The sequence below is a fragment of the Inquilinus sp. Marseille-Q2685 genome, assembly GCF_916619195.1.
GTDB lineage: Bacteria > Pseudomonadota > Alphaproteobacteria > DSM-16000 > Inquilinaceae > Inquilinus.
Window position 1 is genome coordinate 313,297 of sequence record NZ_CAKAKL010000004.1, and the last position, 56,053, is coordinate 369,349.

The 56,053-nt window shown below is 69.3% G+C and carries 52 protein-coding genes (2 of these 52 running past the window's edge); 23 read left to right on the forward strand and 29 right to left on the reverse strand.

Annotated features, from left to right (window positions below):
* Positions 1–52: the 3' portion of a peptide deformylase gene (gene def, locus LG391_RS21540; protein ID WP_225770093.1), read on the forward strand. 464 nt of this gene lie to the left of the window's left edge; 52 of the gene's 516 nt are visible here — the last part of the coding sequence; the start codon falls outside the window, past its left edge; it ends in the stop codon at positions 50–52.
* A 9-nt stretch (positions 53–61) separates the two neighbouring features.
* Here def and LG391_RS21545 read toward each other — a convergent pair whose 3' ends face one another.
* From LG391_RS21545 to LG391_RS21575, 7 genes are all read right to left on the reverse strand, one after another.
* Positions 62–2,053: a hypothetical protein gene (locus tag LG391_RS21545; protein WP_225770094.1), complete on the reverse strand. Its 1,992-nt coding sequence runs from the start codon at positions 2,051–2,053 to the stop codon at positions 62–64.
* Between the two features lie 66 nt (positions 2,054–2,119).
* The gene (locus tag LG391_RS21550) at positions 2,120–2,668 is read right to left on the reverse strand and encodes a thioesterase family protein (RefSeq protein WP_225770095.1); all 549 of its coding nucleotides are present in this window, start codon (positions 2,666–2,668) and stop codon (positions 2,120–2,122) included.
* Between the two features lie 187 nt (positions 2,669–2,855).
* Positions 2,856–4,655: an acyl-CoA dehydrogenase C-terminal domain-containing protein gene (locus LG391_RS21555; protein WP_225770096.1), complete on the reverse strand. Its 1,800-nt coding sequence runs from the start codon at positions 4,653–4,655 to the stop codon at positions 2,856–2,858.
* A 12-nt stretch (positions 4,656–4,667) separates the two neighbouring features.
* Complete coding sequence (locus tag LG391_RS21560) at positions 4,668–6,998, reverse strand: 3-hydroxyacyl-CoA dehydrogenase/enoyl-CoA hydratase family protein (protein WP_225770097.1); 2,331 nt, start codon at positions 6,996–6,998, stop codon at positions 4,668–4,670.
* A 79-nt stretch (positions 6,999–7,077) separates the two neighbouring features.
* The gene (locus LG391_RS21565; protein ID WP_225770098.1) at positions 7,078–8,217 is read right to left on the reverse strand and encodes a thiolase family protein; all 1,140 of its coding nucleotides are present in this window, start codon (positions 8,215–8,217) and stop codon (positions 7,078–7,080) included.
* 61 nt (positions 8,218–8,278) lie between these two features.
* Entirely contained in the window at positions 8,279–8,704 is a 426-nt protein-coding gene (locus LG391_RS21570; protein ID WP_225770099.1) for a MerR family DNA-binding transcriptional regulator, read from the reverse strand.
* A gap of 87 nt (positions 8,705–8,791) precedes the next feature.
* Complete coding sequence (locus tag LG391_RS21575; protein WP_225770100.1) at positions 8,792–10,519, reverse strand: long-chain fatty acid--CoA ligase; 1,728 nt, start codon at positions 10,517–10,519, stop codon at positions 8,792–8,794.
* 140 nt (positions 10,520–10,659) lie between these two features.
* Between LG391_RS21575 and LG391_RS21580 the strand changes: the two genes are divergently transcribed.
* The gene (locus tag LG391_RS21580; protein WP_225770101.1) at positions 10,660–12,468 is read left to right on the forward strand and encodes an ABC transporter ATP-binding protein; all 1,809 of its coding nucleotides are present in this window, start codon (positions 10,660–10,662) and stop codon (positions 12,466–12,468) included.
* A gap of 8 nt (positions 12,469–12,476) precedes the next feature.
* Entirely contained in the window at positions 12,477–12,638 is a 162-nt protein-coding gene (locus LG391_RS21585) for a hypothetical protein (protein ID WP_225770102.1), read from the forward strand.
* A gap of 1 nt (position 12,639) precedes the next feature.
* On the opposite strand, the gene LG391_RS21590 is transcribed toward LG391_RS21585, so the two are convergent.
* Complete coding sequence (locus LG391_RS21590) at positions 12,640–13,737, reverse strand: alkene reductase (RefSeq protein WP_225770103.1); 1,098 nt, start codon at positions 13,735–13,737, stop codon at positions 12,640–12,642.
* Between the two features lie 82 nt (positions 13,738–13,819).
* Positions 13,820–14,392, reverse strand: a complete 573-nt coding sequence (locus LG391_RS21595; protein ID WP_225770104.1) for a TetR/AcrR family transcriptional regulator — start codon at positions 14,390–14,392, stop codon at positions 13,820–13,822.
* 116 nt (positions 14,393–14,508) lie between these two features.
* Between LG391_RS21595 and LG391_RS21600 the strand changes: the two genes are divergently transcribed.
* Positions 14,509–14,889 carry an Hpt domain-containing protein gene (locus LG391_RS21600; RefSeq protein WP_225770105.1) on the forward strand — a complete coding sequence of 127 codons (381 nt, stop codon included), beginning with the start codon at positions 14,509–14,511 and terminating at the stop codon, positions 14,887–14,889.
* Here LG391_RS21600 and LG391_RS21605 read toward each other — a convergent pair.
* Together LG391_RS21605 and LG391_RS21610 are read right to left on the reverse strand one after the other, a co-directional pair.
* Positions 14,828–15,661, reverse strand: coding sequence for a phosphate/phosphite/phosphonate ABC transporter substrate-binding protein (locus LG391_RS21605; RefSeq protein WP_225770106.1), 834 nt, complete (start codon positions 15,659–15,661; stop codon positions 14,828–14,830). The genes LG391_RS21600 and LG391_RS21605 overlap by 62 nt on opposite strands.
* On the reverse strand, positions 15,658–16,569 hold the full coding sequence (locus LG391_RS21610; protein WP_225770107.1) for a fatty acid desaturase: 912 nt from the start codon (positions 16,567–16,569) through the stop codon (positions 15,658–15,660). Before LG391_RS21610 ends, LG391_RS21605 begins: the two co-directional genes overlap by 4 nt.
* 137 nt (positions 16,570–16,706) lie before the next feature.
* Between LG391_RS21610 and LG391_RS21615 the strand changes: the two genes are divergently transcribed.
* From LG391_RS21615 to LG391_RS21625, 3 genes are all read left to right on the forward strand, one after another.
* Complete coding sequence (locus LG391_RS21615) at positions 16,707–17,561, forward strand: helix-turn-helix domain-containing protein (RefSeq protein ID WP_225770108.1); 855 nt, start codon at positions 16,707–16,709, stop codon at positions 17,559–17,561.
* A 119-nt stretch (positions 17,562–17,680) separates the two neighbouring features.
* The gene (locus LG391_RS21620; protein WP_225770109.1) at positions 17,681–18,889 is read left to right on the forward strand and encodes an MFS transporter; all 1,209 of its coding nucleotides are present in this window, start codon (positions 17,681–17,683) and stop codon (positions 18,887–18,889) included.
* Positions 18,890–18,917: 28 nt separating this feature from the next.
* Positions 18,918–19,382, forward strand: a complete 465-nt coding sequence (locus LG391_RS21625) for an ASCH domain-containing protein (RefSeq protein ID WP_225770110.1) — start codon at positions 18,918–18,920, stop codon at positions 19,380–19,382.
* On the opposite strand, the gene LG391_RS21630 is transcribed toward LG391_RS21625, so the two are convergent.
* A complete protein-coding gene (locus LG391_RS21630) occupies positions 19,379–20,803 on the reverse strand; it encodes a sigma-54 dependent transcriptional regulator (protein ID WP_225770111.1) in 1,425 nt (474 codons plus the stop codon). The two genes, LG391_RS21625 and LG391_RS21630, sit on opposite strands and share 4 nt — an antisense overlap.
* Before the next feature lie 126 nt (positions 20,804–20,929).
* Here LG391_RS21630 and LG391_RS21635 point away from each other — a divergent pair, with 126 nt between their 5' ends.
* The 3 genes from LG391_RS21635 to LG391_RS21645 all read left to right on the forward strand — a co-directional run bounded on the left by LG391_RS21635 (position 20,930) and on the right by LG391_RS21645 (position 25,471).
* Positions 20,930–22,375, forward strand: coding sequence for an aldehyde dehydrogenase family protein (locus LG391_RS21635; protein ID WP_225770112.1), 1,446 nt, complete (start codon positions 20,930–20,932; stop codon positions 22,373–22,375).
* 319 nt (positions 22,376–22,694) lie between these two features.
* The gene (locus LG391_RS21640) at positions 22,695–23,447 is read left to right on the forward strand and encodes a glucose 1-dehydrogenase (protein WP_225770113.1); all 753 of its coding nucleotides are present in this window, start codon (positions 22,695–22,697) and stop codon (positions 23,445–23,447) included.
* Positions 23,448–23,584: 137 nt separating this feature from the next.
* A complete protein-coding gene (locus LG391_RS21645) occupies positions 23,585–25,471 on the forward strand; it encodes a potassium transporter Kup (RefSeq protein ID WP_225770114.1) in 1,887 nt (628 codons plus the stop codon).
* A 151-nt stretch (positions 25,472–25,622) separates the two neighbouring features.
* On the opposite strand, the gene LG391_RS21650 is transcribed toward LG391_RS21645, so the two are convergent.
* The 3 genes from LG391_RS21650 to LG391_RS21660 form a co-directional block, all read right to left on the reverse strand.
* Positions 25,623–27,377, reverse strand: coding sequence for a TRAP transporter large permease subunit (locus LG391_RS21650; RefSeq protein ID WP_225770115.1), 1,755 nt, complete (start codon positions 27,375–27,377; stop codon positions 25,623–25,625).
* Positions 27,374–28,042: a TRAP transporter small permease subunit gene (locus tag LG391_RS21655; protein ID WP_225770116.1), complete on the reverse strand. Its 669-nt coding sequence runs from the start codon at positions 28,040–28,042 to the stop codon at positions 27,374–27,376. Before LG391_RS21655 ends, LG391_RS21650 begins: the two co-directional genes overlap by 4 nt.
* An 82-nt stretch (positions 28,043–28,124) precedes the next feature.
* Positions 28,125–29,285: a TRAP transporter substrate-binding protein gene (locus tag LG391_RS21660; RefSeq protein WP_225770117.1), complete on the reverse strand. Its 1,161-nt coding sequence runs from the start codon at positions 29,283–29,285 to the stop codon at positions 28,125–28,127.
* A 258-nt stretch (positions 29,286–29,543) separates the two neighbouring features.
* On the opposite strand from LG391_RS21660, the gene LG391_RS21665 reads away from it, so the two are divergent.
* From LG391_RS21665 to LG391_RS21685, 5 genes are all read left to right on the forward strand, one after another.
* Entirely contained in the window at positions 29,544–30,248 is a 705-nt protein-coding gene (locus LG391_RS21665; protein WP_225770118.1) for a CoA transferase subunit A, read from the forward strand.
* A 16-nt stretch (positions 30,249–30,264) separates the two neighbouring features.
* Positions 30,265–30,909, forward strand: coding sequence for a CoA transferase subunit B (locus tag LG391_RS21670; RefSeq protein ID WP_225770119.1), 645 nt, complete (start codon positions 30,265–30,267; stop codon positions 30,907–30,909).
* A gap of 10 nt (positions 30,910–30,919) precedes the next feature.
* Positions 30,920–31,822: a polysaccharide deacetylase family protein gene (locus tag LG391_RS21675; RefSeq protein WP_225770120.1), complete on the forward strand. Its 903-nt coding sequence runs from the start codon at positions 30,920–30,922 to the stop codon at positions 31,820–31,822.
* Positions 31,823–31,904: 82 nt separating this feature from the next.
* Positions 31,905–33,068 (forward strand): GNAT family N-acetyltransferase, encoded by a 1,164-nt coding sequence (locus tag LG391_RS21680; RefSeq protein ID WP_225770121.1) that lies wholly within the window; start codon positions 31,905–31,907, stop codon positions 33,066–33,068.
* Between the two features lie 80 nt (positions 33,069–33,148).
* Positions 33,149–34,018: a DUF533 domain-containing protein gene (locus tag LG391_RS21685; RefSeq protein ID WP_304608541.1), complete on the forward strand. Its 870-nt coding sequence runs from the start codon at positions 33,149–33,151 to the stop codon at positions 34,016–34,018.
* Between the two features lie 117 nt (positions 34,019–34,135).
* Here LG391_RS21685 and LG391_RS21690 read toward each other — a convergent pair whose 3' ends face one another.
* Positions 34,136–35,125, reverse strand: a complete 990-nt coding sequence (locus tag LG391_RS21690; protein ID WP_225770122.1) for a D-glycerate dehydrogenase — start codon at positions 35,123–35,125, stop codon at positions 34,136–34,138.
* 136 nt (positions 35,126–35,261) lie between these two features.
* On the opposite strand from LG391_RS21690, the gene LG391_RS21695 reads away from it, so the two are divergent.
* Genes LG391_RS21695 through LG391_RS21705 form a run of 3 tightly spaced genes read left to right on the forward strand, consistent with a single transcriptional unit; the run spans position 35,262 to position 37,491 of the window.
* Complete coding sequence (locus LG391_RS21695) at positions 35,262–35,999, forward strand: CDP-alcohol phosphatidyltransferase family protein (RefSeq protein ID WP_225770123.1); 738 nt, start codon at positions 35,262–35,264, stop codon at positions 35,997–35,999.
* The gene (locus LG391_RS21700; protein WP_225770124.1) at positions 35,996–36,742 is read left to right on the forward strand and encodes an FkbM family methyltransferase; all 747 of its coding nucleotides are present in this window, start codon (positions 35,996–35,998) and stop codon (positions 36,740–36,742) included. Before LG391_RS21695 ends, LG391_RS21700 begins: the two co-directional genes overlap by 4 nt.
* A complete protein-coding gene (locus LG391_RS21705) occupies positions 36,742–37,491 on the forward strand; it encodes a RibD family protein (protein ID WP_225770125.1) in 750 nt (249 codons plus the stop codon). Before LG391_RS21700 ends, LG391_RS21705 begins: the two co-directional genes overlap by 1 nt.
* Before the next feature lie 151 nt (positions 37,492–37,642).
* Here the strand turns inward: LG391_RS21705 and LG391_RS21710 are convergent, their stop codons facing one another.
* From LG391_RS21710 to LG391_RS21720, 3 genes are read right to left on the reverse strand one after another with little or no spacing between them, the layout of a single operon-like run.
* Positions 37,643–38,686 (reverse strand): glycosyltransferase family 4 protein, encoded by a 1,044-nt coding sequence (locus tag LG391_RS21710; protein ID WP_225770126.1) that lies wholly within the window; start codon positions 38,684–38,686, stop codon positions 37,643–37,645.
* Entirely contained in the window at positions 38,683–39,087 is a 405-nt protein-coding gene (locus LG391_RS21715; RefSeq protein ID WP_225770127.1) for a 6-carboxytetrahydropterin synthase, read from the reverse strand. The genes LG391_RS21710 and LG391_RS21715 overlap by 4 nt, the downstream gene beginning before the upstream one ends.
* Positions 39,088–39,089: 2 nt before the next feature.
* Entirely contained in the window at positions 39,090–40,064 is a 975-nt protein-coding gene (locus LG391_RS21720) for a zinc-binding alcohol dehydrogenase (RefSeq protein ID WP_225770128.1), read from the reverse strand.
* A gap of 78 nt (positions 40,065–40,142) precedes the next feature.
* Here LG391_RS21720 and xylB point away from each other — a divergent pair, with 78 nt between their 5' ends.
* Positions 40,143–41,603: a xylulokinase gene (gene xylB, locus LG391_RS21725; RefSeq protein ID WP_225770129.1), complete on the forward strand. Its 1,461-nt coding sequence runs from the start codon at positions 40,143–40,145 to the stop codon at positions 41,601–41,603.
* Here the strand turns inward: xylB and LG391_RS21730 are convergent, their stop codons facing one another.
* From LG391_RS21730 to LG391_RS21755, 6 genes are all read right to left on the reverse strand, one after another.
* Positions 41,604–42,467, reverse strand: coding sequence for a DMT family transporter (locus LG391_RS21730; RefSeq protein WP_225770130.1), 864 nt, complete (start codon positions 42,465–42,467; stop codon positions 41,604–41,606).
* 69 nt (positions 42,468–42,536) lie between these two features.
* The gene (locus LG391_RS21735; protein ID WP_225770131.1) at positions 42,537–43,178 is read right to left on the reverse strand and encodes a LysE family translocator; all 642 of its coding nucleotides are present in this window, start codon (positions 43,176–43,178) and stop codon (positions 42,537–42,539) included.
* A gap of 126 nt (positions 43,179–43,304) precedes the next feature.
* Entirely contained in the window at positions 43,305–44,510 is a 1,206-nt protein-coding gene (locus LG391_RS21740; protein WP_225770132.1) for an ABC transporter substrate-binding protein, read from the reverse strand.
* Between the two features lie 103 nt (positions 44,511–44,613).
* Positions 44,614–45,264: a glutathione S-transferase family protein gene (locus LG391_RS21745; protein WP_225770133.1), complete on the reverse strand. Its 651-nt coding sequence runs from the start codon at positions 45,262–45,264 to the stop codon at positions 44,614–44,616.
* 95 nt (positions 45,265–45,359) lie between these two features.
* A complete protein-coding gene (locus LG391_RS21750; protein WP_225770134.1) occupies positions 45,360–46,625 on the reverse strand; it encodes an MFS transporter in 1,266 nt (421 codons plus the stop codon).
* A gap of 375 nt (positions 46,626–47,000) precedes the next feature.
* Positions 47,001–48,683, reverse strand: coding sequence for a PBSX family phage terminase large subunit (locus LG391_RS21755; RefSeq protein ID WP_225770135.1), 1,683 nt, complete (start codon positions 48,681–48,683; stop codon positions 47,001–47,003).
* 361 nt (positions 48,684–49,044) lie between these two features.
* Here LG391_RS21755 and LG391_RS21760 point away from each other — a divergent pair, with 361 nt between their 5' ends.
* The gene (locus LG391_RS21760; protein WP_225770136.1) at positions 49,045–49,644 is read left to right on the forward strand and encodes an intradiol ring-cleavage dioxygenase; all 600 of its coding nucleotides are present in this window, start codon (positions 49,045–49,047) and stop codon (positions 49,642–49,644) included.
* A gap of 95 nt (positions 49,645–49,739) precedes the next feature.
* Here LG391_RS21760 and LG391_RS21765 read toward each other — a convergent pair whose 3' ends face one another.
* The gene (locus tag LG391_RS21765; RefSeq protein WP_225770137.1) at positions 49,740–50,756 is read right to left on the reverse strand and encodes a homoserine dehydrogenase; all 1,017 of its coding nucleotides are present in this window, start codon (positions 50,754–50,756) and stop codon (positions 49,740–49,742) included.
* Positions 50,757–50,945: 189 nt separating this feature from the next.
* On the opposite strand from LG391_RS21765, the gene LG391_RS21770 reads away from it, so the two are divergent.
* From LG391_RS21770 to LG391_RS21780, 3 genes are all read left to right on the forward strand, one after another.
* Positions 50,946–51,641 carry a hypothetical protein gene (locus tag LG391_RS21770; RefSeq protein WP_225770138.1) on the forward strand — a complete coding sequence of 232 codons (696 nt, stop codon included), beginning with the start codon at positions 50,946–50,948 and terminating at the stop codon, positions 51,639–51,641.
* 122 nt (positions 51,642–51,763) lie between these two features.
* A complete protein-coding gene (locus LG391_RS21775; protein ID WP_225770139.1) occupies positions 51,764–52,255 on the forward strand; it encodes an antitoxin Xre/MbcA/ParS toxin-binding domain-containing protein in 492 nt (163 codons plus the stop codon).
* A complete protein-coding gene (locus LG391_RS21780) occupies positions 52,252–52,737 on the forward strand; it encodes an RES family NAD+ phosphorylase (protein ID WP_225770140.1) in 486 nt (161 codons plus the stop codon). Before LG391_RS21775 ends, LG391_RS21780 begins: the two co-directional genes overlap by 4 nt.
* A gap of 298 nt (positions 52,738–53,035) precedes the next feature.
* Here LG391_RS21780 and LG391_RS21785 read toward each other — a convergent pair whose 3' ends face one another.
* The 3 genes from LG391_RS21785 to LG391_RS21795 form a co-directional block, all read right to left on the reverse strand.
* Positions 53,036–54,880 carry an NACHT domain-containing NTPase gene (locus LG391_RS21785; RefSeq protein WP_225770141.1) on the reverse strand — a complete coding sequence of 615 codons (1,845 nt, stop codon included), beginning with the start codon at positions 54,878–54,880 and terminating at the stop codon, positions 53,036–53,038.
* Between the two features lie 257 nt (positions 54,881–55,137).
* Entirely contained in the window at positions 55,138–55,587 is a 450-nt protein-coding gene (mutT, locus tag LG391_RS21790; protein WP_225770142.1) for an 8-oxo-dGTP diphosphatase MutT, read from the reverse strand.
* Positions 55,577–56,053: the 3' portion of a GNAT family N-acetyltransferase gene (locus tag LG391_RS21795; RefSeq protein ID WP_225770143.1), read on the reverse strand. The gene runs 84 nt beyond the window's last position; only the last 477 of its 561 coding nucleotides appear in the window; its start codon lies off the right edge, out of view — the gene reads right to left on this strand; it ends in the stop codon at positions 55,577–55,579. Before LG391_RS21795 ends, mutT begins: the two co-directional genes overlap by 11 nt.

Here is a 56,053-nt window from a genome sequence, read left to right on the forward strand (position 1 = left end):
GAACATGATCCTGCGCAAGGTCCAGAAGTGGAAGAAGGAGCACGCGTCGTAACGGCGCGGCCTACTTCTCCTTCGCCGTATTCCAGTAGCTCGTCCCACCGATGTTGAGCGTCTCCGGAGCCACGACGTCATCGCCCGGGACGCCGATGCGCAGCCGGGTGACCGTGCCATCATCGGCCGTCAGCTGCAGCGTGTAGCCGTCGAGCCGGTAACGGCCGGCCGAATCCCGCGACTTCAGCGCCCCGCCGACCGAGAAGCCGTTCTCGGTCATGACGGCGCCCATCCCGCCGCTGTAGACGCCGACCGAGCCGCCATCGGGCCCCGTGCCCACCATGCTCTGCATGAAGAAGCTGCCGCCCTGGTGCCGTTCGAAGGTGCCGTCGGGCCGGAAGACCAGGTCGATGCGCGTGGTGACGCCGCCCTGCGACACATTCAGATAGTAGTAGCTGCGGTCCAGCCGGGCATCGGGCGGGAACGGCTTCAGCACGGTGAAGCTGGGCAGGTCCGCCCGTTCCCCCGCCGCCGCGGTCATCACGTATTTCTGGTCCGGCCGTTCCCAGCGCGACCAATCCTGCGGCGCCCGGCGGCGGACCTGGTCGACGTCGAGATCGGTCGGCGGATAGTCGAAGGCGTAGCGATAGGCGGTGCCGTCCTTCAGCAGCAGGAAGGTCTCCTCGTTGCGGTCGGTGTAGGTGCCGCCGCCCGGATTCATGCCGACCTGGAACTGCTCGCGGAACAGCATCGCCTCGATCCGGTCGGCCGGCAGGCCCTTGTCCGGGCCCGCATTCACCTCCGCCGCGTCCGGCGGCCGGTATTCCAGCCCGCCGGCCTCCGGCAGGTCGGAGCGGGCGAGCCGCGACGGGTCGTCCAGCAGCCGGCAGTCGGACAGGCTGATCACCTCGAAGTCATAGACCCGGCTGATCCGGCCGATGACGGTGACGTCCCTGCCCTCCGTCCGCTCGAAGCGCTTCTTCTCGGCGTCGTCGGCGAAATCGCAGCTGGCGGTCCAGATCGAACGCCGCTCCGGCAGCCATTGCCGCAGCCGGTCGTCGCCATCCGACCGGCCGCCGAGGGCGATCGGGCCGAGCGTCTGCATCGCCGTCGTGACGGCATCGACCTTGTCGTCGTCCTTCCGGCCGGGAGCACGCCGGAACAGCTCCTGCGCCACGACCGAGAGCTGCGCGATCGAGAACAGCGTCTTCGGCTTCGCCGTCAGCCCCGGCTCCTCCGGGATGTCCGCCCTGGCGATGCCTTCAGGCCCGTCGAGCAGCCGGCAGCCTTCCAGGGTGACGACCTTGAAGTCGTAGACCCGGCCGATCCGGCCGGCGACGACGACGTCGCGGCCCTCCTCCCGGGCGAAGAGCTTCTCCTCCACCTCGTCGTCGAAGTCGCAGGATGCGGTCCACAGCGACTGCTGGTCGACCGTCCATTGCTGCAGCCGGTCGTCGTCGACGGCCCGGCCGGAGACGGCGATCAGCCCCAGCCGGCCCAGGAGGTCCGAGGCCCAGTCGGTCTTCTCGTCCTCGTCGCCCGGCGCCTGGCGCCGGGCCTCGGCCGCCAAGCCCGAGAGCTGGCCCACCGAATACAGCGTCTTCGGCCGTGGCGCCGGGCCGACGAAGGCCTCCAGCACGCCGCGATGGCGCCCGGCCTTGGCGACCAGGGCGAAGGTGTCGCCGCCGAACAGAGCCGGCAGGGCATTGCAGAGCAGCGGCGTCTTCTGCACCATCGAATCGGCCTGGGACTGGAGGGCGGCCTCGAGCTTCGCTCGGGCATCCGCGAAGCCGTCCCTCTGCGCCAGGGTCCGTTCCAGCAGCCGCTCCAGCCGGTCGGCGTCGTTCGCCTGGCGCCAGGCCTGCAGCGCCGCCGCATGGGCCGCGGCGGCGGGAGCGTCGGTGCGGTCGCAGGCGGCGACCACGGCACGGGTGAGGCCGAGCGGCACGTAAAGCGTGGTGATCGCCTCGGCCAGCGCCTTCGGATCCGGCGAGCCGGCGGCCGGCGACGGGGTGAGAGCCGCGAGCGATGCGGCGACGACCAGGCCTGCCAGGATCCTCATCCGTCCCCTCCCCGTCGGCGTCGGGCGCCAGACTGGCCCGGCCTCGCGGCAGGAACAAGGCGAGAATCAGGCGGCGCGCGCCCCGTCCCGCAGGCCTTCGCGCATGGCGTCCTCACCGTCGCGCAGCGCCTGGACATAGGCCGGCAGCGCGGGCGACGGGCCCTGCCAGCCGAAGGCGGCGGCGATCTCCGCCGTCGGCACCGTGCCGCCGCGGCGGCGGAACACGGCCTTGACCACGGCGTGAGCGGCGACGGCGCCGCCCGCGTCCTCGAAGGCCTGATCGAGATACAGCCACTTCTCGTCCCAGCCGAGCAGCCGGGTGCGCAGCCGATAGCCGGCGAAGGCGGCGAGCGAGCGGCGGTAGCGGATGGTCGCCCCGCCCAGCACCGGCGCCCAGCGCCGCCGCCACAGCAGCCCGACCAGCCCGACCCGCAGCATCAGGTCGGTGCGGCCGAGGTCCATCACCGTCAGGTACCGGCCGTTGTTCATGTGCAGGTTGAAATCGAGGTCGTTCGGCCAGACCCGGAACCGGACCACGCTGTCGTCGAACAGGGTCAGCCTGCGGCCGAGCAGCGCCGCGGCCACGACCCGGATGAGGCGGAGATAGAGGTTCATGGGCCGTGCCCTTCCTGCGTCGGCGCGGACGCCCCCTCACCCTCCCGTCGCCAACGCGACGGGCCCCTCCCTCTCCCCGAGGGAGAGGGAAAAACGCGGCCAGCGCCCTTCACCTCTCCTTGGGGAGAGGTCGAATCGCGCAGCGATTTCGGGTGAGGGGGCGGCCGGGAGCCACGCCCCGATGAAATCAGAACGCTTCTGCCTCCAGCGCCATCAGGGGCGCCTTGCCGGCCATGATCTGGATGAACAGCGATCCGGTCTCCGGCAGCATGCGCTGGACGAAGAAGCGCGCCGTCTTCAGCTTGGCGTCGTAGAAGCCGGCCCGGTCGCCGGCCCCGGGTGCCTTCTGCAGCGCCACCTTGGCCATCCGCGCCCACATCCAGCCCAGCGCCACCAGCGCGAACAGCTTGAGGTAGTCGGACGAGGCGGCGCCCGCCTCCTCCGGGTCCTTCAGCCCCTTCTGCGCGATCCAGGCGGTGGCCTGCTGCAGCTTGCCGAAGGCCTTGGCCAGCGGGCCGACGAACTCCAGCATCGCCGCATCCTCCGCCTCCTCGCGGATGAAAGCGTCGACCGGGTGGAAGAAGCTGCGCAGCAGCCGGCCCATATCCTGCGGCATCTTGCGGCCGACCAGGTCCAGCGCCTGGATGCCGTTGGCGCCCTCGTAGATCTGGGCGATGCGGGCGTCGCGGACGAACTGCTCCATGCCCCATTCGCGAATATAGCCGTGGCCGCCCAGCACCTGCTGGGACCGCACCGCGACCTCCAGCCCCATATCGGTGAAATACGCCTTCAGGATCGGCGTCATCAGCGACACGAAGTCGTTGGCGTTCTGCCGCACCGCCGGGTCGGGGTGCTTGGTGTACAGGTCGATGTTGATGCCGACCAGGTAGCCCAGCGCCCGCGCGCCCTCGGCGAAGGCCTTGCCGGTCAGCAGGTTCTTGCGCACGTCCGGATGGACGATGATCGGGTCGGCCGGCTTGTCCGGCGCCTTCGGGCCGGACAGGGCGCGGCCCTGCAGCCGGTCCCTGGCATAGGCCACGGCATTCTGGTAGGCGACCTCGGCGATGCCCAGCCCCTGCATGGCGACGCCGAGCCGCGCGGTGTTCATCATCACGAACATCGCCCGCATGCCCTTGTGCTTCTCGCCGACCAGCCAGCCGGTGGCGCCGTCGAGATTCATCACGCAGGTGGACGACGCCTTGATGCCCATCTTGTGCTCGATCGAGCCGCAGGCGATGCCGTTGCGGGCGCCCGCCACGACCGCGCCGTTCTCCTCCTTCGGCAGGAACTTCGGCACCACGAACAGGCTGATGCCCTTGATGCCCGGCGGGGCGTCGGGCAGGCGGGCCAGCACCAGGTGGATGATGTTCTCGGTCAGGTCGTGCTCGCCGGCCGAGATGAAGATCTTGGTGCCGGTCAGGCTCCAGGCGCCGTCGGCCGCCGGCTCGGCCTTGGTGCGGATCAGGCCGAGATCGGTGCCGCAATGCGGCTCGGTCAGGCACATGGTGCCGGACCAGGTGCCGTCGGCCAGCTTCGGCAGGTAGGTCGACTTCTGCCGCTCGTCGCCATAGGCTTCCAGCGCGTTGTAGGCACCCTGCGACAGGCCGGGATACATGCCGAAGGACATGTTGGCGGAGGACAGCACCTCCTCGATCACGACGTTGACCGCCTTGGGCATGCCCTGGCCGCCGAAGGCCGGGTCGGCCGACAGGCCGGTCCAGCCGCCCTCGGCGAAGGTGCGGTACGCTTCCTTAAAGCCCTTGGGCGTGTAGACCACGCCGTTCTCGAAGCGGCAGCCCTCCTCGTCGCCGGGCTGGTTCAAGGGGGCCAGCTCGTTCTCGGCCAGGCGCGCCGCCTCCTCCAGGATCGCGTCGACCGTGTCGGGCGTCGCCTCCTCATAGCCGGGCAGCTTGGCCAGCTGGCCGGCGTCGAGCAGCTCGTGCAGCACGAAGCGGATGTCGTCGAGCGGAACCTTGTAGCTGGGCATCGTCAGATCCTCTCAGTTCCGCAGCGGCTTGCCGGTGGCCAGCATGTGCTCGACCCGGGCGATGGTGCCGGGGGCCCGGACCAGCTCGGTGAACGCCTCGCGCTCCAGCGCCAGCACATCGTCCTCGGTCAGCTTTTCGGTGATGTCGGTGTCGCCGCCGGACAGGACGTTGGCCAAGCGGTCGGAGACGACGACGTCATAGGGCGTCGCCTTGCCGGTGCGGGCCAGATCGGCCACCGCCAGGGCGAAGGCGGTCTTGGCGGTCGGGCCTGGCAGGCGGATCTCCTCCGCCGGCTTCGGCGGCTGGTAGCCTTCGGCCAGCGCCAGCGCGCGCGCCTTGGCATCGGCCAGGAGGCGGTCGCGGTTCATGGTGACGCCGTCGGCCGGGCGGAGATACAGCAGCTCCTTCGCCTCGAAGGCCGACTTCGCCACCTTGGCCGTGCCGATGGTCTCGAACACCTGGCCCAGCGGCGGCATCGGCCCACCGGGGCGCTTCGGCTGGCCATAGGCACGCAGCAGCATCTCCTTGCAGCCGCCCCAGCCGGGGATCAGGCCGACGCCAACCTCGACCAGGCCGCAATAGGTCTCGGCATGGGCCTGGATCGCGGCGGCGTGCAGCAGGATCTCGCAGCCGCCGCCCAGCGCCAGGCCGGAGGGCGCGGCCACGGTCGGGAACGGCGCGAATTTCAGCGCCTTGTAGGCGTCCTGGCCGCCCTTCACCAGCGCCTCGATCTGCGGCCACAGCGCGATGTTGATGCCGAACAAGGCGAGGCCCAGATTGGCGCCGACCGAGAAGTTGGTGCCCTCGTTATAGATCACCATCGCCTTGTACCTGGAGGCGGTGATGCGGATCGCCTCGCCCAGCAGCGCCATGGTCTGGTCGTCGAGGCTGTTCATCTTCGAGATGAACTCGAAGCAGGTGACGCCGTCGCCGATGTCCCACAGCGCCGCCGAGCCGTTCTTCGCGATCGGCTTGGCCGTGCGCTTGACGTCGGCCAGCAGCAGCACGCCGTCCGGCCGCTTCACCTCGGCGTAGTCGCCGCCGGTGGTCAGGTACTGCAGCCTGCCGTCCTGGACCCGGTAGAAGCTGCGGCCCTGCGCGGATTTGAGCAGCGCCGGCACCGGCTTGCCCTGGCTTTCCAGCCAGCCGATCAGCCAGTCGGCACCGACCTGGTCGATCAGCTCGAACGGGCCGAAGCTCCAGTTGTAGCCGAGGCGCATGGCTTCATCGACCGCGACCACCGTGTCGGCGATCTGCGGCACCAGCCCGGCGGCGTAGGACAGGGTCTGGCCCAGCACCCGGGCGGCGTATTGCCCGGTCTTGTCGTCGAAGCCGACCAGCGCCTTCAGCCCGCCCTGGCGCGCGGCCTCGACGCTGTCGAGCTTCGGCTTGTCGGACCTTGCCCAGGCACCGGTCCTGAGGTCGATGCTCTCCTTCACCCGGCTGCCGTCGACCCCCTTGCTGAGGCGGTAGAAGCCGCCCTTGCCCTTGCGGCCGGTGTAGCCCTCGGCGATCAGCTTCTCGACCAGCGGCTCCGAACGGTAGATCTCGCGATAGCCGTCATCCTCGGGCAGGGTCGCCAGCAGGCTCTTGGCGATGTGCGGCATCAGGTCGAGCCCGACCAGGTCGATCAGCCCGAACACGCCGGTCTTCGGCACGCCCATCGGCCGGCCGACGACCGCATCCGCCTCCTCCACCGTCAGGCAAAGGTCGAAGGCGCCGTTGACCGCCGCCTGGATCCAGTAGGTGCCGATCCGGTTGGCGATGAAGCCGGGGGTGTCCTTGCAATCGACGACGCCCTTGCCGAGGCGGAGATCGGCGAAGCCGCGGATGCCGGCGACGAGGCCCGGGTCGGTCTCCGGCCCGGTCACCAGCTCCAGCAGGCGCATGTAGCGCGGCGGGTTGAAGAAATGGGTGATCAGGAAGCCGCGCCGGAACGAATCGGACCGGCCCTCGGTCAGGATCGCCAGCGGGATGGTCGAGGTGTTGGAGGAGACGGCTGCGCCGGGCTTCATCACCTGCTCGATCCGGGCATAGAGGTCCCGCTTGACCGCCGGGTCCTCCAGCACCGCCTCGACGATCCAGTCGCAGCCGGCCAGCTTGTCCAGGTCGTCCTCGGTGTTGCCGGGGGTGACCAGCTTCGCCGCCGCCTTCGACATGAAGGGCGCCGGGTCGGCCTTGGCCATGCGCGCCAGCGCTCCCTCGGCGACGACGTTCCGGTTGGTGGCGTCCTTGGGCACGATATCGAGCAGCAGCACCGGCACGCCGGCATTGGCGAAATGCGCCGCGATGCCGCTGCCCATCACGCCGGCGCCGATCACCGCGACTTGCTTGATGTCCATGGTTCAGCTCCCTGAGGTCGCAGCCTGCCCCTCACCCGGTTGCGGATGAGGGGCGGCGCTGACGTCGTGTCGGGTTGGGTCAGGCGGCCTCGAGCACCGTGGCGATGCCCTGGCCGCCGCCGATGCACATGGTGGCCAGCGCCAGCGCCTTGCCCTCGCGCTTCAGGATCGACGCGGCCTTGCCGGTGATCCGGGCGCCCGAGGCGCCGAGCGGGTGGCCGAGCGCGATGGCGCCGCCGTCGATGTTGGTCTTGTCCCAGTCCAGCTCGAGGTCGCGGCCGACCGCCAGCGCCTGGGCGGCGAAGGCCTCGTTCAGCTCGACCACGTCGATATCCTGGAGCGACAGCCCGGCGCGCTTCAGCGCCTTGCGGGTGGCGCCGACCGGGCCGATGCCCATGATCTCCGGCGCGCAGCCCGACACCGCGATCGAGCGGATCCGCGCCAGGATCGGCAGGCCCGCAGCCTTGGCGAAGGCCTCGCTGGTGACCAGCGTCGCCGAGGCGCCGTCGGTCAGCGGGCTGGAGGTGCCGGCGGTCACCGTGCCGTTCTGGTCGAAGGCCGGCTTCAGGCCGGACAGGCCTTCCTGGCTGGTGTCGGGGCGGATGGTGCCGTCGCGCTCGACCGTGCCGTCCTTCGTGGCGATCGGCACGATCTCGGCGGCGAAGCGGTTCTCGGCCCAGGCCCTCGCGGCACGCTGCTGCGAGCGGATGGCGAAGTCCTGCTGGCTCTCGCGGGTGATCTGGTACTTCACCGCCAGGTTCTCGGCGGTGACGCCCATGTTGAAATAGGCCTGCGGCATCTCGGCCGCCAGCTTCGGGTTCGGCGCCGGGTTGAAGCCCATCATCGGCACCCGGGTCATGCTCTCGACCCCGGCGCACAGGAAGGCCTCGCCCGCGCCCAGCTGGATCGCGCCGGCCGCCTGGTGGATCGCCTGCATCGACGAGCCGCAGTAGCGGTTGACGGTGACGCCGCCGACCGATTGCGGCAGCCCGGCCAGGAACACGATCATGCGGGCCATGTTGAAGCCCTGCTCGCCCTCCGGGAAGGCGCAGCCGAGGATCAGGTCCTCGATCGCCTCCGGATCGACCTTGGTCTCGGCCACCAGCGCCTTGACGACGGCGGCAACCAGATCGTCGGGCCGCACCCGGCGCAGATCGCCCTTGTTGGCGAAGTGATGCGGCGACCGCTTGAACCCGGCGATGACGACGCTCTTGTCCATGGTGGTCTCAGGCTCCTCAGATTTTCTTGTCGCGGGCCGTGCCCGCGGATTGGGTGGCGGCTCAGCCTTCCGGCAGCGCGCCTTCCCGCTTCAGGAAAGCGACGATCTCGTCCTCGATGCCCTTCAGATCAGCGATCGTCTGCTGCACGTCGACCAGCTGGGCCTCGAGGGCGGCGCGGCGCGCCCGGGCGCGGCCGAGGAAATAGGACATCTGCCCGACCTGGCCGTGATCGCGGTCGTAGAGGTCGAGGAACTCCTTGATCTCGGCCAGGGAGAAGCCGAGCCGCTTGCCGCGGCAGATCAGGGCCAGGCGGGCCCGGTCGCGATGGCTGTAGATGCGGGTCAGCCCGGCTCGCTCGGGCGACAGCAGGCCCTCATCCTCATAGAACCGGATGCTGCGCGGGGTGATGTCGAACGCCGCGGCGAGATCGCCGATCGAATAGCTGCGCGTCTCGACCTCCGCCTTCTCCCTGGTGTCCGCCTCCATGGCGCCCGAGCCTCCGACCGCGTTGCTGCATGCCGTTTACGTAAACGTAAAGTACCGCAGCCGGAAACCCGGGTCAATCAGAAGCGCTCAGGTGCCGGTGCGCGCCTCCTGCGGGGTCGCGGCCGCCTTCGCCGCCTCCTCCTCCAGCACCGCCTTGCGCGACAGCTTGCCGATCAGGGTCTTGGGCAGCGGCGCGTCGCGGAACTCGATCTGCTTCGGCATCTCGATCGGCGACAGCTTGTCCTTGAGGAATTCGGTCAATCCCTCGGCGGTCAGGCTCTGCCCGGCGCGCAGCTTGATGTAGGCCTTGACCGTCTGGCCGCGATACGGGTCCGGCAGGCCGGCGACGATGCATTCCTCGACCGCCGGGTGCAGGTAGATCGCCTCCTCGACATTGCGCGGATAGACGTTGAAGCCGGAGCACAGGATCATGTCCTTGATCCGGTCGACGATGAAGGTGTAGCCGTCCTCGTCCATGGTGCCGACGTCGCCGGTGTGCAGGCGGCCGTTGCGCAGCACCTCCGCCGTGTCCTCCGGCCGGTTCCAGTAGCCCTTCATCACCTGCGGCCCGCGGATGCAGACCTCGCCGCGCTCGCCGGTCGGCACCACCGTCGTGCGGTCGTCCAGCGACACGATCTCGACGACCGTCTGCGGCAGCGGGATGCCGATCGAGCCGGTCTTGTTGACGCCGAACAGCGGGTTGCAGGTCGCGATCGGCGAGGCCTCGGACAGGCCGTAGCCCTCGACCAGCTTGCAGCCGGTCGCCGCCTCGAAGGCGTGCTTGACCTCGACCGGCAGCGGCGCCCCGCCGGAGATGCAGCGCTTCAGCGAGGACAGGTCGTATTTCGCGCGCTCGGGGAAGTTGGCGATCGCGGTGTAGATGGTCGGCACCGCCGGGAACAGCGTCGGCTTCTTGTCGTGGATCGTCTTCATGACGGTCTCGAGCTCGAAGCGCGGCAGCATGATGATCTCCGCCCCCGCCCAGATCGCCAGGTTCATCGCCACGGTCATGGCGAAGACGTGGAAGAAGGGCAGCACCGCCAGCATCCGGTCCTGGCCCGGCACCATGCCCTCGAACCAGCAGCCGGCCTGCACCGCATTGGCGTAGAGGTTGGCGTGGGTCAGCATCGCCCCCTTGGGCGTGCCGGTGGTGCCGCCGGTGTATTGCAGCACCGCCAAGTCCTCCTCCGGCGCGATCGGCACCGGGGCGAAGCGCCCGTCGTTGCGCACCAGATCGGCCCAGCGCAGGTGCCGCTCGTCCTTCGGCACCTTGGCCACCTCCCGCCGCTTGACGATCGGGAACAGCAGGTTCTTCGGGAAGGGCAGCACGCCCGCCATCGGGCAGACCAGGATCCGCTTCAGCGCGGTGCGGCCGATCAGCGGCAGCAGCTTGCCGTGCAGCTGCGCCAGGTCCAGCGTCACCATCAGCTCGGTGCCGCTGTCGTCGATCTTGGTGATCAGCTCGCGCTCGGCATAGAGCGGGTTGAAGTTGACCACCACCGCGCCGCATTTCAGCAGCGCGAAGTAGCAGATCACGTAATAGGGACAGTTCGGCAGGAACAGGCCCACCCGGGTGCCCTTGCCGATCCCGGCCGACTGGAACCCCTTGGCGGCGCGGGCGACCAGGTCGCCGATCCGGCCGTAGCTGAGGGTCTTGTCCATGAAGGTGGCGCAGGGACGGTCGGCGAACTTCGCCACCGCGTCGTCGAGGATGGCGTAGAGCGGCCGCGGCTCGATCGGCCGGCTCCAGTCGATCTTGGGCGGGTACAGCTTGGCCCAGGCATTCGGGCGTTCCGAGGCAAGCGCCTCCGTCATATCGGTCTCCCCAAGGTCTTTCTCGGGCCGCAGCGCGGCCTTATCGCATGATGGTGCCGATCAGCGGAACCGGCCGCAAGGTTGAAGCGGAGCCGGGGCCGTGGTTTAAACAGCGCGCCCGATACTGGATCCGGAAAACCTTGGCCAAGCACAAGGACAAGAAGCCGCAGCCGCGGCGGATGAGCGACCGCGAGATCGCCCAACGGCTGCTGCGCAACTATATCCGGCCGCATTGGCCGAAGGTGGCGCTGGCGCTGTTCTGCATGGCGCTGACCGCGGCCTCCACCGCCGCCTCGGCCTATGTGATGAAGCCGGTCATCGACGGCATCTTCACGGACAGGAACGCCGCCCTGCTGTGGCCGCTGGCCACTGCGGTGATGGTGATCTTCGTGGTCAAGGGCGTCGCCGGCTACTTTCAGGGCGTGATCCTGAACAATGTCGGCCGGCTGATCATCGCCGAGCTGCAGGTGCGGATGTTCCGCAACCGGGTGCGGGCCGACCTGGCCACGTTCCACGAGACCACCTCGGGCCGGATGGTCAGCCATTTCACCAACGACGTGCAGTCGATGTACGGCGCGGTGGCCACCGGCATAACCGGCTTCGGCCGCGACCTGCTGTCGCTGGTCGCGCTGATCGTGGTGATGTTCTACACCGATGTCGAGCTGGCCGCGGTCACCTTCGTGATCTTCCCGCTGACCGTGATCCCGGTGCTGCAGATCGGCAAGCGCATCCGCAAGATCACCGGCAAGACCTTCACCCAGTACGGCTCGCTGAACAACCATCTCGGCCAGGTCTTCCAGGGCATCCGCCACGTCAAGGCCTACAACGCCGAGGAACGCGAGACCGGCCGCGCCGCCAAGATCATCAACGAGGTGTCGCGGCTGCGGCAGAAGGCGATGCGGGTCAGCTCGGCCACCAACCCGATCCTGGAGATCCTGTCGGGCGTGGCCATCGTCATCGTCATCCTCTACGGCGGCAACGAGGTCATCACCGGATCGCGCACCACCGGCTCCTTCTTCGCCTTCATCGCCGCCCTGCTGATGGTGTACGAGCCGCTGAAGCGCCTGGCGAACCTGCACAACACCCTGTCCTCCGGCTTCGCCGCGGCCGAGCGGGTGTTCGAGACGATCGACGCGGTGCCGACGATCCGCGACGCGCCGGACGCGATGGCGCTGACCCGGTGCCAGGGCCGCATCACCCTGGCCGATGTGCATTTCGCCTACAGCCCGAAGATCCCGGCGCTGCGCGGCGTCACGATCGAGGTGCCGGCCGGCAGGACGGCGGCGCTGGTCGGACCGTCCGGCGCCGGCAAGTCGACCATCCTGAACCTGATCCCGCGCTTCTACGACGCGACCCAGGGCACGGTCGCGATCGACGGCCACGATGTCCGCAGCCTGACCCTGCATTCGCTGCGCGACCACATGGCGCTGGTCAGCCAGGAAGTGACCCTGTTCGACGACACGGTCCGCGCCAACATCGCCTATTCCCGCCCCTCGGCGACCCAGGAGGAGGTCGAGGCCGCGGCCAAGGCGGCGGCGGCGCACGACTTCATCCAGCGCCTGCCCAAAGGCTACGACACCATGGTCGGAGAGCAGGGGGTGAAGCTGTCGGGCGGGCAGCGCCAGCGCCTGTCGATCGCCCGCGCGATGCTGAAGAACGCGCCGATCCTGCTGCTGGACGAGGCGACTTCGGCGCTCGACACCGAGAGCGAGCGGCAGGTGCAGGCGGCGCTAACCCAGCTGATGGCCGGGCGCACCACGCTGATGATCGCGCACCGCCTGTCGACCGTGCGCAACGCCGATCTGATCTACGTGCTGGACCATGGCCGCGTGGCCGAGGTCGGCAGCCATGCGGAGCTGATCGCGAGCGGCGGCCTGTATGCCCGGCTGTGGGCGATGCAGACCGCCGATGACGAGGATCTGGCCGCGATGGCGGCTGAGCCGATGTGAGGGGACCGATGGACGAGACCGAAACGCTGCGGCAGCGCCTGCGCGGGATGCGCTGGTTCGCCGTCTGGGCGCTGATCTTCGGCCTCGGCATCGGCTTCTACGCCGGCTTCACCCTCGGCGTCGACACCGCCCGCGACGCCGCCGCGGTGGCGGCGCCGAAGGCGGGTTAGCTCAGGCCGCCGCCTTTTCCAGCGTCGGATAATCGGTGTAGCCGCGGGCGTCGCCGCCGTAGAAGGTCGCCTGGTCCGGCGTGTTCAGCGGCGCGTCGCGGCGCAGCCGTTCGACCAGGTCCGGATTGGCGATGAACAGCTTGCCGAAGGCGATGAGATCGGCGCGGCCGTTCTCCACCGCCTCGATCGCCAGGCCGCGGTCGTAGCCGTTGTTGGCGATATAGCTGCCGCGGAACAGCCGGCGCAGGGCCTGGAGGTCGGCGCCGGGCGGCAGCTCGCGGGTGCCGCCGGTCTGGCCCTCGACCAGGTGCAGGAAGCCGAGGCCGAGCCCGCTCAGCCCCTCGATGGCGTGGCCGAAGGTCGCCATCGGGTCGCTGTCGGCGATGTCGCCGAAATGGGAGAAGGGCGACAGCCGCACGCCGACCCGGCCGGGCGTCCAGACCTCGGCCACCGCCTCCGCCACCTCGAGCAGCAGCCGGGCGCGGTTGGCGGCCGGGCCGCCATAGGCGTCGGTCCGCTTGTTGGTGCCGTCGGCCAGGAACTGGTGCAGCAGGTAGCCGTTGGCGGCGTGGATCTCGACCGCGTCGAAGCCGGCTTCCCGGGCATTGCGCGCCGCCTGGGCGTAGTCGCGGACGATGCGCGGCAGCTCTTCCGTCTCCAGCGCCCGCGGCGCCGAGGCCGGGACGAAGCCCTCGCCGTCATAGACCCGGGTCTCGGCCGCGATCGCGGACGGCCCGACCGGCGCCGCGCCGCCCGGCTGCAGCACGGTGTGCGAGATCCGGCCGACATGCCAGAGCTGCGCCGCGATCCGGCCGCCGGCCTTGTGCACGGCATCGGTCACCAGCCGCCAGCCGGCCACCTGCTCCGGGCTGTGGATGCCCGGGGTCCACGCATAGCCCTTGCCCTCCGGCGAGATCTGGGTGCCTTCGGAGATCAGCAGGCCGGCCGTGGCGCGCTGGGCGTAGTATTCGGCGTTCAGCGCGTGCGGCACGTCGCCGTCAGGGTTCGCCCGGTTGCGCGTCAGCGGCGCCATCACGATCCGGTTCGGCAGCTCCAGGTCGCCGATCCGGGTCGGCGTGAACAGCTTCGGGACAGTCATCATTCTCTCCGGTTGGATGCTCGCTTCAGGACCATTCGGTCCAAAATTGAGCTTAGGAACACGGCAACAGGTTCGGCCGGCCTCAGCGCATCAGCGGCTCCGCGGCGGCCAGGAGGTCGTCGATCGCGGCGGGCGCTGTGCCCGCCTTGTGCATCACTGAGGCGCCGACCGCGATGGCCAGAAGGCCGCGCGCCCGGGCCGCCTCTTTCGCCGCTTCAGTGCCGGAACGGCGGGCCAGCAGCCCGGCCAGCAGCGTCTCCAGCCGCTCCAGATGGCGGCGGCCCAGCGTCTCGACCTCGGGGTCATGCGGCGCCAGCTCGACCGTGCAATTGATCAGGAAGCATCCGTCGCGGGTGCCGCCGCCATTGGCGATGGCGGCGACCGCGAGGCGCAGGGCGCGGCCGGGGTCCGGCTCGGCCGCGACCCGCCTCTCCAACTCGGCGAAGCGCTGGTCGCCGTAGCGCCGGATCGCCGCCACCAGCGTGTCGCGCTTGGAGCCGAAGCAGCCGTAGAAGCTGCTGCGGCTGAGATCCATCGCCCGCGTCAGGTCGTCCAGCGACGTCGCCTCGTAGCCCTTGTGCCAGAACAGGGCCATCGCCGCGTCGAGCGCGGTGTCCTTGTCGAATTCGCGGGGACGGCCGGGATGGGAAACCATGGCCGAGATATGGACCGCCCGTTCCGGAATGCAAGTCGCTGCCGCGTCGCTTCGCGCCCTCGCCTGGAACTTGGGGTCGTGCGACGCGATATGAGAGAGGGGTGGTGGAGGCACGGATGAGCGGTCCGCGATACCTGTTCGACCCGGCAGCACTGGAGCGCAACCTGTCCGGGTTCGACGACGCCGCCCGCCGGGCGATGGTCGACGACCTGATCGAGGAGCTGCGCGAACGCGCCGATGCGATCGCCGCCGCAGCCGGCGCCGGCGACCGCGAGGCCCTGGCGCTGGAGGCCTACGCCCTGCGCTCCTGCGCCGCGATCTGCGGCGCCCGGGCCTTGATCGACCTGGCCGAGTCGCTCGGCGACAAGGGCGGGAACCGGCCCGGCCGCCCCCAGGAGTTGGCCAAGGTCGCCAGGGCCCGGGTGGGCGAGACCGTCAGGGCGCTGGAGCTGTGGCGGAGCGGCGAGACGGAGCGGAGACAGGAGGAGGAGTGCTAGCGGGCTGGGCCGGGATCGCGTCGTAATCGGCCTCGCCGAGGACCTCGACGCCCTCGATCAGCAGCGCCGCGCGGGCCTCGGCCAGGGCCGGGTCGGCCAGGGCGCCGCTCAGGGCCGACCGCAGCGCCTCGACCGTTGCCTCCGCCGCATCCCGGCGGGTCACGAAAGGCAGGCCCGGCGCCGGCGCGGTCCGGCCGATCACCCGCAGCCCGGCCGTCGCGGCGGGGCGGTGCCGCTGCAGCAGCGCGTAGGTGACGCAGTCGATCGCGGCGATATCGGCCTCTCCCGCCGCCACCGCGGCCATGCTGTCGGCATGGGCGCCGGTGATCAGCGCGGCGCGGAAGAATCGCGGCTCCGGCAGCGCCGCAGCCAGGGCCACCCAGCCGGACAGGCTGCCCCACTCGTTGACGGCGCAGACGGCATCGCGGAAATCGGCCAGGCTTTCCCCCGGCCCATCCGCGCGCACCACCAGCAGGCTGCAATAACGCGGGCCGTCGCAGCCCGCGGCGGCGTAGCGGGGCGTCGCCACCAGCCGCAGCCGGTCTCGGTAGGTCCGGACATAGGGGTTGCCGCAGGTCTGGCTGAGCAGCAGCGCCGGGTCGGTCCAGAGATCGGGCAGGCTGGAGCTGTGGTCGAGGACCGGCGCCGCCGCGACGCCCGCGGCCGACAGGCGCGCGGCGACCGCGGACCACAGCGCATCGGTGGCCCACCGCACTTCGGGCAGGTCGTACATCGGAAGGCTGGCGGTGCCCGGCACCGCGGCGGCCGTCACTTGACGCGCCGTTCGGTGTCGAAATCGGGATGCACCGGCGCGTCGACCGGCCGCAGCAGGAAGCGCCGCACGATCTCGCCATAGCCGTGATAGAGCCCGGCGCCGCGCGCGGCGACGGCGGCGGAATCATTGGCGGCGGCGAAGCGCGGCAGCCGGTACCAGGCGAGGCCCGGCCGAGCGTGATGCGCCACGTGCAGGTTGTTGTTCAGGAACAGGAGCGAGAAGAACGGCCCGGACGCCACCACGGCGGTGCGCAGCCCTTCCGGCCCGGCGCGATGCTCGGCGAAGGACCGCAGCAGCGACAGCGAGGTGCCGGCGTAGCAGGTGACGACATAGAGGATCGGCGAGACGCCGAACCCGACGGTGACCACGGCCAGCACGGCGGCGGCCCCGGCCAGATGCGTCGCCCAGACGATGCGCGCCCTGCGGTCGTGCCGCAGCGCCGGCAGCTCTTCCGCCCACAGCCCGTACCAGGCCAGGGCCGGTCCGATCAGGAAGCGGCCCAGCAGCGTGCGGTTGAAGCGCAGCACCGCCCGCCCGGCCGGGCTCAGCGCCGACCATCGGTCGCCGGTGATGTAATAGCTCTCGGGGTCCTCGACCGGCGAGGTCAGGTGGGCGTCGCGATGATGGCGCAGATGCAGGTCGCGATAGCTGGCATAGGGCAGCCACAGCGACAGGGGCGGCCAGCCGACCGCCGTGTTGATCCGGCGCGACCGGGTCGGATGGCCGTGGATCGTCTCGTGCTGCAGCGACCCGTGCCAGGCCAGCAGCACCGCGCCGGCCGCGACGAAGAGCGGCGCCGGGATCGCCGCATGGAACCACAGTAGCGCCGCCCAGCCGCCATAGACCGCGGCGGCCACCGCCCAGGTCGGTCCTTCGAAATTCGCTCGCTTCGTCGTCTCGGCCATAGACCCGTCCTCTCCGGATCCAGGCTGTCGCGAATCGGTCATGTCGGACAATGCGATAATGCGCACAAAGCGATGCGATTGGTGTACTTTCATCCAGACCGTTGTGAATCCGCACAACTTGCTTCGGAAACTCCGCAATGGCGCAGTCCCGCCACGAGATGATCGAGACCTTCCGCGCCCGGCTGGAGGAGATCATCGCCGCCTCCGGCCAGAGCCGCAGCGCCTTCGCCGCCGCGGCCGGGATGGACCGGTCGACCCTGTCGCAGATCCTGTCGCCGGCGAATGACCGGCTGCCGCGGGCCGAGACCCTGGCGGCGATCGCGGCCTCCCGCCAGGTCAGCATCGACTGGCTGCTGGGGCTGAGCCAGCGCGGGCCCCTCTCCGCCGACATCCTGCCAGAGCGGATGGCGATCGAGCGCGACGCGCAATGGACCGACGACGAGCGGCTGATCGCCTGGCACCGGGAGGCGATCGGCTACAAGATCCGCCACGTCCCGACCACCCTGCCCGACATCCTCAAGAACCGCGACGTGATCCGGCACGAGCTGGAGCATTTCGCCGGGGCGGGGCCGGAGCAGCGGATCGAGACCGCGGCCGCCCGCCTGGCCTATCAGCGCCGGCCGGAGACCGACATGGAGGTCTGCAACTCGATCCAGGCGATCGAGGGCTTCGCCCGCGGCGAGGGCATCTGGCACGACCTCGACAGCTCGGTCCGGGCCCGTCAGCTGGACCACATGATCGCGCTGGTGGAGGAGCTGTACCCGACCTTCCGCTGGTTCTTCTACGACGGCCGCCAGCATTATTCGGTGCCGGTGACGGTGTTCGGGCCGCTGCGGGCGGTGCTCTATCTCGGCGGCATGTACTTCCTGTTCAACTCGACCGAGCACATCCGCGCCCTGTCGGAGCATTTCGACAGCCTGATCCGCGGCGCCATCGTCCAGCCGCCCGACGTCCCCAAGCTGCTGCGCCGGCTGCGGGCGCGGCTGGGGTAGCGCCGGCCGCGGCAGCCGCGCCGAAGCCTCAACGCTGCCATGTCGGACTTTTGTGCGCTGCAGCGGCGCCCTATATTCGATCCTCTTCTGACCGATTCCGCTGCCGAAGAGGCGTCGCCATGGGCGAGCGCGCGCATCCTGCCGTCCCGGCGATCACGCCGGCGATGATGTTCCTGATGGCCGTCGCCTGCGGCGCCATCGTCGCCAACCTGTACTACGCCCAACCGCTGATCGCGCTGATCGCGCCCTCGGTCGGGCTCGGCGCCGTGGCCGCCAGCCTGGTCGTCACCCTGACCCAGATCGGCTACGGCGTCGGGCTGATCCTGCTGGTGCCGCTGGCCGACATGGTCGAGAACCGGCGCCTCGTCGTGCTGACCCTGTCGGGCACGGTGGTCGCGCTGCTGGTCGCCGCCCTGGCGCCGACCGCCGGCGTCTTCCTGTTCGCGGCGCTGCTGATCGGCCTCAGCTCGGTGGCGGCGCAGATCCTGATCCCGATGGCGGCGCATATGGCGCCCGACGCGATCCGCGGCCGGGTGGTCGGCAACATCATGAGCGGCCTGCTGCTGGGCATCCTGCTGGCCCGGCCCTTCGCCAGCGTGGTGGCCGAGCTGTTCGGCTGGCGCGCCATCTTTTTCCTCTCCACCCTCCTGATGGCCGGCCTGCTGGCGGTGCTGGCCTGGCGCCTGCCGCAGTACCGGCCGGCCCCGGGCCCCAGCTACGGCCAGGTGCTGCGCTCGCTCGCCACCCTGTTCCGCCGCACGCCGATCCTGCAGCGCCGTGCCGCCTACCAGGCCGCGCTGTTCGCCGGGTTCAGCCTGTTCTGGACCGCGGTGCCGCTGGAGCTGGCCAGCCCGCGCTTCGGCTACAGCCAGGCCGGCATCGCCGTCTTCGCCCTGGTCGGCGCCGCCGGCGCCCTGGCTGCGCCCCTGGCCGGACGCATCGCCGACCGCGGCTGGACCCGGCCGGCCACCTTCGGCGCCCTGGCCTCGGTCGCCGCCGCCTTCGCCATGGCCTGGGCCGGCGGCGCCGCCGGATCGGTGGTGCTGCTGGCCGCCGCCGGCATCCTCCTGGACTTCGGGGTGCAGGCCAACATGGTGCTGGGCCAGCGCGCCATCTATGCCCTGGCGCCGGAGGCGCGCGGCCGGATGAACGGCCTCTATGTCGCCAGCGCCTTCGCCGGCGGCGCCGTCGGCTCCGCCATCGCCAGCGGCACGTTCAGCGCCGGCGGCTGGTCGCTGGTCAGCTGGGTCGGCCTCGCCTTCCCCGCCGCGGCGCTGCTGCTGTATACGACCGAGTTGTTCTGCCGGCCGGTGCCGCGCCGCGCCTGACGGCCGGCCCGCACGAGGGGAGCCGACCGTGAGCGACATCGCCGAGGCCTGGTGGCAGGATCTTCGCCGCACGCGGCCGGATCTCGGCCTGCCCGACCGCTACGACCTCTGGCATTTCGGCGACAGCGAGGAACTGGCGCGGGAGCTGCTGGACCTGGTGCTGGCCGGCACCAAGACCGCGACCGCCGGGCTGGTCTGGGGCGCCGACGAGGCCGGCACGCCGAAGCCGGGCGGCTACAGCCTGATCACCGATTTCGCCGGCATGCCGCATTGCGTGCTGCAGACGGTGGAGGTGCGCGTGCTGCCCTTCGACCAGGTCGACGCCGCCTTCGCTTACGACGAGGGCGAGGGCGACCGCTCACTGGACTTCTGGCGTGACGCGCATTGGCGCTATTTCGGCCGCCGCTGCGCCGAGATCGGCCGCGAGCCGGCGGTCGACATGCCGGTGTTCTGCGAACGCTTCCGCCTGGTCTATCCGGAGCCCCGGGGCTAGCCGCGGCCCTCGGCCTCCCAGTTCAGCCGCTTGCGGTAGATCGTCGAGGCGCTGATCCCGAGCAGCGCCGCGGCGCGCGGCACATGGCCGTCGCAGGCCGCGATCGCGCCCTCGATCGCCTCCTTCTCGATCATCCACAGCGGCCGGATCGGCGCCTCCCTGCCGTTCGCAGCGCCGGGCGGCGGCTCGGCCGCCGGGCGGCTGGGCTCGGCCGCCGGGATCAGCGTGCGCACCGGCGGCGGCAGCATCGCCCGCGTCACCAGCGGCCCGTCATGCAGCACGACGATGTTGCGGATCACGTTCTGCAACTGCCGGACATTGCCGGGCCAGGCATAGCGCTGCAGGTCCTCCGCCACCTCCAGGTCGAAATCGCTGAAGCTCTTGCCCTCCTCCGCCGCGTAGTCGCGCAGGAACTGGCGCGCGATCAGCAGCACGTCGTCCTCACGCTCGCGCAGCGGCGGCAGCGTCACCGGGATCACCAGCAGCCGGTAGTACAGGTCCTCGCGGAACCGGCCCTGGCGCACCTCCTCGGCCGGGTCGCGGTTGGTGGCGCAGACGATGCGCAGATCGACCTTGCGTTCACGGCTGCCGCCGACCGGCAGCACCACCCCGGTCTGCAGGAAGCGCAGCAGCTTGGTCTGCAGCTCCGGCGCCAGCTCGCAGATCTCGTCCAGGAACAGCGTGCCGCCATGGGCGCGGACGGCGGCGCCGTCGCGGTCGGCGACCGCGCTGGTGAAGGCGCCCTTCACATGGCCGAAGATCTCCGATTCCATCAGGTCGCGCGGGATGGCGCCGCAGTTCAGCGCGATGAAGGGCTCGTCGCGCCGCGGGCTGCGGCGGTGCACCGCCTCGGCGCACAGCTCCTTGCCGGTGCCGCTCTCGCCGGTGATGAAGACGGTGGCCTTCGACGCCGCCGCCGAATCGATGATCCGGTACACCGCCTGCATCGCCAGCGATCGGCCGATGAAGCCGTAGTAGCGGTCGCGGCCGAGATCCTCGCGCCAGGCCTCGACCTCGCGCTGCAGCCGCATCCGCTCCAGCGTGTTGCGGACGGTCACGGTCAGCCGGTCGCCCGGGAAGGGCTTGACCAGGAAGTCGAAGGCGCCGAGCCGCATCGCCTCGACCGCGGTGTTGACCGAGCCATGGGCGGTGATCACGATCGGCGCCACCGGGATCTGCTGCTCGCGGATGTGCTGCAGGATCTCCATGCCGTTCATGTCCGGCAGGTTGAGGTCCAGCAGCACGGTCGCATAGCGCCCCTGCGCCAGCGCCGCGAGCGCGTCGGCCCCGGTCTCGGCATGATCAACGGTGACGCCGGCCTTGGACAGGGTCTCGATGTAGAGCCGGGCCAGCGCCGGCATATCCTCGACCAGGAGCACGGCCGCGGGATCGGCTATCGGCGTTTCGGCGAGGGGAGCCATGGCGATATCGTGGCCCATGAGCGCATCCATCTTCAACAATAGCTCGCAACAAGAATTCGTCTTAAACGCAACGACGTGCCGAGCCTGCCCCATCACGACGAACGGTCCGGAGACAGAAAGAGTATCATGATAGGTCCGAAAACGATTCTGATCGATGGAATTTGGAACGGCGCGGAGGATGGCCGCACCATTCCGGTGATCGACCCGTCCACCGGGGCCGGGTTCGACAGCCTGGCGCGAGGGGGCGCGGCCGAGATCGACGCCGCTGTGCGGGCCGCGCGCCGCGCCTTCGACGAGGGGCCCTGGGGCCGGATGCCGGCGGTCGAGCGCGGCCGCATCCTGACCCGGATCGGCCGGGCCATCGAGGCGGATTTCGAGACCCTGTGGCGGCTCGAGGCGGCCGATGCCGGCAAGCCGGTCAAGCAGGCCAAGGCCGACATCACCGCCTGCGCCCGCTATTTCGAGTTCTACGGCGGCGCCTGCGACAAGCACCACGGCACCAGCATCCCCTATCTCGACGGCTACACCGTGCTGACGGTGAAGGAGCCCTACGGCGTCACCGGGCACGTCATCCCGTGGAACTATCCGGCGCAGATCTTCGGCCGCACCATCGGCGGCGCCCTGGCCGCCGGCAACGCCTGCGTGCTGAAGCCGGCGGAGGACGCCTGCCTGACGCCGCTGCGCATCGCCCAACTGGCGCTGGAGGCCGGGCTGCCGCCGGGCGCGCTGAACGTCGTCACCGGCCTGGGCGCCGAGGCCGGCGCGGCGCTGGCGTCGCATCCCGGCATCGACCACATCAGCTTCACCGGGTCGCCCGCCACCGGCGCCGCGATCCAGGCCGCGGCGGCGCAGTTCAACCGGCCGGTGACGATGGAACTGGGCGGCAAGTCGCCGCAGCTGGTGTTCGACGACGCCGATGCCGAGGCCGCCCTGCCCTTCGTCACCGCCGCGATCGTGCAGAATGCCGGCCAGACCTGCTCCGCCGGCAGCCGCCTGCTGCTGCAGGACGGCATCGCCGACGAGTTCCTCTCGGCCCTGGGCGAGCGCTTCAGGGCGCTGGAGACCGGCCCCTGGGACCGCGACCCGGATTGCGGCCCGCTGATCAGCGCCCGGCAGCAGGAGCGGGTGCGCGGCCATCTCGACCGCGCCCGGGCCGACGGGCTGCCGGTGCTGGCCGAGGGGCGCCTGTCCCCGAACGCCCCGGCCGGCGGCTTCTACCAGGTGCCGACGCTGATCGGCGACGTGCCGCCCGGCCACCCGCTGGCGCAGGAGGAGGTGTTCGGTCCGGTGCTGGCGGTGCTGCGCTTCCGCGACGAGGAGGAGGCGATCCGCCTGGCCAACGGCACCGAGTTCGGCCTGGTCGCCGGGGTCTGGACCCGCGACGGCGCCCGGCAGCTGCGCTGCGCCCGCCGGGTCCGGGCCGGGCAGGTCTTCGTCAACAACTACGGCGCCGGCGGCGGCGTCGAGCTGCCCTTCGGCGGCATGAAGCGCTCCGGCTTCGGCCGCGAGAAAGCGATGGAGGGGCTGGATCATTTCAGCGTGACCAAGACCATCGCGATCAAGCACGGATAGCTTCAGCCGAGCACTATTCTGTCATCCTCGGGCTTGACCCGAGGATCCAGGGGCAGCCAGAGCAGCTCTTGGTGGCCTGGATTGCCGGGTCAAGCCCGGCAATGACAGGAAGGGGACTGGCACTCGGCGGCGAAGATCCGCGCCCGGCTCATACCTCCTCGGCGGACATTCGCCTGCTGCCCCGGCCGCCCTGCCCCTATAGTCCGGCCATTCGACGGTCCGGCACTTCACCGGAAGAGATGGCGGGCCGGGCGCCAGGCATCGATCGGCGCCCCTCCCGCGGCGCGACCACCACACGACCAGGACAGAGGGACAGGGCATGCGGCTCGAAGGCAAGGTGGCCATCGTCACCGGCGCGGCGTCGGGGTTCGGTAAGGGCATCGCCGAGCGCTTCGTGCGGGAAGGCGCCAGCGTGCTGGTCGCCGATCTGTCGGCCGAGGCCGGCGAGGCTGTGGCCGCGGCGCTGAACCAGGAGCGGCCGGGCGCCGCCCGCTTCGTCCGCACCGACGTGTCGCGCGATGCCGATACCGCGGTCGCCATCGCCACCGCGGTCGAGGCCTTCGGCGGGCTCGACATCGTCGTCAACAACGCCGGCTACACCCATCGCAACAAGCCGATGGCCGAGGTCACCGAGGACGAGTTCGACCGCATCTTCGCGGTCAATGTGAAGGCGATCTTCCTGTCGGTGCGGCACGCCGCGCCGCATCTCTCGGCCAAGGGCGGCTCGATCCTCAACATCGCCTCGACCGCGGGCATCCGGCCGCGGCCCGGCCTGACCTGGTACAATGCCTCCAAGGGCGCGGTGGTCACCGCCACCAAGTCGATGGCGGTCGAGCTGGCGCCGAAGATCCGGGTCAACTGCCTGTGCCCGGTGCTGGGCCAGACCGGCCTGACCTCGACCTTCCTCGGCGACGACACGCCGGAGCGGCGGGCCCAGTTCCTGGCGACCATCCCGCTCGGCCGCATGAGCACGCCCGAGGACATCGCCAACGCCGCCCTCTACCTGTCCTCCGACGAGGCCTCGATGGTCACCGGCGTGGCGCTGGAAATCGACGGCGGCCGCTGCATCTGAGAGGCCGGACGCAGCCGGGGCTTGCCTCGGCGCGTCGATCCCCGCACCCTCGGCGCTCAGGGCAGCGAGGGGGCATAGGCATGCATGCCAGCAACGGCCGGGTTGTCGACGATGCGCCATCCGACTAGGAAGGCGCGATGACGACCCTCGCTACCGACTCGCGCGACGGCCAATCGCTCGCCCCCAAGCTGCTCGGCGTCATTGGCGTCGTGTATGGCGACATCGGCACCAGCCCGCTCTACACCATCCGGGAATGCTTCACCCATCCCGGGGCGCCCGGCGTCTCCGAGGGGGCGGTGCTGGGGGTGCTGTCGCTGATCTTCTGGGCGACGACGCTGATCATCACGGTCAAGTACGTCTCCTTCGTGATGCGCGCCGACAACCGCGGCGAGGGCGGCGTTCTGGCCTTGACCGCGCTGGCCTTCCGGGCCCGCCGCGGGAAGAGATGGGGCCACTTCATCGTCCTGCTGGGCATCATCGGCGCGGCGCTGTTCTACGGCGACGGCGTGATCACCCCGGCGATCTCGGTGCTCAGCGCGGTGGAGGGGCTGGGGATCGCGACCCCGGTCTTCGACCCCTACATCCTGCCGCTGACCCTCGTCATCCTGACCCTGATCTTCATGGTCCAGGCGCATGGCACGGCCAAGGTCGGCTCGGCCTTCGGCCCGATCATGTGCCTGTGGTTCCTGGTCATCGGCCTGCTGGGTGCCGCCCAGATCGTGAACCGGCCGGACGTGCTGGCGGCGATCTGGCCGAACCACGCGGTCGAGCTGTTCTTCACCAGCCCCTGGGCGGCCATCGTCGTGCTCGGCTCGGTCGTGCTGGCCGTCACCGGCGGCGAGGCGCTCTACGCCGATATGGGCCATTTCGGCCGCGGCCCGATCCGCATCGCCTGGGTCAGCTTCGTCTGGCCGGCCCTGCTGCTGAACTATTTCGGCCAGGGCGCGCTCCTGATCGAGAACCCGGCGGCGATCGAATCGCCCTTCTACCTGCTGACCCCCTCCTGGGGCCTCTACCCGATGGTGATCCTGGCCACCATGGCGACGGTGATCGCCTCCCAGGCCGTGATCTCCGGCGCCTTCTCGGTCAGCCAGCAGGCGGCCCAGCTCGGCTACATGCCGCGGCTCGAGATCCGCCACACCTCGGCCGAGGAGAAGGGCCAGATCTACATCTCGCGGATCAACTGGTCGCTCTACGCCGCGGTCGTCATCCTGGTGGTCGGCTTCGGCTCCTCCAGCGCCCTGGCCGGGGCCTACGGCATCGCCGTCACCGGCACCATGGCGGTGACCAGCGTGCTGGCCTATCTGGTCGCCCGCCACCGCTGGGGCTGGAGCCGCTGGACCGCGCTGCCGCTGTTCGCGCTGTTCCTGGCCATCGACCTCGCCTTCTTCGGCGCCAACACCATCAAGATCCTGCATGGCGGCTGGTTCCCGCTGGTCCTGGCGGTGGCGCTGACGACGCTGATGTGGGTCTGGCGCAAGGGCCGCGAGATCCTGTACCGGCGGCGCTATCGCGACGCCATCCCGCTGGCCACCTTCGTCGACGGCAAGATGTACAAGCGGGCGCACCGCGTGCCCGGCACCGGCATCTTCATGACCGGCAATGTCGGCGTCGTGCCCTTCGCCCTGCTGCACAACCTGAAGCACAACAAGATCATCCACGAGCGCGTGGTGCTGCTGAAGGTCGAGACCACGGACGAGCCGCGGGTCGACGACGACCAGCGCATCGAGATCAAGGATCTCGGCGACGGCTTCTACACGGTGATCGTGCGCTACGGCTTCCAGCAGCAGCCGGACGTCCCGCGGGCGCTGGCCGCCTGCGCCGCCAAGGGCCTCGGCTTCAACATGGCCGACACGTCGTTCTTCATGAGCCGGGAGTATTTCGTGCCGTCGCCGCGGCCGGAGCTGCCGCCCTGGCAGGAGTGGCTGTTCATCCTGATGTCGAACAACGCGCTGAGCGCCACGGAGTTCTTCCGCATCCCGGCCAACCGGGCGGTGGAGCTGGGCTCGCATCTGGAGATCTGAGAGACCGTTCGGAAATGCTACTGGCGCGGCCGTCTGACGGCGGTTTCTCCGCTTCCGGTGCTCACGCACCTATGTGCGCTGCGCTCCGGTTCTCGAAACCACCGCCAGCCGACTCGCGCCAGCGCATTTCCGAACGGTCTCTCTGAGCCCCTCAATTCCCGTACAGGTACTCCGGCAGCCACAGCGTGATGCCGGGCCAGATGTACATCAGCACCATGCACAGGATCACCACCAGCATGTACGGCATCATGCCGGCGAAGATCTGGTTGATGGTGACGTGCGGCGGCGCCACGCCCTTCAGATAGAAGGCCGACATCGCCACCGGCGGCGACAGGAACGCCGCCTGCAGGTTGACGAAGACCAGCACGCCCCACAGCACCGGGTCGATGCTGAAATGCTTCAGCAGCGGCAGGAAGATCGGCACGAAGATGATGATGATCTCGGTCCATTCCAGCGGCCAGCCGAGCAGGAAGATGATCGCCTGCGACAGGATCATGAACTGGACCGGCGACAGGTCGAGCGACAGCACCCAGCGCTCGATCAGCGCCTGGCCGCCCAGGAGCGCGAAGACGGCGGAGAACAGGGCCGAGCCGACGAACAGCCAGCACACCATGGCGGTGGTCTTGGCGGTCAGGAACACCGCCTCCTTGGTCCGCTTCCAGTTCAGGGTGCGGGCCTGGAACGCCAGCAGGAAGGCGCCGGCGGCGCCGACCGCGGCGGATTCGGTGGCGGTGGTGATGCCGAACAGGATCACCGCCAGCACCACCACGGTGAGGATGGCGAGCGGCATGACCGACGAGGCCAGCAGCTTCAGCATCTCGAAGCGCTCGGCGGTCATGCGCCGGTAGTAGCGGAACAGCACCACCGCCGCGGCCGCGGCGACCAGGGCGAAGGCGACATGGAAGCCGGTGCCCACGCCCGCCGCCGCGCCGGTCGCCGGCGCCTCGGTGGCGACCGGCGCGCCCAGCTGCTCCAGCCCCTCCGGCACCGCCTCCGCCTCGGCCGATCCTTGCGGGTAGATCACCACGTACCACCAGACCGCCGCGAGGGTCAGCGCCGTCAGCGCCAGCGGCACCAGCGCGGTGCCGAAGTTGCCGGCCAGCCTGGCATAGGTGAGTCGGCCGGCGCCGGTGTCGAGCGCCGCCGCCCGGGACGGCGAGACCAGCGCCTTGGCCAGCCCGACCAGCATGTTGCGCGAATAGGCGTCCTGGAACGCCCGCATCCAGCCCGGCACCGGCACCTTCGTCTGCTCCTCCGGCAGCCGCGGCGCGACCTTCGGCTGCAGCAGCGCCCAGCCGACGATGTAGAGGAGGTACAGGAGGGCCAGGAAGAATCCCGGGAACATCGCCGCGGCGTAGAGCTTGACCACCGACTGCCCCGCCACCGCGGCATAGACGATGATCATCACCGAGGGCGGGATCAGGATGCCCAGCGTGCCGCCGGCGGTGATCACGCCGGAGGCGAGCCGGACGTCGTAGCCGGCGCGCAGCATCGGGTTCAGCGCGATCACCCCCATCAGCACCACCACGGCGCCGACCAGCCCGCTGGCGATGCCCCAGAAGGTGCAGACGATCAGGGTGGCGACGGCCAGCGAGGCCGGCACCCGGCGGGCCGAGAGCTGGATGCTGTAGAACATCTTGTCCACCAGCGCCCCGCGCTCCATCACATAGCCCATCAGCACGAACAGCGGGATCGAGACCAGCACGTCGTTGGTCATCGCCCCGTAGGTGCGCTGGACCATCAGGTCGAACACCCGGTTGTCCCACCACGGCTCGGCCGGATCGTAGAAGGCGTAGAAGCCGAAGAACATGCCGAGGCCCATCAGCGTGAAGGCCGTCGGAAAGCCCATCATGATCACGACCACGATGAGCCCCAGCATCGTGAGTCCGAGCGCCCCGTCGCTCATGTCTGCAGATCTCCCCCCGCCCCGCGCTGGCGCGCCGCCTCGTCGATCTTCTGCGCCCGCGCGATCGCGTCCCGCCGGGCCGCCTCGTCCACATGCTCGCTGTGGGCCAGCTGCTCCTCGACCACGTCGATCTCGGTGACGTCCCTGAGCCGGCTCGGCCATTCCCCGGTCCGCAGGCAGGCGATGCAGCGCAGGATCTCGGCCAGGCCCTGCAGCAGCACCAGCGCCCCGGCGATCGGGATCACCGCCTTGAAGTGGTAGATCGGCGGCCCTTCCGCGGTGACGGTCGAATGCTCGTCGATCCGCCAGGACAGCTCCGCATAGCTGTATCCGGCATAGACCAGGGCGGCGATGCCGGGCAGGAAGAACAGGATGTAGAGCACCAGGTCGAACGCCGCCTGGGTCCGCGGCCGCATCGACCCGTACAGGAAGTCGCCGCGGACATGGCCGTTCTGGGCCAGGGTGTAGGCGCCGGCCAGCATGAACAGGGTGCCGTAGAACATGTTGCTGGCGTCGAAGATCCAGGCCGTCGGCATGTTCAGCAGGTATCGCTTCACCACCTCGACGCAGATCAGGGCCATCAGCCCGATGATCAGCCACGCCGCGGCCTTGCCAACCCAGGTGCTGACGCCGTCGACCAGATGCAGGAATCGCTGGAGTCTCATGCGCTGCAGCCCGCTGCCGGAGGGTTCGGACGGGGCCACGGCGCCGCCGGACCAGCCCGACGGCGCCGGCTCCGCTGCGGGATCAGAGCTTGCTGGCGGCCGCGTTGGCTCCGAAATAATGGTCGAAGGCCAGGCGCCGGTTCACGACGGTGTCCTGCTCCCACCGCGTCGCCCGCTGGGCGAAGGCGATCTGCGATTGCAGGATCTCCTTGAACAGCGGGTTCTCCCCGGCCTTCTTCTTCACCACCTCGTCATAGACCTCGAGCTGCCGCTTCAGGATCGCCTCCGGCGTCTTGTAGAACTTGACGCCGTCCTTGCTCTGCAGCTCGCCGTAATCCTTCGAATAGCGGTCGATCGCCTTCCACTGCATGTCCTGCGATGCCGCCTCGGTCGCGTTGGCGATGATGGCTTTGATCTTGTCGGGCAGCGCGTCGTACTTGGCCTTGTTGAACAGGACCTCGAACTGCTCGGCATTCTGGTGGTAGCTCTGCAGCATGCAGATCTTCGACACGTCCGGGAAGCCGAGCACGCGGTCGGAGGAGGCGTTGTTGAACTCGGCGGCGTCGAGCAGCCCGCGGTCCAGCGCCGAGACGATCTCGCCGCCCGGCAATGCATTGACCGCGGCGCCGAGGGCGGTGAAGACGTCGATCGAGATGCCGACGGTGCGGAACTTCAGGCCCTGCAGGTCCTCGACCTTGGCGACCGGCTTCTTGAACCAGCCCAGCGGCTGGGTCGGCATCGGCCCGTAAGGGAAGGAGACGACATTGGCGCCGATCGAGGCGTAGAGCTTCTCCAGCAGCTCCTTGCCGCCGCCGTATTTGTGCCAGGCCAGCAGCGTGTTGGCGTCCATCGCGAAGCCGGGGCCGGATCCCCAGAGCGCCAGCGCCGTCTGCTTGCCGTAATGGTAGACCATCACGCCGTGGCCGCCGTCGAGCGTGCCCTGCGACACCGCGTCGAGCAGGCCGAAGGCGGGCACCACGGCGCCGGCCGGCAGCACCTCGATGGCCAGATCGCCGCCGGTCATGTCGTTGACCTTCTTGGCGAAGTCCTGGGCGAATTCGTGGAAGATGTCCTTCGACGGCCAGGTGCTCTGCCAGCGCATATGCACCGGCCCCTGGGCCCTGACGATGGCCGGCGCGGCGACGGTCGCCGCGGCGGCCACGGCCGCGCCGCCCAGGAACCGGCGGCGCGACCCTTTCGATGCCGCGACGGGCGGCGTGGAATCCCGGTCATGGATGGTCATGGAAGCCTCCCCCTGCTGGGCGCGCGGGACGCTTCGGCCGGCGTCCTTCGATGCGCAACAAAGTCACAGCTTGTCACAGATGATCGCAAGAATCATCCGGCAGGATCGGTGTCACAGATACGACCTTCGTCGCAGTCGCGGGGCGGCCGCGGGCCCTGCCGCAAACCGGCCGGGGTGCGGCGCGGCCTCGATTGACACCCGCCCGCCGCCCCGCTTTAGTCCCTTCGCGCCCAGTGATGCCTGACGGGGAGTGACGGGATGAAGAAGGTCTATCCGGATGCGACGGCGGCGCTGGCCGGCGTGCTCCGCGACGGGATGATGGTGATGGCCGGCGGCTTCGGCCTGTGCGGCATCCCGGAGAAGCTGATCGACGCCATCGCGCTCAGCGGCGTCACCGGCCTGACCGTGATCTCGAACAATTGCGGCATCGACGGCGTCGGCCTCGGCAAGCTGCTCGAGCGCGGCCAGATCAAGAAGATGATCTCGTCCTATGTCGGCGAGAACAAGCTGTTCGCCCAGCAGTACCTGTCCGGCCAGCTGGAGCTGGAGTTCAATCCGCAGGGCACGCTGGCCGAGCGCATCCGCGCCGGCGGCGCCGGCATCCCGGCCTTCTTCACCAAGACCGGCGTCGGCACCATCGTCGCCGAGGGCAAGGAGGTGCGCGAGTTCGACGGCGCCGAATACGTCATGGAGCGCGGGCTGTTCGCCGACCTGGCCATCGTCAAGGCCTGGAAGGGCGACACCGAAGGCAACCTGATCTACCGGAAGACGGCGCGGAACTTCAATCCGATGATGGCCACCGCGGCCAAAGTGACGGTGGCCGAGGTCGAGGAGCTGGTCGATGTCGGCGGGCTGGACCCGAACCAGATCCACACCCCGGGCATCTATGTGAAGCGCATCCTTCAGGGCAAGGACTACGAGAAGCGCATCGAGCAGCGCACCACCCGGCCGCGGGCCGCCTGAGGAGAGGGAGAGCACCATGGCCTGGACCCGTGAGCAGATGGCCGCCCGCGCCGCGAAGGAGCTGCAGGACGGCTTCTACGTCAATCTCGGCATCGGCATCCCGACGCTGGTGGCGAACTACATCCCCGACGGCATCACCGTGGCGCTGCAGAGCGAGAACGGCATGCTGGGCATGGGCCCCTTCCCCTATGAGGGCGAGGAGGACCCCGACCTGATCAACGCCGGCAAGCAGACGATCACCGAGCTGCCGCAGTCGAGCTATTTCAGCTCGGCCGACTCGTTCGCCATGATCCGCGGCGGCCACATCGACCTGTCGATCCTCGGCGCCATGCAGGTGTCGAAGGACGGCGACCTCGCCAACTGGATGATCCCCGGCAAGATGGTGAAGGGGATGGGCGGGGCGATGGACCTGGTCGCCGGTGTCAAGCGCGTCGTCGTGATCATGGAGCACAACGCCAAGGACGGCACGCCGAAGCTGCTGGACGCCTGCGACCTGCCGCTGACCGGCAAGGGCGTGGTCGACCTGGTGATCACCGAGCTCGGCGTGTTCGAGATCGGGCCGCAGGGCCTGACCCTGATCGAGGTCGCCGACGGCGTCACGGTCGAGGAGATCAGGGCCAAGACCGAGGCCCCCTTCGCCACCCGCCCCGGCCTCGCCTGATCCCGCCCCGATGACGGGGACGCCGCTGGCGGGGCATGACCGCTACGGCTACAGCGCGATCACCCGCCGGCCGGGCACGGTCTGGCCGGACGGGACGCGCCTCGCCGTCTATCTCGGCCTCAATCTCGAGCACTTCGCCTTCGGCGAGGGGCTGGGGGCGGAGCTGGCGCCGGGCGGGCCGCAGCCGGACGTGCTGAATTACGCCTGGCGCGACTACGGCAACCGGGTCGGCGCCTGGCGCCTGCTGGAGCTGTTCGACAGCCTAGCCCTGCCCTGCTCCGCCATCGTCAACGCCTCGATCTACGACCATTGCCCGGAGCTGCCGGCCGCCTTCCAGGCCCGCGGCGACGAGATCGTCGGCCATGGCCACAGCAACTCCGAACGCCAGGGCGTGCTGCCGGAGGCCGAGGAGGCGGCGCTGATCCGCCGCGCCACGGAGACCATCGCCCGCCACGCCGGGGCGCCGCCGAAGGGCTGGCTCGGCCCCTGGATCTCGCAGAGCCACCGCACCCCCGACCTGCTGCAGGAGGCGGGCTACGACTACCTGCTGGACTGGTGCCATGACGACCAGCCGGTGTGGATGCGCACCCGCGGCGGCCGCATCCTGTCGGTGCCGTACCCGCAGGAGCTGAACGACATCCCGGCGATCGTGGCGCGGAAGATGAACGCCGACGCCTTCGCCGACATGGTGATCGGCCAGTTCGACGAGATGCTGGAGCAGCAGGCACATGGCCAGGCCCTGGTGATGGGTGTGGCGCTGCACCCTTACATCGTCGGCCAGCCCTACCGGCTGCGCCAGCTGCGCCGCGCTTTGGCCCATATCGCCGCCCGGCGCGATTCGGTCTGGATCACCACCGCCGGCGCCATCGCCGCCCATGCCGCCGCGCTGCCGCCCGGGGTGGTGCCGGACTGAGAGCCGGCGCAAGCCGCGACGCTTGCCCCTGCCCAGTTCCAAGCCCAGATTAGAGCTTTCGCACATGCGAGAGACCGGCCCCATGCCCGACGGCACTCCCGAGGCAAGCCTCAAGCTCGTCGCCGACATCACCGCCATCGACCCCGCCGCCTGGGACGCCTGCGCCGGGCCGGACAACCCGTTCCTGTCCCACGCCTTCCTGGCGGCGCTGGAGCAGAGCGGGTCGGCCACCGCCGAGGCCGGCTGGCTGCCGCAGCATCTGGTGCTGGAGGAGTCGGACGGCCGGCTGCTCGGCGCCGTGCCGCTGTACCTCAAGGGCCATTCCTACGGCGAATACGTCTTCGACCACAGCTGGGCCCGCGCCTATGAGCAGGCGGGCGGGCATTATTATCCGAAGCTGCAATCGGCCGTGCCCTTCACCCCGGTCACCGGCCCGCGCCTCCTGGTCCGTCCCGGCGCGCCGGCGCAAACCGCCGACCTGCTGATCCATGGGCTGGAGCAGGCGGCGCTGGCGCACAAGGTCTCCTCCGTCCACGTCACCTTCCCGACCGAGGCCGACTGGTCGCGCCTCGGCGCAGCCGGCTGGCTGCAGCGGGTCGGCGAGCAGTACCATTGGGATAATGAAGGCTACGCCAGCTTCGACGACTTCCTGGCGACGCTGAACAGCCGCCGGCGCAAGGACATCCGCAAGGAGCGGCAGCGCGCAGTCGAAGGCGGCATCCGCCTGACCGTGCTGACCGGCAGTGACCTGAAGCCGCAGCACTGGGACGCGTTCTTCCGCTTCTACCGCAACACCAGCGACCGCAAATGGGGCGACCCGTACCTGACCCGGGAGTTCTTCGCCCGGATCGGCGAGACCATGGCCGACCGCATCGCCCTGGTGATGGCGGAGAAGGACGGCCGCTGGATCGCCGGCGCCCTGAACCTGATCGGCAGCGACACGATCTACGGCCGCAACTGGGGCTGCGACGGCCGCGACTATCCCTTCCTGCATTTCGAGGCCTGCTACTACCAGGCGATCGACTTCGCCATCGCCCGCGGGCTGAAGCGGGTCGAGGCCGGGGCGCAGGGCGAGCACAAGGTGATGCGCGGCTACCGCCCGGTGCGGACCTACAGCGCCCACTGGATCCGCGATCCCGGCTTCCGCCGCGCCGTGGCCGATTTCCTGGCCCGCGAGACCCGCGCGGTCGAGGCCGGCATCGAAGACCTCGCCGAACACCTCCCCTTCCGGCAGACTTGCTCCTAGCCGCATCCCGCGGCCGGCATTACGACACGACGGCCGCAGAAACTGATGGGGCGGCCGCCGGGAACCGAGGGAGAGGGACGATGGATCTCGACAAGCTCTTGGGTGCGTTGGCGCAGAGCGGCATGGGCCGCGCTTCCGGCGGCGGCGGGGCCGGCGGCCTCGACCTCGGCGGCATCCTCAGCCAGGTGCTGGGCGGGGGCGGCGCGCCCTCCGGCGGGCTCGGCGGATCGGGCGGCGGCCTGGGCGGTCTCGGCGGGCTGCTGCAGGGCCTGGGCGCCGGCGGTGCCGGAGGCGGCGGGCTGGGCGGCCTGGGCAGCATCCTCGGAGGCCTTTCCGGCGGCCAGAGCCGCAGCGGTGGCCTCGGTGGAGGCCTGGGCGGCGGGCTGATGGCGATCATCGCCACGATCGCCATGCAGGCGCTGCAGAACCGTGGCGGAGGCGGCGGGCTGCTGGGCGGCCTCGGCGGCCAGGACGATGCGCCGCAGGCGGCTCCGGCCGGCCCGGCGGCAACCCCGGCTCCAGGCGCGAGCGGAGGCGCGGGCGGCGGCTTCCTCGATATGGCCGATTCGGTCGGCGGCGGCGGGGCCCAGGCAGCACCGCTGATCGGGCAGGACACGGCGCACCGCATCATCCGCACGATGATCGCCGCGGCGGCCGCCGACGGCACCATCGACCAGAACGAGGCGGCGGCGATCCAGGGCCAGCTCGGCGAGGAGGATGCGGAGGAGCGCGCGTTCATCGAGCAGGAGCTGAGCAACCCGGCGACGCCGGAGCAGCTGGCGGCCGGGGTCGGCGGCCCGCAGGAGGCGGCGCAGATCTACACCGCGGCGCTGCTGACCGTGACCATGGATTCGCCGGAGGAAAGCCGCTTCCTGAAGCAGCTGGCCCTGGCGCTGCGCCTGGACGCCCAGACCATCGCCGCGCTGCACCAGACGGTGAAGCAGGGCTGAGGTACTCCCCTCTTTCTGTCATGCCCGGGCTTGACCCGGGCATCCAGAAGGTCTCGACGCCCTCTGGATTGCCGGGTCAAGCCCGGCAATGACAGTTGGAGGGAACGGCTCTCTCTCCTAAAACTCCGTCTCCAGCACCCGGTCCGGCGGCACATGGCCGTCGACGAAGCTGCGGATGTTGACGATCACCTTCTGGCCCATGTCGATCCGGCCCTCGAGGGTCGCCGAGCCCATATGCGGCAGCAGCACGACGTTGGGCAGCTTGAGCAGCTTCGGGTTGACGTTCGGCTCGCGCTCGAACACGTCGAGCCCGGCCCCTGCCAGCTCGCCCTGCTTCAGCATCTGGGCCAGCGCCGTCTCGTCGATCACCTCGCCGCGCGAGGTGTTCACGATCAGCGCGTCGCGGCGCAGCAGCTTCAGCCGCCGGGCCGACAGCAGGTGGAAGGTCGCCGGGGTGCGCGGGCAGTTGACCGAGACGATGTCCATCCGCGACAGCATCTGGTCCAGGCTGGGCCAGTAGGTGGCGTCCAGCTCGGCCTCCACCTCCGGATGCACGCGGTTCCGGTTGTGGTAGTGCACCGACAGGCCGAAGGCGCGGGCGCGGCGCGCCACCGCCTGGCCGATCCGGCCCATGCCGATGATGCCGAGCCGCTTGCCGCCCAGCCGGGCGCCGAGCATGCCGGTCGGGCTCCAGCCGGTCCATTGCCCGCCGCGGACCAGCCGCTCGCCCTCCGCCAGCCGGCGGGCCACGGCCAGGATCAGGGCCATGGTCATGTCGGCCGTGTCCTCGGTCAGGACGCCGGGGGTGTTGGTCACGGTCAGCCCGCGCGCCTTGGCGGCGCCGAGGTCGATGTGGTCCACGCCGGTGCCGAAGCTGGCGACCAGCTTCAGCTGCGGCCCGGACTTGGCCAGCAGCTCGGCGTCGATCCGGTCGGTCACCGTCGGCACCAGCACGTCGGCCTCGCCCATCGCGGCCGCCAGCTGGTCGCGGTCCATGGCCACGTCGTCATGGTTCAGCCGAGTCTCGAACAGCTCCATCATCCGGGTCTCGATGACATCCGGCAGCTTGCGCGTGACGATGACGAGCGGACGTTTTCTCTCGGCCATGGCGGAACCAGTCCCGGCAACCCCGTTTGCGCCCATAGAGCAAGCCGGGCGGGCGGTTGTCCAGCCGGACTGTGACCGAGGTCACCGTCCGGCCGAAGAGTCGCGTAGGATGATGGCATCGACCGGCGGAAGGATCATGCGGGACGAAACCGATTTTCGCGGCACGTTGCAGCGGCAGGCGCGGTGGCCGCTCGCGGTGGGGGCGCTGGCGCTCGCCGCCCTGGCGGTGCCGCTCGCCGTCGATCCCGCGCTCGGCGCCGCCTTCGTGGCGCGGGCCGAGCTGCTGTATGGCGGCATCGCCACGCTGATCCTGGCCGGCCTCGCCGCCCACGCCCCGCATCGCCGCTTCGGCCCGGCCAACATGGTGACGCTGTCGCGCATCGTGCTGATCTGCCTCCTGGCCGCGCTGATGGGTACGGCGGCGCCGGACGAGGACTGCCTGTGGCTGATCGCCGGATTCGCCGCGCTGGCCCTGGCGCTGGACGGGGTCGACGGCTGGGCGGCACGGCGCAGCGGCCTGACCTCCCGCTTCGGCGCCCGATTCGACATGGAGGCCGACGCCTTCTTCGTCCTGGTCCTGTCGGTGCTGGCCTGGCAGTGGGGCAAGGTCGGGGTCTGGGTGCTGCTGATCGGGGCGATGCGCTATCTCTATGTCCTGGCCGGTGCCCCTTGGCCCTGGCTGCGCGCGCCGGTGCCGGAGAGCTTCGCCCGCAAGGCGGTGTGCGTGGTCCAGATCCTGGCGCTGATCGCCTGCCTGGCACCGCCGGTGCCGCATGCGCTGGCCACGACGCTGGCGGCGGGTGCGCTGGCGCTGCTGGTCTGGTCCTTCGGCCGCGACGTGGCCTGGCTGTGGCGGCGGCGCCTGCCGGCATGAACGCCATCACCCGCGCCGCCGGCATCGCCCGCTCCCTCGCCATCTATCGCGGCATCCCCGGGCGCTCCGCCCGCTTCCGGCGCTTCTTCTCGGCCCTGATCCGTCCCGGCGACCTGTGCTTCGACATCGGCGCCCATGTCGGCAACCGCAGCCTGTGCTGGGCCGGGCTCGGCGCCCGGGTGGTGGCGGTCGAGCCGCAGCCCGATCTCGCCCGGCTGCTCCGCCGCAGCTTCCGCGGCCATCCCGGCATCACCCTGGTCGAGAGCGCGGTCGGCGCCGGTCCCGGCACCGCGGTGCTGCATCTCAGCAGCCGCACGCCCACGGTCGCCAGCCTGTCGCCGGACTGGATCGAGACGGTGTCGCGGACCGACGGCTTCGCCTCGATCCGCTGGGACCGGAAGGTCGAGGTGCCGGTGACGACCTTGGACGCGCTGATCGGCCGCTTCGGCGTCCCCGCCTTCTGCAAGATCGATGTCGAGGGCTTCGAGGCCGAGGTGCTGGCCGGGCTGTCCCGTCCCCTGCCCTGCCTGTCGGTCGAATACGTCCCGGCGGCGCTGCCGGCCACCCTGGCAGCGCTCGACCGGATCGAGGCGCTGGGCCGCTATCGGTTCCAGGCCTCGCTCGGCGAAACCGGGCGCTTCCTGTGGCCGAACTGGCGAAGCGGGCACGAAGTGCGGGCCTGGCTGTTGACTCTCTCGCCGGAGGACCGCTCCGGCGACCTCTATGCGCGGGCCGAGGCTTGATGGACACCGCCTGGATCTGGCTGCTCGACCGCCGCGCCGGCCGGCCGGAGGCGCCGCTGCCCTCCGAGGCCGAGGCCCGCGACCGGATCGCGCTGCTGCGCCCCTTCGCCGAGGCCGAGGGCCGCTATGCCCTGGCCCATCTCGGCCAGAGCATCGACGGCCACATCGCCACCGGCTGCGGCCAGTCGCAATACGTCACCGGCCCCTGCAACCTCGACCATCTGCACCGGCTGCGGGCCCTGGCCGACGCCGTGCTGGTCGGCGCCGGCACCGTCGCGCATGACGATCCGCGGCTGACCACCCGCCGGGTCGAAGGCCCGAGCCCGGTGCGGGTGGTGCTGGACCCCGACCGCCGGCTCGACGACCGGCATGGCGTGTTCACCGACGGCGCCGCGCCGACGCTGCTGCTCTGCGCCGCCCGCCGCGCCGACCGTCCGGCCGGCGCGGCCGAGGTGATCGGCCTCGACGACCTGTCGCCGGCCGCGGTGCTGGCGGCGCTAGCGGCGCGGGGCCTGCGGCGGGTGCTGATCGAGGGCGGCGGCACCACGGTGTCGCGCTTCCTCGCCGCCGGGGTGCTGGACCGGCTGCATGTCGCGGTGGCGCCGTTGATCATCGGCTCCGGCAAGGGCGGGCTGCGACTGCCGGAGATCGCCCATCTCGACCAGGCCCTGCGCCCGCCCTGCCGCACCTATGCCATGGGCGGCGACGTGCTGTTCGACTTCGACCTGCGGGGGACGACGTCGCCCTGAAGAGACCGACTTGCCCTTACCCGAACTGTCATCCTCGGGCTTGACCCGAGGATCCAGGGGCAGTCGATGCCGCTCTGGGTGCCCCCTGGATCGCCGGGTCAAGCCCGGCGATCCAGGGGGCGGTGTCTCGAAACGGCAGTCGCCGCCTGCCTCACCCCACCAGATCCAGCTCATGCGCGAAGGCGGCCGCCTGGGCGGGCCAGCCGGGCAGCCGGGCGCGCGCCGCCAGCCCGGCCTCGCGCAGCCGCAGCCGCGCGCCCGGATCGGTCAGGAGGCGGCGCAGCGCTTCGGTCAGGGCGTCGACAGCACCCGGCGGCACCAGGATGCCGGCGTCGGGCGGCACCGTGTCCGGGATGGCGCCGCCGGTGGTGCTGACGATCGGCAGGCCGCGCGCCGAAGCCTCGGCCAGGGCCATGCCGTAGCCCTCGTGATGCGAGGGCAGCACGAACAGGTCGGACCGGTCGTAGTGCCGCAGCAGCGTCGGCTCATCGATCTCGCCGAGGAAGCGGATGCGGCCGGCAAGGCCGGCGCGGTCCACCGCCGCGAGCACTTCACGGGCGTGGCCGGCGTCGCGCTCCAGGCTGCCGGCGCAGACCAGCCGCCAGGGCAGGCCGGCCAGGCGCTGCAGCGCCGCGACGAGGTCGAGATAGCCCTTGCGCGGCGTCAGCGTGGCGACGCAGAGCAGCACCGGCGCCGCCTCGCCCGAGCCCTGGGCCGGCGGCGTCGGGTCGGTGCCCGGCAGCACCACGCCGATCCGCCCTGTCTCCACGCCGTAGCCGAACAGATCGCGGGCGGTGCCGGGGCTGGTGACGATCACCCGCCGCGCCGCCGCCAGCGCCTGCCGCTCGCTGGCCTCCAGCGCCTGGTGCTGCGCCGGGCTCAAGCCCTGCTCGAAGGCCAAGGGGTGGTGAATCAGCGCCACCAGCCGCAGCCGCGCGGCCTCGGCCGCCATCGGCCGCGGCAGCACGCTGAAGGCCAGCCCGTCCACCACTGTCAGGGTGTTGTCGGGCAGGTCCCGCAGCACCGCGGCGGCCTCCGCCGCCTCGGCCTCGCTGGGAAAGGGAAACCCGTCCCCCAGCCGGCGCAGCGTCACCCGCCGGCCGAGCCCCCGCAGACCTTCGATGATGCGCTTGTCGTAGATATAGCCGCCGGTGCGCGACTCCGGGTCGCCCGGCAGCAGGAAGGCGATGCTCATCGCGCCAGCCGGCCCTCATAGGAGGCCCAGGCGACATGCGATTCGTGCAGGGTCACGGCCAGGCTTTCGATCGCCGCCGCGCCGGGCCCCAGCTCGCCCGCCGCGATCCGCGCGGCGATGCGGTCGAAGATGGTGCGGGCCAGCACCTCGGTCGTGGTGTTGCGCCCGGCGAAGGCCGGCTCGTCGTCCAGGTTGCGGTAGTTCAGCTCGCCCATCACCGCCTTCAGCGCGTCCGAGGCCAGGCCGATGTCGACGACGATGCCGTCGGCATCCAGCTCCGCCCGACGGAAAGCCAGGTCGACCACGTAGGTGGCGCCGTGCAGCTTCTGCGCCGGGCCGAACACGGCGCCGCGGAAGCTGTGGGCGATCATGAAGTGATCGCGGACCGAAACCGTGTACATGTTCATTCCTCTGGGTAGCGGATGCGCTGGCACAGCGCGCCGGCGGGGTCGGCCGCCAGCCGGGCCAGCACCTCGGGCAGGTCGTCGAAACCGCACTCGCCGCTGACCAGCGCGTCCAGCGCCGGGTCGAGCAGCAGTTCCAGCGCCTTCCTCATGCGCCGGGCATGGTCCCAGCGCGGCCGCTGCGCCGTCGCCACCATCCCGACCTGGGAGGAGCGCAGGGTCAGGCGCTTCGAATGGAAGGCCTCGCCCAGCGGCAGCAGCACCGGCGTGTCGCCGTACCAGCTGGCCTCCACCACCGTCGCCTCGACCCCGGCGAGGCCGAGCGCGGTCGCCGCCCCCTTCGGGCTGCCGCTGGCATGGATCACGAGGTCCTGGTCGCCCGGCGCGTCCTGCGGCAGGGCGAAGCCGACGCCGAGCGCCGCGGCGACCGTCTGTCGGCCGGGATCGGTGTCGACCAGGGTCACGGCGCAGCCCGGGATCCGCCCGGCCAGGCGGGCGACGAGGCACCCGACGACCCCGGCGCCGACCACCGCGATCCGGTCGCCCGGCCGCGCCGCCGAATCCCAGACCACGTTCAGCGCCGTTTCCATGTTCGCGGCCAGCACCGCCCGCTCCGGCGGCAGCCCCTCGGGCAGCGGCGTCACCGCCGATGCCGGCACCACATAGCGGGTCTGGTGCGGGTAAAGGCAGAACACGTCGCGGCCCAGCAGCGGCTCCGGCCCGGCCTCGACCGTGCCGACATTGACGTAGCCGTACTTCAGCGGCCCGGGGAACGCGCCGGCCTGGAACGGCGCCCGCATTGCCTGGTGCTGGCTGCGCGGCACCTTGCCCTGGAACACCAGCGCCTCGGTGCCGCGGCTGAGGGCGCCGAAGCGGGCCCGCACCAGCACCTCGCCGGGGCCCGGCTCGGGCAGGGTCTCGGTGCCGATCCGGGCCTGACCCGGCTTGAGGATCCAGAGGGCGCGCGCATCCATAGGCCCATGGATAAGCCGGCGCATTGTCTCCGGCCAGTGGGTTCCGTAGCTTGGGGGGCCGCAATCGGGAGGATGGGCATGTTTCTCGGCATCGATCTCGGGACCTCGGGGGTCAAGGTGGTGCTGGTCGACGGCGACCAGCGCGTGGTCGACCAGGAGGCGGTGCCGCTCGCCGTCTCCCGCCCCCATCCGCTGTGGAGCGAGCAGGACCCGGAGGAGTGGTGGCGCGCCGCCGACCAGGCTATGGTCGCGCTCAAGGCCCGGCATGCCCAGGCGCTGTCCGGCGTGCGCGGCATCGGCCTGTCCGGCCAGATGCACGGCGCCACGCTGCTGGACGAATCCAATCGGCCGATCCGCCCGGCGATCCTGTGGAACGACGGCCGCGCCGGCGCCGAATGCGCCGAGCTGGAGCGGCGCGAGCCGCGGTCCCGCGCCATCACCGGCAACCTGGCCATGCCCGGCTTCACCGCGCCGAAGCTGCTGTGGGTGGCGGCGCATGAGCCCGACGCCTTCGCCCGCACCCGCCGGGTGCTGCTGCCGAAGGACTACCTGCGCCTGCGCATGACCGGCGCCGCGGCCTCGGAGATGTCGGACGCCGCCGGCACGCTGTGGCTGGATGTCGGCGCCCGGCGCTGGTCCGAGGCGATGCTGGCGGCCACGGGCCTGAAGCCGTCGGCGATGCCGGAGCTGTTCGAGGGCAGCCAGGCCACCGGCACGCTGCGGCCCGAGGTCGCCGCTGCCTGGGGCGTGCCGGCCGATGCGGTGGTGGCCGGCGGGGCCGGCGACAACGCCGCCGGGGCCGCCGGGGTCGGGGTGATCCGCCCGGGCGACGCCTTCCTGTCGCTCGGCACCTCCGGCGTGCTGTTCGTCGCCGATGCCGGCTTCGCCCCCAACCCGGCCCAGGCGGTGCATGCCTTCTGCCACTGCCTGCCGGGCACCTGGCACCGCATGTCGGTGATCCTCAGCGCCGCCTCGGCCCTGTCCTGGCTGGCCCGCCTCCTGGGCGGCACCGAGCCGGAGCTGCTGGCCGAGGCCGAGGCCGCCGACCCGGACATCGGCGACCTCCTGTTCCTGCCCTATCTCTCCGGCGAGCGCACGCCGCACAACGACCCGACGGCGACCGGCGTGTTCCTCGGCCTGACCCATGCGACCGGCCGGCCGCAGCTGGTCCGCGCCCTGCTGGAGGGCGTGGCCTTCGCCTTCGCCGACGGCCAGGCGGCGCTGACCGCGGCGGGCACCGCGATCGGCGAGGTGTCGGTGATCGGCGGCGGCGCCCGGTCGCCGTTCTGGGGCCGGATCCTGGCGGCAGCGCTGAACCGGCCGCTGCACTATCCGGCGGGCGGCGAGCTGGGCCCGGCCTTCGGCGCCGCCCGCCCGGGCCGCCTGGCCGCGACGGGCGAGGCGCCGGAGGCCGTCTGCACTCGGCCGCAGACCGCGCAGGTGGTCGAGCCGGACGCGGCACTGGCCGAGCGCTATGCCGGGAAGATCCAGCGCTTCCGCGCCCTGTACCCGATGCTGAAGCCGGCGTGGGCCGGATAGCTACTCCCCCGCCACCGCGCCGAGGCTGGCGATGACGACGAGCGCGATGCCGGCCAGCTGGGCCGGGCTGAGGGCCTGGCCGAGCACGACGAAGCCGATCAGCGTGCCCAGCGCCGGCTCCGCGCTCATCAGGATGCCGAAGGCCCGGGTCGGCATCCGCCGCAGGGCCATCATCTCCAGCGCATAGGGGAGGAGCGGCACCAGGATGGCGAGGCCGATGGTGATGCCCAGCACCGGCAGCGGGATGTGGCCGCCATTCTCCGCCAGCCCCCAGGGCGCGGCCACCAGCGCGGCGACGAGCAGGGACATGGTCAGCCCCTGCAGCCCCTCGAACACCTGGCCGACCCGCTTCATCAGCACGATATACGCCGCCCAGCCGCAGGCGGCGCCGAGGGCGAAGAGGGCGCCGACCGGGTCGACCGTCCAGTCCGACCCGTCATGCACCAGCAGCACCACCCCGGCCAGCGCCAGCACCGGCCAGACCGCGTGCCAGGCCCGGCGCATGCCGAAGGCGGCGACGCCGAGCGGCCCGAGGAAATCGATCGCCGTGGCCAGGCCCAGCGGGATGCGGATCACGGCCTGGAAGTAGCACAGCGTCATGCCGGCCATCGCCGCGCCCAGCAGGATCGCCCCGCGCCACTGCACCCGGCTGTAGGAGAAGAGAGTCGGCCGGGTGATCAGCGCCAGCAGCAGCGCCGCCCAGGCGAGCCGAAGCCAGGTCGTGCCCATGGGGCCGAAGCTCTCCAGCGTCGGCGTCGCCAGGGCGGCGCCGAGCTGGACCGAGGTCATCGAGCCGACCGCCATCAGGGCGGCGACGGCGACGCCCGCGGTCAGGCCCGCTCTGGTCTCGGAATTGCTCGTCATTCTTCCTGGATCCGGCTGTCCGGTCGGGGCGGCAGTATAGCGGCGGCGGCGCCGGTGTCGCCCTCCGGCTCAGACCGGGCGCTTGTCGAAGGCCATCCGCACCGCGAAGCCGGCCAGCAGGCTGCCCATCACCCAGCGCTGCACCTGCAGCCAGGTCGGCCGCGCCGCGAACCAGGCGGCGATGCCGCCGGCCGCCAGCACGATCAGCAGGTTGACGGTGAAGCTGATCGCCACCTGGGTGGCGCCCAGCACCAGGCTCTGCAGCAGCACCCGGCCGCGCTCCGTGTCGATGAACTGCGGCAGCAGCGAGACGTAGAAGATGGCGATCTTCGGGTTCAGCAGGCTGGTCAGGAAGCCCATGGCGAACAGCTTGCCCGGGCGGTCGGCCTCGAGGTCGCGCCGCGGCTGCAGCGCCGAGCCGGCGCCGGGGCGCACCGAATTCCAGGCCATCCACAAGAGGTACAGCGCGCCGGCCCATTTCACCGCCTCATAGGCCAGCGGCACGGCCAGCATCAGCGCGGTGAGACCGAGCGCGGTCGCCAGCATGTAGCAGAGGAAGCCGAGCACAACCCCGGCCAGCGAGATCACCCCGGCCAGCCGGCCCTGCAGGATCGAGCGCGACAGCAGGTAGATCATGTTCGGCCCGGGGGTGCAGACCATGCCGAGCGCGATCAGGGCGAGGCCGGCCAGGCCGGTAGGGCTGACGATCATCGACGGAGTCCTCGGGTTGACGCCGCCGAGCATTGCGGCCCGCCTCGCCGCCGGGCAACCGGAACATTGCTCCGAGCGCAAGATTCACCCGCCCCTGCGCGCCCGCTCCGCCCCGGCCGTCGTCCCTCAGCCCTTCACCAGCGGGCAGCCGCCCTCGGCCTCGGGCCGGAAGGCCTGGTCGGCCGGGATGGTGGCGCGCAGGGTGTACAGGTCCCAGTCGCCCTTGGATTCGCCCGGCGCCTTGACCTGGAACAGGTACATCGGATGGATGTGGCGGCCGTCGGCGCGGATCCGGCCCTGGCCGAACAGCGGGTCGTCGCTGGGGTTGGCCTTCATCCAGGCCATCACCGCGGCGGGATCCTTGCCCTTGGTCGCCGAGACCGCCTTCAGATAATGGGTCAGCGCGGCATAGACGCCGGCCTGGATCATGCTGGGCGGGTTGCCGCCCATGCGTTCGGCGAAGCGCTTGGAGAAGGCGCGGGTGCCGTCGTTCATGTCCCAGTAGAAGCCTTCGGTGAACAGCAGCCCCTGCGCCGCCGGCAGGCCCAGCGTCTTGACGTCGCGGATCGTGGTCAGGAGGCCGGCCAGCTTCTGCCCGCCGGCCTGCAGGCCGAACTCCGCCGCCTGCTTGATCGCGTTGATGGTGTCGCCGCCGGCATTGGCGAAGGCCACCACCTTGGCGCCCGAGGCCTGCGCCTGCAGCAGGAAGGAGGCGAAGTCCTGGCCCGGGAACGGATGGCGGACCGAGCCGGCGACGGTGCCTCCCTGGGCCTTGACCAAGGCGGAGGCGTCGCGCTCCAGCGCATGGCCGAAGGCGTAGTCGGCGGTGATGAAGAACCAGGTGTCGTCGCCCTGCCCCACCAGCGCGCTGGCGGTGCCGTGCGCCAGGGCCCAGGTGTCGTAGGTCCAGTGCACGGTGTTGGGCGAGCATTGCGCCCCGGTCAGGTCCGAGGTGCCGGCGCCGGAGTTGAGGAAGATCCTGTTCTTGTCGCGGGTGATCTGGTTGACCGCCAGCGCGACCGAGGAGGTCGGCACGTCGAGGATGGCGTCGACGCCGTCCTGGTCGTACCACTGCCGGGCGATGTTCGAGCCGATATCGGGCTTGTTCTGGTGGTCGGCCGAGACGATCTCGACCGTCACCGTCTTGTCGACCGCGGCAAAATCCTCCGCCGCCATCCGGGCCGCGACCACCGAGCCCTCGCCGGTGATGTCGGCATAGACGCCGGACCGGTCGTTCATCACCCCGACCTTGACCGCGGTCTGGGCCCCGGCCCCGCCGGCGGCCAGAAGGCCGGCCGTCAGCAGGCCCAGCGCCAGGACGTGAAGCTTCATCGTCTCCCCCCATCGCATGTTCTCGTTGCCGGGGATGATGACAGCAAGTCCGTCGGATCGACAAGCGAGGCCGGCCGGCGCTTCGCGCCCGGAGCGGCGCGGGTCAGCCGGCCGATGCGGCGGTGAACACCGCCAGCTGGGCGGCGAAGGCGCGCTTGTAGGCGGGCCGCGCTTCGCCGCGGGCGACATAGGCGGAGAGGTTCGGATGGTCTTCCAGCAGGTCCGATCCCTGCAGCCGGCGCAGCACGGTCACCATCAGCAGGTCGCCGGCGCTGAACGCGCCGTCCAGCCACTCGGCATCGCCGAGGCGGCGGGACAGGTGGCCCAGCCGTGTCCGGATGCTGTCCTCGAGGAAGCGCAGGCGCTGCTCGTACCAGGGCTCGTCACGCTCGAGGATCCTGGCGAGGGCGCGGTCGAAGATCGGCGGCTCCACCGTGTCGAGCGCGGCGAACATCCACGCGATCGCGCGCGCCCGGGCATTCGCGTCGTCCGGCAGCAGGCCCCCGTAACGCTCGGCGATATGGAGCACGATCGCCCCCGACTCGAACAGGGCGAGGTCGCCGTCCTCATAGGTCGGGATCTGCCCGAACGGATGCAGCGCCAGATGCGCGGGCTCCTTCATCGCCTCGAACGACAGCAGGCGGACGTCGTAGGGCTGGCCCACCTCTTCCAGGGCCCAGCGGACGCGCATGTCGCGCGCCAGCCCCTTGCCGCGGTCGGGCGAGCGTTCAAAGGCGGTGATGATGGCCGTCATCGTCGGTCTCCAATGCCTGTCTGCCTTGAAGACGATCGGCCGGACGGGAATCCGACACCGTTGGGAAGCGGCGCCGGAGCCGCCGGCGCGTCCGATCAGCCGCACCGTGCCGGGTCGTTCTTCGGATCCCGCCGCGTCTCGGGCATCGCCGCCGCGAAGGCCAGGGCGGCGGCCGCGGCGACCAGGCCCAGGGTGAGGAAGGCGGCATCGAAGCCGAAGGCGTCGACCACCACCCCGGCGACGAGGCCGCTGAGCGAGGCGCCGATCCCCGTCATCGTCGCCACCGCGCCCAGGGCCATGTTGTAGTGGCCGGTGCCGCGCATCAGGTCGGCGACGACCAGCGGCGTCAGGGCGGCATAGATGCCGAACCCGATCCCGTCCAGGAGTTGCACGGCGATCAGCCAGCCGGTGTCGTGCGAGAGGGTGAACAGCACCGCGCGCACCGGCAGGCCGGCGAAGCCGATCAGGAAGAGCGGCTTGCGGCCCCAACGGTCCGCCCTGTGGCCGACCAGGATCGAGATCGGCAGCATCACCGCCTGGGCCGCCACGATGCAGACGGACATCATCGCCGTCGCCCAGGCGGGATGGGCGAAGGCGAGCACCTGCCCGACCAGCGGCAGCAGCGGTGCGTTGGCGAAGTGGAACAGGAAGGCGCAGATCCCGAACACCACCAGCGGCCGGCGCCGGAGCAGCACCTTCCAGCCGGGCCGGGCGGCCCTCCTCCCCGCCCGATCTCCCGCGTCGGCGGCGCGGGCGCGATCGTGATCGATCGCCTGCGCCGGGATGGACAGCGTCGCCGCGGCCGCCAGCAGGGCGAAGACCGGCACCAGCAGGAACACCGCGCGTTGCGAGAACCACCAGCCGACGGCGGCGGCCATCACGGCGATCACCACGTTGCCGGCATGGTCGAACGCCGCGTTGCGCCCCGTCCGCTGCGCCAGCCGGCGACGCCCGATCAGCCCGAGGGTCAGGGCCGCGACGGCGGGGTAGAAGATGTCGCCGACCACCGCGATCATCACGGACGCGACCAGGATCCACCAGAAATCCGTGCGCAGGAAGATGGCGACCGCGCCCACCGCCATGACCGCCAGGGCCAGCACGATCGCACCGCGCTTGAAGCGCGTGCGGTCGATCGCCGCGCCGATCGGGGTCTGCAGCGCCAGGGCCGCGACCCCGCTGACCAGGGTGACGACGCCGAGGGCCGACAGGCTCCAGCCCCGCTCGGTGACGAGATAGACGTTCAGATACGGGCCGACGGCGCCGCGCGCATCGGCCAGCAGGAAGTTGACGGCGTCCAGCGAGCCCGGATCGAAGCGGGCCCGGGACGCCGCAGGCGCGGCGGATGTCCGGTCGCCGCTCACCGAGGCGGCGGCATGCCGGCCGGTTGCGGAAGACGCGCCGTCAGCCGGGCGGCCCGAACCGGCCAGGCCATGGGCGGCGATGCCCGGTCCCCCGGACTCTGCAGGGCCGGCTGGATCCTGGGATCGGCTGGACGAAGCTGGCGGCATCGGCGATCAAGGCACAGACAAAGACGTTGAGGAGTGGCGCGGCCCGCCCGCCGATGCGCAAAGGACGGGGGACCCTGTCACCCGCTCGCATCGTCCGGCGACCGGAGGTCACGGCGATGCCAGCAACATGGATCAACGCGAAGACCGGCCCGGGCGATCCCCGGCTTGGCGGAAACCGTCTCTCATGCCCGGCGCGGGAATCGGGCCGCAACCCGTACCTCCACCCGATCACCCCAGCCCCGGCCCCACCCAGCGCATGCTGGTGTCGTAGGTGCTGCCGCTCCTCTGCCCTTCGAGCGCGTAGCGCAGGGCGTCGATGGCATGGTTCTCGCGGTCCTCCAGCTCGGGCAGGATGTCGCCGGTGCGCGGGTCGGTGCGCCAGCTGTACAGCGCCAGCTCGTCGATCAGGTGCCGGCAGCGCGGATGCACCAGGATGTCGCAGCTCTTCAGGAACTCGACGCCCTCCTTGACCGACCCCGCCCCCTTCGCCGCCGCCCGCAGCTTCGGGAAGCCGTGGTGCTGCATGTAGCTGATCGTCTCCGGCCGGGCGCCGTCGGCCACGATCGGCCAGCGCCGCGCCTCCGGCACCGTGTCGAACAGGGCCGGCGTGCGGTCGATCTCGCAGCCGACCCGGTAGGCCTCGTGGTCGACATGCAGCGTCCGGCCGGCGAGGAAGCAGCGCACCAGCACCGTCGGGTCGCGGGCGAAGCCCCAGTCGGCGCCGAACAGGAAGCGGGCTCCGGCCGGGGCCTCGAACGCCTCCACCCGCCAGTTCGTGAACACCCGCGCCTCGCTGCTGCGCTGATAGCCGCCCAGCCAGACATGCTGGTACTTGTCCGGGTCGCGCTCGCGGTCCCATTCCATCTCGGCCTTCAGCACCTTCGGGAAATGCGGGTTCGCGGTCCAGTTGGCCTCGATCAGTGTGGTGCGCGGCGGCGCCGGGCCGCCGCGGAACAGCTGGTCGACCGGGTCGTCCGGCCGGGTCGGGTTCCAGGAGAACCACAGCTCGGAGTCCGGCCTGCGGATGGTCGGGCGCAGCAGCTCCAGGCTCCGCTTCGACAGCGACTGGGCCTCCTCGACCCAGGCGATGTCGTAGCCCTCCAGCGACTTGATCGACTCCGCCGTGTGGGTCTGCATGCCCTGGAAGATGATCCGCCCCTCCCCCGGGCCCAGGATCCGGTCGGCCTGGACGGTGAAGGCGGCGCCGAGGCCGAGCGCCTGGATCTTGTCCTCCAGCAGCCGCTTGACCGACTGGTCCAGCGACCGCTGCACCTCGCGGATGCACACCGCCCGGGTCGGCGTCTCGAAGCAGCGCCGCACCAGCAGCTCGGCGAAGACATGCGACTTGCCCGAGCCGCGCCCGCCATGCAGCGCCTTGTAGCGCGACGGCTTCGCCAGGCGCTTGAACTTGCGCGGCAGCCTGAGCGGCGGCGGGGCCAGCGGCGCCCGCGGCGCCGGCCTGGCTGCCGCCGCTGGAGCGGCCGCGGCCTCCGCCCCGTCCGGCATCGTCCCGGTCCCATCCGGTGCCGGCCTCGGCAGGGCCGGCATGGGCAGCGGCATCATCCTGTGTTGGTCCAGCCCCAGGGCGAGGCAGAACTGCCGGAACGCCTCCTCGACCGGCGGCAGGCCGGCGAAATCATGCTCGTTCAGGCCCTTCCCGAGGCGGTCCGGGACGATCTCGTACAGCTGGCGCACCGCCCGCCCGTCCGGCTCCTGCCCTTCGGCGCGCATCGCGATCGCCTGCATGAGGCAGCCGGCCAGGATCTCCGGCCTGTGCAGCAGGTTGCAGCCGATGGTCCTGGGGTTCTTCTTCGAGTAGCCGGCCCCCAAGGCCGCCTGGGACGCGACGCCGTGGCCGAGAAAACACGCGATGAAATGCCAATGGCTCTTCTTCAGCTGCTTCAGCTCCATCCCGCCCTCGCATGAAAAAGCCCGCCGCGGCAGGGCCGGGCGGGCGCAACTCTTCGACTGTGCCTGGATTATGCCGTGCGATGCGGCATCACGTCAAGAACAAAAAGAGAACACAAAGCGCGACCTGGCTCCCGACACCGTCATGGCGAGCTCCGAAGGGGCGTGGCCATCCAGGCTGCACCGACACCGACCGGATTGAGCCCGTCCCCGCAGCGCCGAGGTCGAACAAGATCAAAGGCGGCCGCCTGCCGGCAAGGAGGGGCAGCTTGCGCGCTGCCCCTCTGGCTTGCCGTTTGGTCCGACAGCGCGATGATGTGCGGGCGTCGACTGGTCAGCCTTGAAGGCACAGGAGGATTCGACAGTGGTCACGCGAGCCGAGCCGCCGACGCGGCGCACCGTTATCACCGCATGTCTCGCCGTGCCGGCCCTGCAGGCAGCCGGGCTCGGCCTCGCCGCAGCCCAGCCGGCGGAGCTGGCGCCCACGCCGGCCTGCGACGACGGCGATCATCCGACCCCGGCCCAGACGGAAGGCCCCTTTTTCAAGCCGGATGCGCCGCTGCGGCGGGACCTCGCCGCCGACGCGCCGAACGGGGACAGAATCATCGTCGCCGGCTTCGTGCTGGACACCCGCTGCCGCCCGCTTCCGGGGGCGATCGTGCAGATCTGGCACGCCGACGACATGGGCCGGTACGACACGGCGGGCTATCGCCTCCGCGGCCATCAATTCACCGACCGGAGCGGCCGGTGGTGGTTCACCACGATTGTCCCGGCGCTCTACCCCGGCCGGACCCGGCACTATCACCTGAAGGCCCAGAAGCCGTCGGGGCCGATCCTCACCACCCAGCTTTATTTTCCCGGCGAGCCGCGGAATGCCCGCGATCGCCTGTTCGATGAGCGCCTGCTGCTGCGCATCGGCGAGACGGCCGATGGGCGGTTTGGGCGATTCGACATCGTGCTGTAGGCCGTGCTCATTCTGTATACGACGGCAATGCGCGAATCGGCCGCTCGCCCAGCCCCAGTTGCACTGCCATCAACCCTGCAATCGCCGGCGGACGCTCAGACCATCCCCGGCGCCGCGAAGATGTGCACCGCGTCGCGCAGCATCGAGGCCGCGGTGGGCGTGGGCTCGCGCTCCCACAGCTTGTGATAGGTGATGCCGTAGATGTCGGTGTGCATCTCGACCGCCATCTCCCAGCCGCGGCACTGGGCCAGGAAGTCGGCGGCGGGCAGGGCGGCCGGCGCCACGGCGTAGCGCCCGGCCTCGGCGCTCGCGACCAGCCGGATGACGTTGCCGCGCGCCGCCTCGGCCGCGATCCGCTCCGCCGTCACGCCGGCGATGCCCGTCACCTCGATATCGGCGAGCGAGATGCCGGCGCCGAGCAGGCTGTTGGCGATGATCAGCAGCTTGTTGGCGGTGTCCCAGCCGTCGACGTCGAGCGACGGGTCGGCCTCGGCGATGCCGCGGCGCTGGGCCTCGGCCAGCGCGTCGCCATAGGACACGCCGGTGGCCATCTGGTCGAGGATGAAGTTGGTGGTGGCGTTGAACACGCCGCGCAGCCGCAGGATCTCGCCCGCGATCATGTCGCGCCGCCTGATGTTGAGCACGGGCAGCCCGCCGCAGACCGTGGCGCTGTATTTCAGCCGCGCCCCGCTGCGCGCGGCGGTCTCGTGCAGCTCGCGAAAGGCCAGCACCACCGGGCCCTTGTTGGCCAGCACGACGGAGATGCCCCGCCCCAGCGCCGCCCGTGCCAGCGCCAGCCCCGGCCCACCGGTGCGCAGGTCGACCGGCGACGCCTCGAACACCAGGTCGATTCCGTCCAGCAGGCTCTCCACCGGAACGGCGCCGCGAGAGCCGGACAGGTCCGCAGTCGAGCCCCCGGCCGCCTTGTGGGCGACGAGCTTGGCGGGATCGAAGCCGTCGGGATCCACCGCGACGCCCCGGCTGTCGGCGACCAGGACGATGCGGAAGCCGATGCCGTGGTCGCGCCGCAGCACCTCCGCCTTGTCGGCCAGGATCGCCAGCAGGTTCCGGTTGACGCTGCCGAGCCCGATCAGGGCGGCGTTGATCAGCATGGGTGGTCCTCGGTTCGGAGCAGAATCGCCCCTGCAGTTTCCAGGTCCCGGCCCGTCATGGCGAGCCCAGCCCCTTATCCCCATTGGGAGGTGTGGCCATCCAGGGCTGTCGCCGCGGCTGCGATCATGATATAGGGGCCGGATAGTCATCGATGTCCACTACACGCCGGACAGGCGAAATCATGAGACATGAAACATGACCCATCTGCATTCCCAACGGATGAACTCGTAAAGCAGATCCAGATTCTCGGAAAGGACGACGCCGACTTCGTATACGAGTCGGAGCAACTTCTTTTCAAGAGATGGCGGCGCGGAAAAGATCTGGGACCCCTGATCGGCCTGTTGAGTTCCGAAAATACTTACGATCGGCTCCTCGGAGCATACTATCTGGGTGAACTCGGCGAGAGAGTCGAAGATCTGAAAGCTCCGGTGAGGCGGCTTTTGGATGACCCAATTTCCGACTGCCGCCGCGCCTTCGTCCTATACATGTCAAACTACTATGACGATGACATTGGGAAGGCGTTTGCAAAATGTCTATTGGATCTGGATCTCCACGTAAGGCTTACCGTGATAAGATGGGGGATCCGGACATCGGCCGAGCAGTTCGAACATTTTTCCCGATTGGTTGAGACGGGAGCCGGCAGACGGGAATCGACATTCTCCAATCCGCTCGACCGCGATTATTGGAATGAATCCGAACTGAAGCGCGGAATCCGTGGGCTGAACATCATTCGCCGCATCCGGGCGGGAGAGGAAATCCCACGGATCCGGGAAGAATTCCCCGAGGAGGATGGCTTCGTCTTCGATAGCATCGATTTTTTGAGGACATTCGGACAGCGCCAGGCGAAGTGGAGAGAGATGAAAAGGCGCCGTGCGGATTCCTAGCGGAATTCGGCGACAGTGCACGAATGGAGATGGCGGAGCGGATCGGCCGGTCGCGATGCCCTGCACCAGGCTTGGAAAGTTCAGCTCCAAAGAGCATATTGATTGCTCAAAGGAGCCGACGCATGCCTCGGATCAGCCGTTCGACCAAGCCTGACTCCCCCGGTTCCGTGCGACGCCGGAGGGCGGGCCTCTCCTATCTGGCGGTCTTCCACGCCTCGCCGCTCGAGCGGATCGACATGATCAAGCATGGCGTCCGCGCTGTCGAAGCGAAGCGGATCCTGGCCGACCTGGCGATCGGGCAGGGCGCCGGGCTGCGGGCGCTCAATCTCTCTCCCGCCACGGTCAACAAGAAGGCGAAGCAGGACCAGACGCTGTCGCCGGAGGACAGCGAGCGTGTCATCGGCATGGCCAGGCTGGTGGGCCAGATCGAGGCGATGGTCCAGGAATCGGGCGATCCGGCGGGGTTCGACGCGACCGCCTGGATGGCCCGCTGGCTCAACGACCCCTTGCCGGCCCTCGGCGGCGCCCGCCCGATCAACCTGATGGACACGATGGAGGGGCAGGCCCTGGTGTCCACGGTGCTGGCGCAGCTGCAGAGCGGCGCCTACGCGTGAGCCGGCCGGTCTGGCGCATCGCCACCGACACCCCGTCCTACGAGGCGGACGATCTCACCGGCGCGGGCGCCAAGGCGACCGGCGGCCGCTGGAACAGCCCCGGTGTGCCGGTCGTCTACACGTCCCAGACCCGGGCGCTGGCCTGCCTGGAGACGGTGGTCCATCTCGGCGCCGGCGGGCTGCCGCTCAACCGCTATCTCGTCCGGATCGACATCCCCGACACGGTCTGGGCCGCCGCGCGGCAGGAGACCGCCGCCAGCCTGCCGGTCGGCTGGGATGCCGAGCCGGCGGGACGGGCGAGCATCACCTTCGGCACGGCCTGGGTCCGGTCGGGCTCGTCCGCCCTGCTCATCGTCCCGTCTGTGATCGTGCCGGAGGAGTGCAACGTGCTGGTCAATCCGCTGCACCCCGACAGCGCGAGGATCAGCGCCACGAAGGTGCGGCGGTGGCTCTACGATCCGCGGTTGGCCAGATCCGTTTGAGGACGGACTGTCATCGTCCATGCCGGCTCTCAGCCCTTCACGACGAGCCCAAAGGGGTGTGGCCATCCGGCGTCTCCCACTCGAACGCGGCCGGGTGATCACCTCTGTCAGACGCGGGCTGAAGCCCGGTGAAGGTGCACTGTCACCGTATTCACCGTAATTCCTTATTTATGAGCCCGTGGACCTGTGGAACCGAGCCCAGCTTGCAACCCTGCCAAGCAGGGGAGGGGAGCCGGTCAACGTGCTTGCGTACGGGAAATTCTCTGATTTACGGACTGCGCCTACGTCATTAAGTGACTTATGTGATCCCCAAAAGCTTGTCTAAACTCCTAGAAGCAGACGCTCGCCGTTTGTTTATTTCAACCAGGAGGCCCTCCAGTTTTTTTACTATATTGCTAATCCACAGAGAGAATCCACATTCGGCAACCCATTCTGGTTTGCCATAGAATGATTCAGGATTCAAAGTAATCCCATTCTCTTCATCAAAGCAGTTTATCCTAATTTGCTTGTATTTTTTGCCTTGCGATAATTCCGGGACCTCCTCCTTTATCTTTTGTATTACCTTCTTGTCCGCCTCGGACCAATTTAAGTATTCTATTGATCCTCTTCTGGGGAAATACATATCAGACAGAAGCATAAGGAACGCATGATCCGGCCCACCGGCTCTTATCATAAAACCTTCATATTTGTCTTTCAAGCGATACATGAAAGCATACTTGAAAAATCTAAGGCATTTTTCTTTATCCTCTAAAGCGCCAAAATTCCTAAGCCTGATTATCAAGTTTTCCAGATTTGGTATTATAAATGTCCGCTCGACTTTGTCTTTATTCATCTCAAAAAGCATTCTTACCGTATTATCAGACAGTCTATTATAGACATGATTCAGTACGGCTCCACAGTGGGTATCACTTAAATAGTCAGAAAGACATACTGCAGTAAAATATTCTTGAAAGCTGCGATGAGTAAACTGTATATCTAGCCCATTTTTTTGCATAACGCATATAGATTCTATTAAATCCTTGCGATACTCATCAGTTCTTAGCTTTATAGAGGTAGCCTTTGACGCTTTGGCTATGTATTCGGCCAACTCACTTTCACTAAATTCGAACATTTCAGCATGATACGTGAAAAGGCAAAAGTATGCAAAGCACTTTCTGAATAAATCTAAAGTTAGATCTGTAAACCTCTGTCTCTGAAAACCCTCTTTTGCTGCGTCGTGCTTAAGAAATAAGGTTTCAAATGCCTGCCCGTAGAATAGATGTATTTTATCTGGAATCTCTGCGTACTGATCAAACGTCAATAGCATAATTGTAGTTAAAAGAGGGTTCGACAGAAAACTTTGATGCTTATCATACAATTCTCGTTTTACCTTATTATAGAATTTTTTCTTTATCACAGGTTCATAGTGTATTTTACTGATAAGCGCAAGAGTCTGTGATTTTGTAAAAGGAAGGATCGTATAAACGGAAAATTGCTGCCACGCTTCAAATCTATCCTCAGGTCGGCCGGACACCACTATTATTATATCTTTATACTGAGCAGAAATATCCAATATCTGTCTTTCTATACTAGACCTCTTATCTATATTGATTTCATCAAATCCATCTAATATAAAAATAAATGTTCCTCTTCTCATTTCCTTAATAAATCGATCTTCTGTTATCTTTGACCCACTACCCGTCGTAGATTTAAAAACATAGGAAAGCAGGTTTTCAGAATGAAGATCATTCATACGGCGCAATTCTATATAAATTGGTATTCTTCCTTTAGGGTCTGTGAACAAACTCAACCATAAATACTTCATAAAAACGGTTTTCCCACCACCCCCCGTTCCCGTTATGATAGTTCTTGATCTAGATTCAATAGAACCTATAAATGCCAAGTCTCCTATTTCTACCTTGTGACATTTAAATTTCAGGTTTGTGTATATTGATAGTATGTTGTTAGGTTTTTCACGACTGATTATGGTCTTTATCTGTTGGCATCGGTCGAAATTTTCGCTTAGATGAGACTCAAAATTTGCCGTTAGACTCGCAATAGAGCTCGATATAGTTTCTCCGATCCTTGTAGAAATACCTTCGGTTAGCCGCTGCAGTGATGCCTGAAACCCGCCAACTAGTGCTGCCTCTAAAATGCTAGTCATGCTTTATCTCTCACAATTATTATAGAGCGCAGTGACCTCACTCTCTTCCTCACAGTAAATTGGTTGGGTAGGCACCAGTCCGAGTATAGAGAGCAGGCTCAAAGAAGCAGAGTACGCCTCTATGGTTGTGAAGTGTCAAGTGGGAGAGAGGATAGGTGGCATGTTCTCGGAAGTATGCGGCTCTGCCTAAAACCCTGAATGCCCGAGTCGAACAACGTTTCCCCATTACAAATCGCCGTCACGGATGACTGTGCACGTCACACCACATCCCTGAGCATCGCCACCAGCGGCTTGTCGGCCGGCGGCATCGGGTAGTCCCGCAGCCGGTTCGGCGCCACCCAGGCCAGGGTCTGGCCCTCGCGCGGCTGCGGCGTGCCCTGCCAGCGGCGGCAGAGATAGAGCGGCATCAAGAGGTGGAAGCGCTCGTAGCGGTGGCTGGCGAAGGTGAAGGGGGCCAGGCAGCTCTCCTCCGTGTCGATCGCCAGCTCCTCGCGCAGCTCGCGGATCAGCGCCGCCTCCGGCGTCTCGCCCGGGTCGACCTTGCCGCCCGGGAACTCCCACAGCCCGGCCATCGACTTGCCTTCGGGCCGCTGCGCGATCAGCACGCGGCCGTCGGCGTCGACCAGGGCGACGGCCACCACCAGCACCATCGGCAGGGATGGCAGCGCGGGAGCGGGAACGGCAGGGGCGGGGGCGTCAGGCGGCATAGATCTTCAGATAGTCCTGGCGGCTGAGGGCGAAGAGCGGGCAGGGCACCGCCTGCCCCAGCGCCTTGAACTCGATGGTCTTGATCCCGTCGGTCATCAGCCCGGCCTTGACCAGGACATGGCCGGACGGGCCGTTGTCGGGGTGGTAGGCCGCCTGGATCCGCTCCAGCCGCAGGTCGAGGAAGCCGAAGGCGATCACCGCCTGCGCCGCCTCCGTCGCATAGCCCTGGCCCCAGTAGCGCCGGCCGAACCAGTAGCCGAAGCTGCCGACCCGGCCGTTGGTCGCGATCGCCAGCCCCATATGGCCGATCACGGCGCCGCTGTCGGCCAGCGTCGCCACGAACTGGTACTCGCGCCCCGCGATCCAGCGCTTCTCCGCCGTCCGGATCCAGTCCTCGGCATCGGCGAAGCGGTAGGGGAAGGGCACGTCCGACAGCCAGCGCACCACCTCCCAGTCGTCGAGCAG

Bases quoted from the DNA above. Each gene is read 5' to 3' on its own strand.
- LG391_RS21690 (WP_225770122.1), bottom strand. From the start codon at position 35,125: ATGGCCGAGAGAAAACGTCCGCTCGTCATCGTCACGCGCAAGCTGCCG.
- LG391_RS21640 (WP_225770113.1), top strand. From the start codon at position 22,695: ATGCGGCTCGAAGGCAAGGTGGCCATCGTCACCGGCGCGGCGTCGGGG.
- LG391_RS21665 (WP_225770118.1), top strand. From the start codon at position 29,544: ATGAAGAAGGTCTATCCGGATGCGACGGCGGCGCTGGCCGGCGTGCTC.
- LG391_RS21715 (WP_225770127.1), bottom strand. From the start codon at position 39,087: ATGTACACGGTTTCGGTCCGCGATCACTTCATGATCGCCCACAGCTTC.
- LG391_RS21600 (WP_225770105.1), top strand. From the start codon at position 14,509: ATGAGCGGTCCGCGATACCTGTTCGACCCGGCAGCACTGGAGCGCAAC.
- LG391_RS21675 (WP_225770120.1), top strand. From the start codon at position 30,920: ATGACGGGGACGCCGCTGGCGGGGCATGACCGCTACGGCTACAGCGCG.
- LG391_RS21545 (WP_225770094.1), bottom strand. From the start codon at position 2,053: ATGAGGATCCTGGCAGGCCTGGTCGTCGCCGCATCGCTCGCGGCTCTC.
- LG391_RS21745 (WP_225770133.1), bottom strand. From the start codon at position 45,264: ATGACGGCCATCATCACCGCCTTTGAACGCTCGCCCGACCGCGGCAAG.
- mutT (WP_225770142.1), bottom strand. From the start codon at position 55,587: ATGCCGCCTGACGCCCCCGCCCCTGCCGTTCCCGCTCCCGCGCTGCCA.
- LG391_RS21645 (WP_225770114.1), top strand. From the start codon at position 23,585: ATGACGACCCTCGCTACCGACTCGCGCGACGGCCAATCGCTCGCCCCC.
- LG391_RS21615 (WP_225770108.1), top strand. From the start codon at position 16,707: ATGGCGCAGTCCCGCCACGAGATGATCGAGACCTTCCGCGCCCGGCTG.
- LG391_RS21570 (WP_225770099.1), bottom strand. From the start codon at position 8,704: ATGGAGGCGGACACCAGGGAGAAGGCGGAGGTCGAGACGCGCAGCTAT.
- LG391_RS21555 (WP_225770096.1), bottom strand. From the start codon at position 4,655: ATGCCCAGCTACAAGGTTCCGCTCGACGACATCCGCTTCGTGCTGCAC.
- LG391_RS21740 (WP_225770132.1), bottom strand. From the start codon at position 44,510: ATGAAGCTTCACGTCCTGGCGCTGGGCCTGCTGACGGCCGGCCTTCTG.
- LG391_RS21765 (WP_225770137.1), bottom strand. From the start codon at position 50,756: ATGCTGATCAACGCCGCCCTGATCGGGCTCGGCAGCGTCAACCGGAAC.
- LG391_RS21630 (WP_225770111.1), bottom strand. From the start codon at position 20,803: ATGGCTCCCCTCGCCGAAACGCCGATAGCCGATCCCGCGGCCGTGCTC.
- LG391_RS21620 (WP_225770109.1), top strand. From the start codon at position 17,681: ATGGGCGAGCGCGCGCATCCTGCCGTCCCGGCGATCACGCCGGCGATG.
- LG391_RS21730 (WP_225770130.1), bottom strand. From the start codon at position 42,467: ATGACGAGCAATTCCGAGACCAGAGCGGGCCTGACCGCGGGCGTCGCC.
- LG391_RS21575 (WP_225770100.1), bottom strand. From the start codon at position 10,519: ATGACGGAGGCGCTTGCCTCGGAACGCCCGAATGCCTGGGCCAAGCTG.
- LG391_RS21735 (WP_225770131.1), bottom strand. From the start codon at position 43,178: ATGATCGTCAGCCCTACCGGCCTGGCCGGCCTCGCCCTGATCGCGCTC.
- LG391_RS21560 (WP_225770097.1), bottom strand. From the start codon at position 6,998: ATGGACATCAAGCAAGTCGCGGTGATCGGCGCCGGCGTGATGGGCAGC.
- LG391_RS21550 (WP_225770095.1), bottom strand. From the start codon at position 2,668: ATGAACCTCTATCTCCGCCTCATCCGGGTCGTGGCCGCGGCGCTGCTC.
- LG391_RS21700 (WP_225770124.1), top strand. From the start codon at position 35,996: ATGAACGCCATCACCCGCGCCGCCGGCATCGCCCGCTCCCTCGCCATC.
- LG391_RS21565 (WP_225770098.1), bottom strand. From the start codon at position 8,217: ATGGACAAGAGCGTCGTCATCGCCGGGTTCAAGCGGTCGCCGCATCAC.
- LG391_RS21610 (WP_225770107.1), bottom strand. From the start codon at position 16,569: ATGGCCGAGACGACGAAGCGAGCGAATTTCGAAGGACCGACCTGGGCG.
- LG391_RS21635 (WP_225770112.1), top strand. From the start codon at position 20,930: ATGATAGGTCCGAAAACGATTCTGATCGATGGAATTTGGAACGGCGCG.
- xylB (WP_225770129.1), top strand. From the start codon at position 40,143: ATGTTTCTCGGCATCGATCTCGGGACCTCGGGGGTCAAGGTGGTGCTG.
- LG391_RS21595 (WP_225770104.1), bottom strand. From the start codon at position 14,392: ATGGTTTCCCATCCCGGCCGTCCCCGCGAATTCGACAAGGACACCGCG.
- LG391_RS21655 (WP_225770116.1), bottom strand. From the start codon at position 28,042: ATGAGACTCCAGCGATTCCTGCATCTGGTCGACGGCGTCAGCACCTGG.
- LG391_RS21770 (WP_225770138.1), top strand. From the start codon at position 50,946: ATGAAACATGACCCATCTGCATTCCCAACGGATGAACTCGTAAAGCAG.
- LG391_RS21695 (WP_225770123.1), top strand. From the start codon at position 35,262: ATGCGGGACGAAACCGATTTTCGCGGCACGTTGCAGCGGCAGGCGCGG.
- LG391_RS21660 (WP_225770117.1), bottom strand. From the start codon at position 29,285: ATGACCATCCATGACCGGGATTCCACGCCGCCCGTCGCGGCATCGAAA.
- LG391_RS21585 (WP_225770102.1), top strand. From the start codon at position 12,477: ATGGACGAGACCGAAACGCTGCGGCAGCGCCTGCGCGGGATGCGCTGG.
- LG391_RS21590 (WP_225770103.1), bottom strand. From the start codon at position 13,737: ATGACTGTCCCGAAGCTGTTCACGCCGACCCGGATCGGCGACCTGGAG.
- LG391_RS21720 (WP_225770128.1), bottom strand. From the start codon at position 40,064: ATGGATGCGCGCGCCCTCTGGATCCTCAAGCCGGGTCAGGCCCGGATC.
- LG391_RS21755 (WP_225770135.1), bottom strand. From the start codon at position 48,683: ATGGAGCTGAAGCAGCTGAAGAAGAGCCATTGGCATTTCATCGCGTGT.
- LG391_RS21670 (WP_225770119.1), top strand. From the start codon at position 30,265: ATGGCCTGGACCCGTGAGCAGATGGCCGCCCGCGCCGCGAAGGAGCTG.
- LG391_RS21705 (WP_225770125.1), top strand. From the start codon at position 36,742: ATGGACACCGCCTGGATCTGGCTGCTCGACCGCCGCGCCGGCCGGCCG.
- LG391_RS21785 (WP_225770141.1), bottom strand. From the start codon at position 54,880: ATGACTAGCATTTTAGAGGCAGCACTAGTTGGCGGGTTTCAGGCATCA.
- LG391_RS21680 (WP_225770121.1), top strand. From the start codon at position 31,905: ATGCCCGACGGCACTCCCGAGGCAAGCCTCAAGCTCGTCGCCGACATC.
- LG391_RS21650 (WP_225770115.1), bottom strand. From the start codon at position 27,377: ATGAGCGACGGGGCGCTCGGACTCACGATGCTGGGGCTCATCGTGGTC.
- LG391_RS21685 (WP_304608541.1), top strand. From the start codon at position 33,149: ATGGATCTCGACAAGCTCTTGGGTGCGTTGGCGCAGAGCGGCATGGGC.
- LG391_RS21775 (WP_225770139.1), top strand. From the start codon at position 51,764: ATGCCTCGGATCAGCCGTTCGACCAAGCCTGACTCCCCCGGTTCCGTG.
- LG391_RS21710 (WP_225770126.1), bottom strand. From the start codon at position 38,686: ATGAGCATCGCCTTCCTGCTGCCGGGCGACCCGGAGTCGCGCACCGGC.